54 protein-coding genes (1 of these 54 running past the window's edge) are annotated in these 57,671 nt (G+C 39.6%); 25 read left to right on the top strand and 29 right to left on the bottom strand.

Annotated elements, in window-relative coordinates; all coding sequences use genetic code 11:
- The 10 genes from VGT41_04020 to VGT41_03975 form a co-directional block, all read left to right on the top strand.
- Positions 1 to 268: the final stretch of a hypothetical protein gene (locus tag VGT41_04020; GenBank protein HEV2601441.1), read on the top strand. It extends 551 nt beyond the left edge of the window; the window shows 268 of its 819 coding nt (coding positions 552-819); its start codon lies beyond the left edge, outside the window; the stop codon is at positions 266 to 268.
- A 177-nt stretch (positions 269 to 445) separates the two neighbouring features.
- Positions 446 to 1,375, top strand: coding sequence for a hypothetical protein (locus VGT41_04015; protein ID HEV2601440.1), 930 nt, complete (start codon positions 446 to 448; stop codon positions 1,373 to 1,375).
- Positions 1,372 to 2,820: a glycosyltransferase family 2 protein gene (locus tag VGT41_04010; protein ID HEV2601439.1), complete on the top strand. Its 1,449-nt coding sequence runs from the start codon at positions 1,372 to 1,374 to the stop codon at positions 2,818 to 2,820. Before VGT41_04015 ends, VGT41_04010 begins: the two co-directional genes overlap by 4 nt.
- A gap of 140 nt (positions 2,821 to 2,960) precedes the next feature.
- Positions 2,961 to 3,707, top strand: a complete 747-nt coding sequence (gene pgeF, locus VGT41_04005; GenBank protein ID HEV2601438.1) for a peptidoglycan editing factor PgeF — start codon at positions 2,961 to 2,963, stop codon at positions 3,705 to 3,707.
- A gap of 136 nt (positions 3,708 to 3,843) precedes the next feature.
- Positions 3,844 to 6,378 carry a preprotein translocase subunit SecA gene (gene secA / locus VGT41_04000; GenBank protein ID HEV2601437.1) on the top strand — a complete coding sequence of 845 codons (2,535 nt, stop codon included), beginning with the start codon at positions 3,844 to 3,846 and terminating at the stop codon, positions 6,376 to 6,378.
- A gap of 160 nt (positions 6,379 to 6,538) precedes the next feature.
- Positions 6,539 to 7,270: a glycosyltransferase gene (locus tag VGT41_03995; protein ID HEV2601436.1), complete on the top strand. Its 732-nt coding sequence runs from the start codon at positions 6,539 to 6,541 to the stop codon at positions 7,268 to 7,270.
- Positions 7,271 to 7,287: 17 nt separating this feature from the next.
- Complete coding sequence (locus VGT41_03990) at positions 7,288 to 7,875, top strand: hypothetical protein (GenBank protein ID HEV2601435.1); 588 nt, start codon at positions 7,288 to 7,290, stop codon at positions 7,873 to 7,875.
- Positions 7,876 to 7,933: 58 nt separating this feature from the next.
- Complete coding sequence (locus VGT41_03985) at positions 7,934 to 8,503, top strand: hypothetical protein (GenBank protein ID HEV2601434.1); 570 nt, start codon at positions 7,934 to 7,936, stop codon at positions 8,501 to 8,503.
- 85 nt (positions 8,504 to 8,588) lie between these two features.
- Positions 8,589 to 9,749 carry a hypothetical protein gene (locus VGT41_03980; protein ID HEV2601433.1) on the top strand — a complete coding sequence of 387 codons (1,161 nt, stop codon included), beginning with the start codon at positions 8,589 to 8,591 and terminating at the stop codon, positions 9,747 to 9,749.
- A 56-nt stretch (positions 9,750 to 9,805) separates the two neighbouring features.
- The gene (locus VGT41_03975) at positions 9,806 to 10,303 is read left to right on the top strand and encodes a hypothetical protein (GenBank protein HEV2601432.1); all 498 of its coding nucleotides are present in this window, start codon (positions 9,806 to 9,808) and stop codon (positions 10,301 to 10,303) included.
- Between the two features lie 4 nt (positions 10,304 to 10,307).
- On the opposite strand, the gene VGT41_03970 is transcribed toward VGT41_03975, so the two are convergent.
- The 3 genes from VGT41_03970 to VGT41_03960 form a co-directional block, all read right to left on the bottom strand.
- The gene (locus VGT41_03970; protein HEV2601431.1) at positions 10,308 to 10,991 is read right to left on the bottom strand and encodes a class I SAM-dependent methyltransferase; all 684 of its coding nucleotides are present in this window, start codon (positions 10,989 to 10,991) and stop codon (positions 10,308 to 10,310) included.
- A 4-nt stretch (positions 10,992 to 10,995) separates the two neighbouring features.
- Complete coding sequence (gene glyA, locus VGT41_03965) at positions 10,996 to 12,294, bottom strand: serine hydroxymethyltransferase (protein ID HEV2601430.1); 1,299 nt, start codon at positions 12,292 to 12,294, stop codon at positions 10,996 to 10,998.
- Between the two features lie 79 nt (positions 12,295 to 12,373).
- The gene (locus VGT41_03960) at positions 12,374 to 12,802 is read right to left on the bottom strand and encodes a hypothetical protein (protein ID HEV2601429.1); all 429 of its coding nucleotides are present in this window, start codon (positions 12,800 to 12,802) and stop codon (positions 12,374 to 12,376) included.
- Between the two features lie 522 nt (positions 12,803 to 13,324).
- Here VGT41_03960 and VGT41_03955 point away from each other — a divergent pair.
- A complete protein-coding gene (locus VGT41_03955; protein ID HEV2601428.1) occupies positions 13,325 to 13,660 on the top strand; it encodes a hypothetical protein in 336 nt (111 codons plus the stop codon).
- Positions 13,661 to 13,667: 7 nt separating this feature from the next.
- Here VGT41_03955 and VGT41_03950 read toward each other — a convergent pair whose 3' ends face one another.
- Positions 13,668 to 14,327: a transaldolase family protein gene (locus tag VGT41_03950; protein ID HEV2601427.1), complete on the bottom strand. Its 660-nt coding sequence runs from the start codon at positions 14,325 to 14,327 to the stop codon at positions 13,668 to 13,670.
- A 166-nt stretch (positions 14,328 to 14,493) separates the two neighbouring features.
- On the opposite strand from VGT41_03950, the gene efp reads away from it, so the two are divergent.
- The 3 genes from efp (at position 14,494) to VGT41_03935 (ending at position 16,148) form a co-directional block, all read left to right on the top strand.
- Complete coding sequence (gene efp / locus VGT41_03945) at positions 14,494 to 15,060, top strand: elongation factor P (protein HEV2601426.1); 567 nt, start codon at positions 14,494 to 14,496, stop codon at positions 15,058 to 15,060.
- 30 nt (positions 15,061 to 15,090) lie between these two features.
- Positions 15,091 to 15,582 carry a transcription antitermination factor NusB gene (gene nusB / locus VGT41_03940; GenBank protein HEV2601425.1) on the top strand — a complete coding sequence of 164 codons (492 nt, stop codon included), beginning with the start codon at positions 15,091 to 15,093 and terminating at the stop codon, positions 15,580 to 15,582.
- 257 nt (positions 15,583 to 15,839) lie between these two features.
- Positions 15,840 to 16,148 (top strand): hypothetical protein, encoded by a 309-nt coding sequence (locus tag VGT41_03935; protein ID HEV2601424.1) that lies wholly within the window; start codon positions 15,840 to 15,842, stop codon positions 16,146 to 16,148.
- An 83-nt stretch (positions 16,149 to 16,231) separates the two neighbouring features.
- Here the strand turns inward: VGT41_03935 and VGT41_03930 are convergent, their stop codons facing one another.
- The 9 genes from VGT41_03930 to VGT41_03890 all read right to left on the bottom strand — a co-directional run bounded on the left by VGT41_03930 (position 16,232) and on the right by VGT41_03890 (position 26,633).
- Complete coding sequence (locus VGT41_03930) at positions 16,232 to 16,897, bottom strand: hypothetical protein (protein ID HEV2601423.1); 666 nt, start codon at positions 16,895 to 16,897, stop codon at positions 16,232 to 16,234.
- Between the two features lie 22 nt (positions 16,898 to 16,919).
- On the bottom strand, positions 16,920 to 18,236 hold the full coding sequence (locus VGT41_03925; protein HEV2601422.1) for a hemolysin family protein: 1,317 nt from the start codon (positions 18,234 to 18,236) through the stop codon (positions 16,920 to 16,922).
- A gap of 30 nt (positions 18,237 to 18,266) precedes the next feature.
- A complete protein-coding gene (gene rpoD, locus VGT41_03920; protein ID HEV2601421.1) occupies positions 18,267 to 20,147 on the bottom strand; it encodes an RNA polymerase sigma factor RpoD in 1,881 nt (626 codons plus the stop codon).
- Positions 20,148 to 20,164: 17 nt separating this feature from the next.
- A complete protein-coding gene (gene dnaG, locus VGT41_03915) occupies positions 20,165 to 21,922 on the bottom strand; it encodes a DNA primase (protein ID HEV2601420.1) in 1,758 nt (585 codons plus the stop codon).
- The gene (locus VGT41_03910) at positions 21,909 to 22,709 is read right to left on the bottom strand and encodes a prolipoprotein diacylglyceryl transferase (GenBank protein HEV2601419.1); all 801 of its coding nucleotides are present in this window, start codon (positions 22,707 to 22,709) and stop codon (positions 21,909 to 21,911) included. The genes dnaG and VGT41_03910 overlap by 14 nt, the downstream gene beginning before the upstream one ends.
- A 12-nt stretch (positions 22,710 to 22,721) precedes the next feature.
- The gene (locus tag VGT41_03905) at positions 22,722 to 23,387 is read right to left on the bottom strand and encodes a hypothetical protein (protein HEV2601418.1); all 666 of its coding nucleotides are present in this window, start codon (positions 23,385 to 23,387) and stop codon (positions 22,722 to 22,724) included.
- A gap of 29 nt (positions 23,388 to 23,416) precedes the next feature.
- Positions 23,417 to 25,237 (bottom strand): tRNA uridine-5-carboxymethylaminomethyl(34) synthesis enzyme MnmG, encoded by a 1,821-nt coding sequence (gene mnmG / locus VGT41_03900; GenBank protein ID HEV2601417.1) that lies wholly within the window; start codon positions 25,235 to 25,237, stop codon positions 23,417 to 23,419.
- 168 nt (positions 25,238 to 25,405) lie between these two features.
- Positions 25,406 to 25,948, bottom strand: a complete 543-nt coding sequence (locus VGT41_03895; GenBank protein HEV2601416.1) for a hypothetical protein — start codon at positions 25,946 to 25,948, stop codon at positions 25,406 to 25,408.
- Positions 25,949 to 26,108: 160 nt separating this feature from the next.
- Entirely contained in the window at positions 26,109 to 26,633 is a 525-nt protein-coding gene (locus VGT41_03890; protein ID HEV2601415.1) for a hypothetical protein, read from the bottom strand.
- Positions 26,634 to 26,837: 204 nt separating this feature from the next.
- Here VGT41_03890 and mraY point away from each other — a divergent pair, with 204 nt between their 5' ends.
- Both mraY and VGT41_03880 read left to right on the top strand, forming a co-directional pair.
- The gene (gene mraY / locus VGT41_03885; protein ID HEV2601414.1) at positions 26,838 to 27,902 is read left to right on the top strand and encodes a phospho-N-acetylmuramoyl-pentapeptide-transferase; all 1,065 of its coding nucleotides are present in this window, start codon (positions 26,838 to 26,840) and stop codon (positions 27,900 to 27,902) included.
- A 63-nt stretch (positions 27,903 to 27,965) separates the two neighbouring features.
- On the top strand, positions 27,966 to 28,820 hold the full coding sequence (locus VGT41_03880; GenBank protein HEV2601413.1) for an Rpn family recombination-promoting nuclease/putative transposase: 855 nt from the start codon (positions 27,966 to 27,968) through the stop codon (positions 28,818 to 28,820).
- On the opposite strand, the gene VGT41_03875 is transcribed toward VGT41_03880, so the two are convergent.
- From VGT41_03875 to VGT41_03865, 3 genes are all read right to left on the bottom strand, one after another.
- Complete coding sequence (locus VGT41_03875; protein ID HEV2601412.1) at positions 28,821 to 30,140, bottom strand: APC family permease; 1,320 nt, start codon at positions 30,138 to 30,140, stop codon at positions 28,821 to 28,823.
- 162 nt (positions 30,141 to 30,302) lie between these two features.
- Complete coding sequence (locus tag VGT41_03870; protein ID HEV2601411.1) at positions 30,303 to 31,052, bottom strand: RNA methyltransferase; 750 nt, start codon at positions 31,050 to 31,052, stop codon at positions 30,303 to 30,305.
- The gene (locus VGT41_03865; protein ID HEV2601410.1) at positions 31,049 to 32,407 is read right to left on the bottom strand and encodes an SPFH domain-containing protein; all 1,359 of its coding nucleotides are present in this window, start codon (positions 32,405 to 32,407) and stop codon (positions 31,049 to 31,051) included. Before VGT41_03865 ends, VGT41_03870 begins: the two co-directional genes overlap by 4 nt.
- A gap of 322 nt (positions 32,408 to 32,729) precedes the next feature.
- Between VGT41_03865 and VGT41_03860 the strand changes: the two genes are divergently transcribed.
- The gene (locus tag VGT41_03860) at positions 32,730 to 36,788 is read left to right on the top strand and encodes a DUF4804 domain-containing protein (protein ID HEV2601409.1); all 4,059 of its coding nucleotides are present in this window, start codon (positions 32,730 to 32,732) and stop codon (positions 36,786 to 36,788) included.
- A 79-nt stretch (positions 36,789 to 36,867) separates the two neighbouring features.
- Here VGT41_03860 and tgt read toward each other — a convergent pair whose 3' ends face one another.
- Genes tgt through VGT41_03840 form a run of 4 tightly spaced genes read right to left on the bottom strand, consistent with a single transcriptional unit; the run spans position 36,868 to position 40,534 of the window.
- Complete coding sequence (tgt, locus tag VGT41_03855) at positions 36,868 to 37,998, bottom strand: tRNA guanosine(34) transglycosylase Tgt (protein ID HEV2601408.1); 1,131 nt, start codon at positions 37,996 to 37,998, stop codon at positions 36,868 to 36,870.
- Between the two features lie 15 nt (positions 37,999 to 38,013).
- A complete protein-coding gene (locus VGT41_03850) occupies positions 38,014 to 38,688 on the bottom strand; it encodes a queuosine precursor transporter (GenBank protein HEV2601407.1) in 675 nt (224 codons plus the stop codon).
- 6 nt (positions 38,689 to 38,694) lie between these two features.
- Positions 38,695 to 39,630, bottom strand: coding sequence for a UDP-N-acetylmuramate dehydrogenase (gene murB / locus VGT41_03845; GenBank protein HEV2601406.1), 936 nt, complete (start codon positions 39,628 to 39,630; stop codon positions 38,695 to 38,697).
- Positions 39,602 to 40,534, bottom strand: coding sequence for a rhodanese-related sulfurtransferase (locus VGT41_03840; protein HEV2601405.1), 933 nt, complete (start codon positions 40,532 to 40,534; stop codon positions 39,602 to 39,604). Before VGT41_03840 ends, murB begins: the two co-directional genes overlap by 29 nt.
- Positions 40,535 to 40,841: 307 nt before the next feature.
- Between VGT41_03840 and VGT41_03835 the strand changes: the two genes are divergently transcribed.
- The gene (locus VGT41_03835; protein HEV2601404.1) at positions 40,842 to 41,288 is read left to right on the top strand and encodes a peroxiredoxin; all 447 of its coding nucleotides are present in this window, start codon (positions 40,842 to 40,844) and stop codon (positions 41,286 to 41,288) included.
- A gap of 77 nt (positions 41,289 to 41,365) precedes the next feature.
- Positions 41,366 to 42,010 carry an FKBP-type peptidyl-prolyl cis-trans isomerase gene (locus VGT41_03830; GenBank protein HEV2601403.1) on the top strand — a complete coding sequence of 215 codons (645 nt, stop codon included), beginning with the start codon at positions 41,366 to 41,368 and terminating at the stop codon, positions 42,008 to 42,010.
- A 63-nt stretch (positions 42,011 to 42,073) separates the two neighbouring features.
- On the opposite strand, the gene VGT41_03825 is transcribed toward VGT41_03830, so the two are convergent.
- The 6 genes from VGT41_03825 to VGT41_03800 form a co-directional block, all read right to left on the bottom strand.
- The gene (locus tag VGT41_03825; protein HEV2601402.1) at positions 42,074 to 42,208 is read right to left on the bottom strand and encodes a hypothetical protein; all 135 of its coding nucleotides are present in this window, start codon (positions 42,206 to 42,208) and stop codon (positions 42,074 to 42,076) included.
- A gap of 32 nt (positions 42,209 to 42,240) precedes the next feature.
- Entirely contained in the window at positions 42,241 to 43,836 is a 1,596-nt protein-coding gene (locus VGT41_03820) for an AAA family ATPase (GenBank protein ID HEV2601401.1), read from the bottom strand.
- A 103-nt stretch (positions 43,837 to 43,939) separates the two neighbouring features.
- Positions 43,940 to 44,728: an ABC transporter permease gene (locus tag VGT41_03815; protein HEV2601400.1), complete on the bottom strand. Its 789-nt coding sequence runs from the start codon at positions 44,726 to 44,728 to the stop codon at positions 43,940 to 43,942.
- 9 nt (positions 44,729 to 44,737) lie between these two features.
- A complete protein-coding gene (locus VGT41_03810; protein HEV2601399.1) occupies positions 44,738 to 45,529 on the bottom strand; it encodes an ABC transporter permease in 792 nt (263 codons plus the stop codon).
- The gene (locus VGT41_03805; protein ID HEV2601398.1) at positions 45,526 to 46,287 is read right to left on the bottom strand and encodes an ABC transporter ATP-binding protein; all 762 of its coding nucleotides are present in this window, start codon (positions 46,285 to 46,287) and stop codon (positions 45,526 to 45,528) included. Before VGT41_03805 ends, VGT41_03810 begins: the two co-directional genes overlap by 4 nt.
- A 188-nt stretch (positions 46,288 to 46,475) precedes the next feature.
- The gene (locus VGT41_03800) at positions 46,476 to 47,522 is read right to left on the bottom strand and encodes an endonuclease/exonuclease/phosphatase family protein (protein HEV2601397.1); all 1,047 of its coding nucleotides are present in this window, start codon (positions 47,520 to 47,522) and stop codon (positions 46,476 to 46,478) included.
- 231 nt (positions 47,523 to 47,753) lie between these two features.
- Here VGT41_03800 and VGT41_03795 point away from each other — a divergent pair, with 231 nt between their 5' ends.
- Positions 47,754 to 48,455, top strand: a complete 702-nt coding sequence (locus tag VGT41_03795; GenBank protein ID HEV2601396.1) for a hypothetical protein — start codon at positions 47,754 to 47,756, stop codon at positions 48,453 to 48,455.
- Between the two features lie 259 nt (positions 48,456 to 48,714).
- On the opposite strand, the gene VGT41_03790 is transcribed toward VGT41_03795, so the two are convergent.
- Positions 48,715 to 48,990 carry a hypothetical protein gene (locus VGT41_03790; protein ID HEV2601395.1) on the bottom strand — a complete coding sequence of 92 codons (276 nt, stop codon included), beginning with the start codon at positions 48,988 to 48,990 and terminating at the stop codon, positions 48,715 to 48,717.
- Between the two features lie 648 nt (positions 48,991 to 49,638).
- Here VGT41_03790 and pheT point away from each other — a divergent pair.
- Genes pheT through VGT41_03775 form a run of 3 tightly spaced genes read left to right on the top strand, consistent with a single transcriptional unit; the run spans position 49,639 to position 53,111 of the window.
- A complete protein-coding gene (gene pheT / locus VGT41_03785) occupies positions 49,639 to 51,954 on the top strand; it encodes a phenylalanine--tRNA ligase subunit beta (protein ID HEV2601394.1) in 2,316 nt (771 codons plus the stop codon).
- Positions 51,951 to 52,421, top strand: a complete 471-nt coding sequence (gene lspA / locus VGT41_03780; protein HEV2601393.1) for a signal peptidase II — start codon at positions 51,951 to 51,953, stop codon at positions 52,419 to 52,421. The genes pheT and lspA overlap by 4 nt, the downstream gene beginning before the upstream one ends.
- 12 nt (positions 52,422 to 52,433) lie before the next feature.
- Positions 52,434 to 53,111 carry a phosphoribosyltransferase family protein gene (locus VGT41_03775; protein HEV2601392.1) on the top strand — a complete coding sequence of 226 codons (678 nt, stop codon included), beginning with the start codon at positions 52,434 to 52,436 and terminating at the stop codon, positions 53,109 to 53,111.
- Here the strand turns inward: VGT41_03775 and VGT41_03770 are convergent, their stop codons facing one another.
- On the bottom strand, positions 53,112 to 53,879 hold the full coding sequence (locus VGT41_03770; protein HEV2601391.1) for a hypothetical protein: 768 nt from the start codon (positions 53,877 to 53,879) through the stop codon (positions 53,112 to 53,114). It abuts the gene before it with no gap.
- 283 nt (positions 53,880 to 54,162) lie between these two features.
- Here VGT41_03770 and VGT41_03765 point away from each other — a divergent pair, with 283 nt between their 5' ends.
- Together VGT41_03765 and VGT41_03760 are read left to right on the top strand one after the other, a co-directional pair.
- The gene (locus VGT41_03765; protein HEV2601390.1) at positions 54,163 to 55,236 is read left to right on the top strand and encodes a peptidyl-prolyl cis-trans isomerase; all 1,074 of its coding nucleotides are present in this window, start codon (positions 54,163 to 54,165) and stop codon (positions 55,234 to 55,236) included.
- 76 nt (positions 55,237 to 55,312) lie between these two features.
- The gene (locus VGT41_03760; protein ID HEV2601389.1) at positions 55,313 to 56,170 is read left to right on the top strand and encodes a hypothetical protein; all 858 of its coding nucleotides are present in this window, start codon (positions 55,313 to 55,315) and stop codon (positions 56,168 to 56,170) included.
- Between the two features lie 106 nt (positions 56,171 to 56,276).
- Here the strand turns inward: VGT41_03760 and VGT41_03755 are convergent.
- On the bottom strand, positions 56,277 to 57,671 hold a 1,395-nt coding region (locus VGT41_03755; protein HEV2601388.1), incomplete at its 5' end, for a WD40 repeat domain-containing protein.

Genomic DNA, 57,671 nt, shown 5'->3' with positions numbered 1-57,671 from the left:
GGTACAGGACTTGCTTGTCGAGTTAGCGGTTGTAGAGCAAGAGTTGTCTGAAGCTGAATTGAAGTTTGATGTAGAATATGGACCTTCGCAAGCATCTGGTGGTGAATGGATGTGTCAGTCTGCCTTCGAATTATTGAGGAAAATATCTGAATTGAGGTTCACCCAAGAAGCTTTATCGGCAGCGCTTCAGCATGCGGAATTAATGGCAGAATTAACCACTAAGATATTTGATCGAGAGGTTCTTAGAATTGAATCTGCAGCAAACTAACATCCTTTAAAAAGTTGTGAAATAGAGAAAGACGTGGCGTAAAACCCACGTCTTTTTTTGCGTTTAAATGATGATATAAAAATCTCATAGACGGATTATTGCGGAGCATATAGTATATGCCGGTGGTATGAGAGAGAGTGCATTATGGTATATGATATGCAGTAAAGGAAGTGAGGCATGAAGCAGGTAATAAAAATATTGTTAGCGATCTTATTATGGGGGTATGCACCTCATATTTTTTGCTCCTTTGCATACAATCATAAAGCAGATCTTATTGTTTTTTCATATGATCGACCTTTGCAGTTATATGCGCTTCTTGAATCGATTGAGCAGTATGTAACAGGAGTTGATCAGATAGTAGTGATTTTACGTAGCAGTGGTGCTCAGTATAAAAGTGCCTATTCGGTTCTTTATGAAGAATTTCCTGCGGTGAAATTTGTGGTGCAAGATCATAAAAATGCGGAAAAAGAGTTTAAGTCGTTACTTTTGACTGCATTTTGTAATACACAAAGTTCACATGTGATTTTTGCAGTTGATGATATTATTGTGACTGATCGTATCGATATTTCGGATTGCATTGAAGCGCTTGAGCAATCGCAAGCATATGCATTTTATTTACGCATGGGTAAAAACATTACTTACAATTACAATAAGAATCGTCTGCTGAAGGTGCCATTATTTTCTGAAGTTGGAGCAGGTATATATAGGTGGAAGCTTGTGGTAAGTCGTTGTGACGCATGGAATTATCCAAACACCGTTGACTTTGCCTTATATAGGAAAAGAACCATTTTGCGCGATTTGCAAAAAATGTCATATGAGAACCCCAATAAATTTGAGAGTTATTGGTATCAAAATGCATCTTCTTTAAAACAGGTGTATGGCTTGTGTTATGAACATTCAAAAATAGTGAATATACCTTTGAATCAAGTTCAAACAGTGTTTGCCAATAATAAGCATATGGAGAATTTTTCTACAGGGATGTTGCTTGATCTTTTTAACCAAGGATTAAAGATAGACATTGCAGCGTTATTTCAATATAAGAATACGTCAGTTCATATGGACTATGAACCAACATTTATTCAGCGAAAAAGGAAGGGGCTATCATGATGATATATAAAATAGCACAACATCTATTCTTATTACTTTCTGTTTTGGTGATAATGCCTTTATATGGTACTTCTGATATTCCAGAGAAAAAGATAGTAGTGATAATCACATCATATAATAATGCTTTGTATTACGAAAAAAATCTGAATTCTGTAGTGCATCAAAATTATAGTAATTATCAGATAATTTATATAGATGATTGTTCTCTTGATGGTACGGGAGATCTTGTGCGCGCATATGTTGAGCAGCATGGATTACAAGATAAGATTACAGTAATATCTAATCCATATAATCGTAAAGCGCTCTATAACATGTACCGAGCGGTACATATGTGTGATGATCAGGCAATAATAGTAAAATTTGATGGCGATGATTATATGGCAGATGCATTTGTTCTTTCTACCATTAATGAGCGGTACTACTATAATGATATTTGGTTTACCTATGGCCAGTATCAAGATGTTTCAAGTAATGAAAAAAAAATCGGTAAAGCAAAACCAACTCCGCAGGCGTGGGTTGATCGACGAGAGTATAGATCTCAGTGGATATGGAGCGGCATACGTTCTTTTTATGCATGGATTTATAAATGTATCAAACTAGAAGATTTATTACTGGAATCAGAACCCTATTTAGGGAAATTTTTGCCTACATCAGAAGACGCGGCTTGCGTGTATCCTATTCTTGAGATGGCGGGTAAAAGATTTAGCTTTATCGAAAAAGTTCTTTTAGATAGAAATATTGACACACCTTTGAATGATTTCAAAATTCACAAGCCTTTGCAGGTTTTATGTGGCAAATTCCTCAGGAATCTTGAAAAATATTCACTCTTACATGAACCAAATCTTGGTAAAATGGAGCCATATCAAAACGCACAAGCGGATGTGATAATTATCGCAGATCATGATAGTTCCGATGAGCAGGTGCAACAAACATTGGATAGTTTTGGCACTCATCTTGCGCACGTGGGTACTATATATATTTTAGATCACAACTCTGTTTGTGTAACTAATCGTGTTGATTCTCCTACTGAGTATATTCCCTGTAGCTCTAAAAATTTTGTAAAGCAATTGCGGCAGTGCACACCATATATGACAGAGCATGTTATTATAGCGCGAGCGGGCGCTTTATTGGAGCGGTCGTTTGACTGCGCACAGATAATTAAGGAATTAGAACAAACGTATGCGCATATGTTTTGTTTATCTGATCATATTAGGAATCATTTTGCATATCAGGATCCACGTTTGATTGCGGTACCGTGTGAACATCTGTGGGACAGTGTGTATGCATGTAAAGCAGGAATGATAAAAGGGTTTAAAGAGAAGCCAATTGTCGCGTTACTGCGGGCAAAAGACCTGCTTGATATGAGTGATGATTGTGTATTACATTGCGTATATGTGCCTGACCTGCCAGCGCGGCGTGTAATACTATTTGACGGAAGAGCGTAGCAGGTATTTTTTGTATACGATGTTATTGGCAGCTGTGGTACAACAAAGTTTAAAATTTTGATAATTGGTTTTATTTTTGTGATACTGGTTATCCTTATTTTTTTACAACTGTATCGCTTAAAGCAGGATTCTTAGAGCATATGTTATTCCACCGCAATCCACTTTTTTCTATTTATTTTGGTAATGCCGCAGATGAGTTATATCAGCAAGAGTATTTACAGATTGTCGGGTATGATGCGCATGAGCTCATTCAGCATCCATCGTTTGCTCATATGAGCAAGATGATGGGCTTGACCTCGTTGCTGTTTTTAAAACAAGTACATGGGACGCAAGGCCTAGTGATTACTGAAGAAAATTGTAACAGTTTTGTTCCCTTCTCTCTTGATGGAGATTATTTATTAACAGATCAATCGGATGTTGGCATAGGTGTGATGACTGCAGACTGTCTGCCGATTGTTTTTTATGATATGCGGCATCATGCGGTCGCTATTGTTCATGCAGGGTGGCGCGGGTCGGTTGCAGGTATTGCGACAAAAGCATTGTGTCAGATGCAAGAGCAGTATGATACTGATGTGCAACAAATACGTATTTTTTTTGGCCCAAGTGCAAAAGCATGCTGTTATGAAGTGACACAAGATTTTTTAGAACAGTTTAGTGAATTCTCATTTGCAGGCTCTTTATTTATGCATCGTGCAGGGAAAATTTTTTTTGATTTATCAGAATATAATAAGCAATTGCTACAAGAGTATGGAGTTGCACCACATATGATTCAATTGGGGTATAATATATGCACGATGTGTGCAACTGATTTTTTTTCCCATAGAATACAAGCGCAACAGGGTGCGCAGCGTGCTGGTCGTCAAATGACAGTAGTCAGTTTAAAATAGTATAATTGTAGCCAAATTGCTTTTATGATACAGTGTTCTTATTCATTTTTGATGAATATAATAATTACTTTATTTACTTTTTTTATCAGATAACCGTAGATTAGATCAAACAGAATCTAATTTTTTTGGAGATACAATGATTGCAGGTTTATTAGCTCGGATTTTAGGTACCAATAATGCACGGCAATTAAAGCGGTTGGATCCAATTGTTTCGTTGATTAATGCCTTTGAACCTTCTATTCAACAGCTTACTGATGAACAATTGGCGAATAAAACAAATGAGTTTCGTCAACAGCTCAGCAATGGTAAGAAGCTTGATGATATTTTGCCTGAGGCGTACGCAGTCGTCAGAGAAACAGCAAAACGAACATTAGGACAACGTCATTTTGATGTGCAGTTACTGGGAGGTATTGTTCTCCATCAAGGTAAGATATCAGAAATGAAAACAGGGGAAGGAAAGACCTTAACCTCAACATTATCCCTCTATTTGAATGCGCTTGAAGGTAAAGGGGTGCATTTAGTAACTACCAATGATTATTTAGCAAGTCGTGACTCACAATGGATGGGAGTTATTTTTAAGGCACTTGGATTGACTGTTGGTTGCTTGCAAAATTCGATGAGCGATAAAGAACGAAAAGAAGTGTATCAATCGGATATTTTATACGCAACGAACAATGAGCTAGGGTTTGATTATTTGCGTGACAATATGAAGTTCCGCCTGGAAGATTATGTACAACGCGAAGCAAACTATGCAATCGTCGATGAAATTGACTCTATCTTGATTGATGAGGCCCGAACACCACTTATTATCTCTGGTGCAACTGATAAAAGCAGTCGATTATATCTTGACGCAGACCGTGTAATGAGACGTTTAAAGCAGGATACAGATTTTGAAGTAGATGAAAAAGCGCGTTCTGTGCAGCTTACTGAGGCTGGTAACGATGCGGTAGAAGCGGCATTTCATATTGATAATTTGTATGCAATTGAGCACGTAACATTATTGCATCATTGCATGCAAGCGCTTAAGGCACACGCATTATTTAAACGTGATGTAGATTATGTGGTTAAAGATGATGAAGTTTTAATTGTAGATGAGTTTACGGGTCGTATTTTATCCGGCCGTCGGTATAGCGATGGGCTCCATCAAGCGTTGGAAGCAAAAGAAGGTGTTGATATTGAACGTGAAAGTCAGACTCTTGCAAGCATAACATTGCAGAACTATTTTAGATTATATAAAAAACTTGCTGGTATGACCGGTACAGCGATGACTGAAGCCGAGGAATTTTATAAGATTTATAAATTGAATGTAATTGCGGTTCCAACAAATAGACCGCTTATTCGGCAAGATAAACAGGATTTTATATTTTTAACCAGAAATGCAAAATATAAAGCAATTGCAGAAGATATTGTGGAACGGCATAAAAAAGGTCAGCCAGTTTTAATTGGTACCATTGCCATTGAAACGTCAGAACTTTTGAGCATGGTATTGCGTGCTCATAATGTTCCGCACGAAGTACTTAACGCAAAGCAGCATCAAAGAGAAGCGGAAATTGTTGAATTTGCAGGAAGACCAGGTCAAGTAACTATTGCTACCAATATGGCGGGGCGTGGTACTGACATTAAATTAACGCCAGAATCAGTACAAGCAGGTGGTCTTTACATTTTAGGTACTGAGCGGCATGAAAGTCGACGAATTGACAATCAGTTGCGTGGACGATCAGGACGTCAAGGCGATCCAGGAGAATCTCGTTTTTATATATCTTTAGAAGATGACCTTATCCGTATTTTTGGTGGTGAGAACCTCAAGAAGAAGATGGAATGGGCAGGGATGAAAGAAGATGAGGTTATTGAATCAAAAACAGTATCTCGTGTGATTGAAAATGCCCAAGAAAAAGTTGAAAAGCATAATTTTGAAATTCGCAGACATTTACTTGAGTATGATGATGTGCTTAATCAGCAACGTACCGTGATTTACGAATATCGACGTGAAGTGCTTGAAGGGCAAGAAGGTGTATATGAGTTGATCAGAGATTTATTGATCAAGGTAGTGCAAGATGTGATTTCATTCAATTGTCCTAATCGTACATTAACGCCTGAATCTATCGTTGCAATTTATGAAACGTTGCATAAAGTAACGGGACTATCACCGAATGACTTTTTGGGCAAAGGGTTTAGTAAAAACAGTAGCGATGAATTAGAAAAAGATTTGATTAATTACTTGCTTGAACAGTATAGCTTATTTAGAAATCAGCAGCAGTCAGAAGTGATTCAAAGTGCAGAGAAATGGTTGCTTTTAGAAACCATTGATCAGGCATGGAAGCAGCATATGCTTAATTTGGATCATTTAAAAGAAGGTATCAATCTGCGTAGTTGGGGACAAAAAAATCCGCTGATTGAGTATAAAAAAGAAGCGTTTGCGATGTTCCAAGATACCATGCGCCAAATTGGTGGTGATGTGGTGCACCATATTTTCCATCTTAATGTTGAGCGATTTGATCAACATAAGTTAGAACAGCGTCGTGAGCAGGAGCTAGAAGAGTTAAGGATTACTTCTGGCGAAGGTTTAGGTGAATCGCATGAATCTGTACAAGCGCATTCTGACAAAGTAGGCCGTAATGATCCATGTCCGTGTGGCTCGGGTCAAAAATATAAAAAATGTTGCGGTAAGTAATCTATAGAGAAAAAATGTATAACGACGGGAGTGTCCGAGAAATAATCTCAGGTACTCCCTTTTTGGTTGATGTTGTTTTGCGAATGTGAAATTTGTAATGCTACAGATTGTTAGTTGGATTAAAAAATAAAAATTATATATATGCACGGGGAAAAAGAGAATGAAAGTGGCGATTGTTGTTCCAGCCTATAATGAAGAAAAGCGAATTGGCAGAATGCTTGACCATTATGTGGAGTATTTTACTGGTCTGCATATTGCTAAGATTGTAGATTTTGAATTTATTGTAGTGCTTAATGGATGTGTTGATAATACGCATGGAGTGGTAGAAGCGGTACAAAAACGATGCGATAAAGTGCGAATGATTACATCAGAATCTGCAGGAAAGGGACATGCCATTGCTACTGGATTTGCGGATGCATTATTGAGAGATAATGATTTGATTGGTTTTGTGGATGCAGATATGGCTACCAGGCCCGAATACTTCTACGCGTTGATTCGAGAAATATATGATTGTGATGGTGTGATTGCAAGTAGGCATATGCCGGAATCAGTAGTAACGCCTGCTCGTCCGTGGATAAAAAGATGGGGTAAAAGAATATTCTATGATGGACTTGCGTATTTGTTGTTTGGACTAGCGTATTATGATATGCAATGTGGCGCAAAGTTATTTAAACGACATGTTATTACAACGGTGGTGCCACATTTGACGGTCAAGCAATGGGCTTTTGATGTGGAGTTGTTGTATCTGTGTAAAAAGAACGGATTTCTTATTAAGGAAATTCCAACGGTATGGCATGATCAAGCTGATAGTAAATTGACCAACATTTTTTGCGCAGGATTTCCGATGCTTGCATCCTTATTTCGTGTAAAATTTCGGCATTTATTTTCGTAATATTCTTTGGAGGGAGTATGAAACTGGTTGTACTGAGTATAGTATTGGTTTGTTTGTACTTGCCGGTTATGGCAAGTGATGATGAGGTCAAGCAAGCGGAGACTGATGGCATATTATACATTATGAAGAATCCACTTTGTTATCGTATTCAAGAGTGCGATAAACAATTTGATATCTGCGAAATATGCGCAACGGTTGGTTATAGAAAAGCGATTCCAATGGTACTAAATGGATCATCTGGCGAGGCTAAAGAATATTACGGAATGCCCCAAGAATTTGGGCTAGTTTCCTTTAAAGATGTTTTATCTTGGGAGGAAGATGAAGTTGTTCCGCTAAGAGTAGGAGACGAGGAACTAAAGCTCTTGTTTACCAATAAAGGATATACTAGAACATCTTCTACTGCGCTAATTAAACGATTGAGAGATGATTTTTTGAAGCAGCCATCTTGTTTGCAAGAAGATGAGCTACGTTTGCGTGCGTCAACTGTTATTGTAAAGGGTAAAAAACAGCAAATGACACATGGGGTATCGAGTCACAAATTGAGAGTTGCGCTTGAAAAAGGGCAGTCTATTGAACCCATAAGGTTGTTCAAAGAAAGTAAATGAAAAAAGGTTGTTTTTTCTATGTTTTCATAATTAGCATTGATTTTTAGGGGGAATCTTTATGTGCAGAATTGAAGTTTATATAGCGTTAGCAATATGTATATTTCCATCAATCATGGTAAGTGCAAGTGATGTTGCAGGCTACGAGCAAGATCAGCAGCAGATAGTTGATATCGCGCACGGTGCGCTATTTGTTATGGAGAGCCCATTGGTGTATCGCATTCGGGGTGATCAATTCGAGGTCGGTGCGCGTATTGGTGTCCAATATATGAATGAAGAAATTAATAGCAATTCTAAGCTACCATACAAATTAAATCCGTGTATTACCCAATCATATGGAACTATTCCTCTTGACGAGATTAAATATAGAAAAGAGGGAGAAATAGTTTTGTTGAAAGTAGACGAGAGGTTGATGCGGTTGAAATGTTCTAATAAGAGTTATTTACCAAACGAGGATTTTGCCCGCACCATTAGACGGTTAACAAAAGCATTTATCCAACGGCCTTTTTGTATTAAGAAAGACATGGAGCGCTTGCTTAATGCACAGGTTATAGTTAAAGACAAAAAAGGGAACATTGCGCATGGCCCAGCCAGCCAGAATTTGATCGCTTGGTTGAAAAGTAATAGATAGTAGTTTGATTGTTTTTTACGCGTCCATTACAATTAGAATGTTTTTTCAGCGTTGTGAATGTAAAAATAATTATGGGAATGGCAAAATGAGATTGTATGTATTTTTGGTAGGATTTTTTTTGAGTGGTGGATTACATGCCGCTCGTGCAAATGAAGATGATGATAGAAGACCAGCTCAAGTGTATGAGCGTTTGTATAAGCGAGCTTTTAATCTAGTGCACGAACTGTGCCTACCGGCACCGTATGCTTTCTTACCTTTTACGTTTCCGTTTTATAGTAAAGGGATAAAGCTGCAATATGGGGGGAAGGATCTGCTAAAGCGGGATTTAGTAGTAAAAAAAGATCCAGTGCAGTTTCTTAGAGATCTGATAGCATATCTCAAAACGCGCCGCGTAGGTTCAGAAGATATTGCTCAGAAGCAGTGGTCTCTAGGATTCCTGTATGCTGCCTCACAAGATTTTTATAAGCAAAATCTTGAGGTAAAACCAGGGGAATACAATACTTCTTATATAATTGAGATTCTTGAAAAGATGACTGATACCTCTAATAATCCTGGAGACTTTACCCTTCATGCAGTAATATCTGAGAAAGCTGATGATTGTGGAGAACAGAGCGCTGCAGCTCAATCGGCAGAAGCAAGACAGGAGCGGCAAGAAGATAGAAAAGAATCAGAAGCAGAGCTGAGTGACTCTGATTCTGATAATAATGGGGGCGCAAGAGATCTGGGTCCTATTGCACGTCTTGCAATAGAATTGAATGCTCGTCACCTAGCAGCATGCGCCGCAGTACTGGCGGCTGAATCGGCAGTCCAAGAGCCCAGGTCTTTTATGCAATTGAATCATGATGAAGCTCATCATGGGAAGGAAGCGGCGGTAGATAATAATGGGGACGAGTCAGATCCTACGTTGAGCCTTAAGGATCATTGTACAAGTTGGGGATATGCAGCGCGAGCAAACATCACACGTCTTGCAATTCCTTCAGCCATAGCATACCTGAGTAAGCAGGTTGATAATCGTGTGTTGCGTCGTACAGGATATTTTTTTGCGAGTATAAGTGGTTTGTTCGCTGCGCGAAGAATACATGAGAACTATAAAGAAAAAATAGAAAATTTGTTACGTTTGGCAAGAGAAGCGCGACCTTTGAATCATGCGCAACAGGAGTCTTTGTTGGCCTTGTCAGTGGGGGGTGATAGACGAGGGGCAGCGTATCAACGGGGATTGCAGAGATTATCACCGCGTAGAAATTAATTGAGAGACAATGTTTAATAATCTCAGCAAAATTTTTATAAAAAATTAGGATATACATGAAAATAGCACATCAAATTTTTCTTCTTATGGTAGTTGTAAGTGTTGTCACGCAGTTACCGGCAGCGAGTGCGCAATTGGTAGCGTTTGGAGCTCGAAATAACCCTTCAGTGCAATTTATCAATCAACAACCATCAGTTTCCCGTGTTGGCACCATTGAGTGCAAGACAACACGTTGCCAGGTGCTAAAGATAAAACCTGATGAGAGCACAAAGCGATTAAAAAATAATAGCGTGATGAACTTAACGTGGACTGATCGAGTGAAGATTTGCAAGCGCGCATTGTACTTGCCTTTGGACAAGCAGCCAATAATGGCAGCCTTAATAGCCTCTGCGTGTGCGCCAATTACTGTAGTTGCAGACCGATTTGAATCACCATATATAGGGTTGGCTGCAAAAATAGGGGCGATAGAAAGTAATTTTTTAATGATTTATTGGATCGCTTACAATTATGTTGATCAACGGTGTGCGTACTTAGCAGAAAAGGACTATTTTTGACGGATCAATTTTTATATCCCTTACATATATACAGCGATCCAAAAGGAAGTTTGCCCATATACGCTTCCAGAAATTCTAACCGTTTAAGTTTGTTTGGAAAAAATCCGTAAAATTGTAACGAAACTGCTGCATACTCGGTGTGCAGCAGTTTTTTTGTATACCAAGGCCAGAGCATGGAGGCATCTTTTTCCATAGGATTTTGCATAAAACGATAAGCGGTCATTAGATTTAAAGGATTCAGCTCTAGCATCACAAAAGTTCCGTTCGGTTTTAATATGCGATATATCTCTGCGCAGTATGATTCATGTTGATTTTTTGGAAGATGATGAAAAATATCTGCTGCATATATCAAGTCAAAGCTGCTATCAGCAAATGGAATTTTTGGTGCATCAGAATGTATGAACGTGATATTTTCATATGCCATTTGTGCAACCTCAATATGCTCTAGCGATGCATCAATGCCATAGATGGTTGCTTGTGGACAAAGTGCCTGCACAAACGAAGTCATGATGCCGTCGCCACAGCCAAAATCGAGTATTGTATGCGGTGTTGTCAGCAATTGCGGGAACCATTGCGTGAGTTTGATTGCTTTGTACTCAGCAAAGAAACTTTCTTGTGCGCCAGATAGTTCAATGTTTTTTCGCAAAAGTTTCTGGTAGCTTTGCCGTTGTTCTTTTACTGGCCGCATTTTTTTAGACTGTTTCCAGTGATGATGCTATAAATCGAGCAGCCGTGTATGGCGCTGTTTCTGTATAAATAGGATATGCAGCGCAAAGATGCGCAGCTTTTTGTCTTACTGCTTTCAGCACTGCATCAGTAGCATGATGTTTAATGCATTCATGGATAAGATGTGCAATCTCAATTGCTTGCGCTTCTTGCATGCCTCGTGTGGTGATCGCAGGGGTTCCTATTCGAATACCACTGGTAATCCATGGTTTTTGTGGATCAAAGGGGATCCCGCTCTTGCTTACCGTAATTCCTGCTTTTGCCAGCGCCTGTTCTGCCTGGAGACCGGTAAGCCCGGCTGAACGTAGATCAAGAACAAAAAGATGATTGTCAGTGCCACCGGTAACAATGGTATAACCAAGATTAATAAATTCTGTTGCCATTGCGTGTGCGTTTTTAAGGATCTGTTTTTGGTAATTTTTAAATTCTGGTTGCAGCGCTTCATAAAATGCAACTGCTTTTGCAGCGATAACGTGCATAAATGGGCCACCTTGCATGCCCGGCATAATTGATTTATCCACTTTTTCAGCGAGTTCTTTTTTGCAAAGGATTAGACCACCGCGTGGACCGCGTAAGGTTTTATGCGTTGTGCTGGTAACAATATCAGCATGGGGAAATGGATGGGGATGCAGTCCGGTTGCTACGAGTCCGGCAATGTGCGCTATATCAGCCATTAAATATGCGCCGACTGATTGTGCGATCTGGCCAAAGCGAGCAAAATCTATGGTGCGAGAGTACGCAGAAGCACCAGCAACGATTAGCTTTGGTTTGTGTTGTTCAGCAAGCAGTTGGATATCATCATAATTAAGAAGTCCAGTGATTGGATCTACCGTGTATTGAATTGCATTGAATATTTTTCCTGAAAAATTAACCTTGTGACCATGGGTAAGGTGTCCTCCTTCGGCCAAAGACATTCCCAAAATGGTGTCTCCTGGATTTAAAAGAGCAAAGTATGCAGCCATATTTGCCTGTGATCCTGCGTGTGGTTGAACGTTAGCATGTTCTGCGTTAAATAGTTTTTTGCATCGTTCTATCGCGAGAGTCTCTGCGGCGTCGACATATTGGCAGCCTGCGTAATACCGTTTCCCGGAATATCCTTCTGCATATTTATTAGTAAGTACTGATCCAGTCGCCTGCATTACAGCTTGAGATGTGTAGTTTTCAGAGGCAATTAGGTTAATTTCATGTTCAAGACGATCGGATTCATGAGCCATTATGGCAGCTATTTCTACATCAACAAACGTATCTTTACCAAATATTTGCATCGGATTCCCTTGTGAATAAGGAGGAGGAAACAGTACTCATGTAAGAATACGTTTTTTTTTATATTAGGCCAAGGGGGCATTACCATAGATTGAGTTGTGAGCGTATATGCGACACAAAAATAGGCTTGTTATGGAAAGCATGATGATATTTAAAATCTTCTAGCACCCATCCAATCATCTGCTTTCTGAGCCCCTGTTTGAGTAGTTCCTGTATCATGGCATCAGTTATAGGAGTGTCATCATTATAATTTTTCAGATATTCTGCAATTCTTCTTTTATCTCGAGCCGTTAAGGTAACGCAGCCTTTTTGATCATTGTTGCATGAAATAGTATAATCAACGGATTTCATTTTTTTAGGGCACGATGCTTGTTGTATGATTCTTTCTGCAGGAATTTGATACCCGAGCTTGTTGGCGTATGGATATTTTGAGTAGCAAATTTTATGATATCCGTGTATCAGGTTGGTATGCACAGCAATCGTTAATATTATTATTTGTAGGGCCTTCATATTTTCTCCTCATTGGGGGCGCGTGTTGATTTTTACTTAATAATAGTTTACTGATTGTAATAATTGTCGCGCAAGGATATTGCAAAAGAATCTTTTTTATCTGTATAATGATGGAGGAAATGTGTTAAAATTAGAGAGGTTTGATGAAAAGTGTAAAAATTGTATATGTCATTTTTGCAGCGCTTTTTTTTGGGGGTGTAAGAGCAGCATATGATTTTTTAGATGAATCCATCTATTACCGTGCCCATCATGGGATACAAAGTATGAAAAGCATGTATTAGTATCTGCATCCGAAATCTTATGGAAATTTACCCCGCATTGAGCAGTTTCAAAGAAGTGTTGAAGGTGCATGGCAGAGGTTTCAACTATTTAAAAAGCTGTCTGAATAGCAGACTTGTCTATCAGATATAAAAAGAATGGATGAGATGGTAGGAGAAGAATATAAGAGGCTGTATGGGGAATATATACACCAAAGGGCAAGGCGCTCGCGGTTATAGCGATTTTGCTTTATAGGGAAATAATATGAATATGAGAAAGTTTTTAGCCTTAGTTGGTGCATCGGTTGTTTTTTTCAATGTCCATGGGTCGCGCGTGAACCGTGTAGCTTCACAGGTATTTGAGCAATATGATCGTATGAGTCTTGATACGCAAGTGCTTCATGCTAAACTTCGTCCGGATGATCTTATAAGGCCAGAGCATATTATGCGTGCCTCAAGAGATCTTGAAGTGGCGTGGAGATTGGTGCGATCGGCGAAAACACATCAAGAACAGCTCAGACATTTATCGAATGTGCGAGGGTTTTATGAAATGGCGCTTACCGTGTATAACGCACAGAATGCGAGACGTGCGCGATTGTAAAAGCAGGTTATGGAAATTGCCGAATGCCTAGTTTTTGCCAATCCGCATTGAATTGTGTCATACCTTGAGTAGTTAATGGATGAGCCATCGCTGTTTTAATGATCCCACTTGGCACGGTTGCAATATCTGCTCCAGCTTGAACGCTATCATGAAGGTGCTGTATATGGCGGATGGAGGCGGCCAGTATTTTGGTTTCAAAGCCATAAAAATCGATCATATGTCGCAGTTGCTCAATAAGGGCGATACCATCGCTATCTATATCATCTAGGCGGCCAATGAACGGGGATATATAATAAACCCCAAGTTTGCACATCAGCAGCCCTTGTACGAGGGAGAAAACCAGAGTTATGTTAATTTTTATGTTTTCATTAACCAACTGTTTGATCACCGATAGATAATCAACGTGGCAGGGGATCTTAACTATCACGTTTTTTGCCAGTCCGGCTATTTTTTTTGCCTGTTCATATACAGCTTTTGGCTCCTGCTCAGTCACTTCTATGCTGACATCATGAGGGTGCATGATAGAGCATATTTCACGTAAATGTGCCGTTGGGTTAGTGGTCTCCTTGCTTAATAATGATGGATTGGTAGTGATGCCATCGATTAGTCCGGTGGGTTGCCATGTTTTTATATCTGATAGATTTGCGGTATCTAAAAAGAGGTTCATAGTGCTTCCTTATACAGTAAGTGGGTTGGTATTCTGATTTTTATCAGGTTTATGGGGCTAAAAGCAAGAGGGGATATATATTGGACTGTTTGCTTTTTTATATGCCATTTTTTATACTGTAAAAACGATATTCTGATTGATTTTCTTTGATAAAGAGGTAATTGTTGTGATTTCTACATCTGATTTCAAAAGAGGCTCTAAAATCCTTTTTCGTGACGAGCCATACATGGTACTTGATTTCCAGCATGTAAAGCCGGGAAAAGGTGGCGCGTTTGTACGTACGAAAATGAAAAATATGATCACCAGCCTAATCCGCGAAGAAACCTTCCGTTCTGGTGAAAAGTTTGATAATCCTAATCTTCAATATAGAACTATGCAGTATTTATATAACGAAGAAGGTCTGTATAACTTTATGGACCAAGAGGATTATGAACAGGTTGCATTCAATAAAGATCAGATTGAAGAAGTGCTCGATTATTTAAAAGAGCAATCTTTATACACAGTCTTATATTTTAAAGAAAGACCGATTGCCGTTACTCCGCCGATGTTTATGGAGTTGGAAGTAAAAGAGACGCCACCAGGAGTGCGTGGAGATACGGCTCAAGGAGCGGCTACTAAGCCTGCAACGATGGAAACTGGCTTGGTTGTACTCGTACCATTATTCGTTAATGAGGGCGATTTCCTCAAAATAGACACCCGAGAAGGTATCTATATAGAACGTATTAAAAAATAATAGCTGAATAAACGTTAGGTGGGTGTTTATATGAGTTGTTCTGTTGATACGACTGACGATATTGTCGGTACGCATGTATATGCAGAGTTATCACGTCGAGATATTCGATCGTTGATATTTCATTATTTGTATGCCATGGATTCATTGAGTTATGAAGATTCTTTGGAATCGATTGTTGATATGCTTAATCGTGGATTTGATTTAGATGTTCCATTAGATAGCGAAGTAGTTGTTATTACGCAAGCTATTATAGATCAACGAGATCAGCTTGATCAGCAGATGGTTCCGTTTTTGCATAATTGGCGTTTGGAACGTGTTGGTCTTGCTACAAAGCTGATTTTACGATTGGCGTTTTGGGAGTTAGATCAAAAAGACGTGGTGCATAATATTATTATTAACGAAGCGATTGAGCTTGCTAAATGTTTTGCAGAGAAAGACGCTTATAAGTTTATTAACGGTGTTCTCGATGAAGCGGTTAAGTCACGGGGTATTATTTTAACGGATGACACAGTTGCTGAATAAAAAATAGTACTTTAACGCGCGATTCATCTATTTATTTTTTCTTAAGAGGTTTCACTAAGAAAAGATAGACTGCTATCTTTTCTTAGTCACGGTTGAAAAGAAAAGATAGCTCCTCTACCTGTATTCCCCTTATTTGTAAGAATCATTTGCTTAGTCGCATGCTTTGTTGTAAAAAATAGATAGCAATGTGCCAAGATTTGATGTAAAAATAGATGATTCAAAAAAGTATAAATTTTAATTAGAAGAAGGGGTGCAGCATGATAAGAATGTTAATTTTTATTATGGGTTCTGTATTGATAAGCATTCCGTTGTTAGGAGCGGCACCAGATTCTTCTAGCATGCATATTATTATGATACCATCCACAGTAAATACAACGCGTATAACAGAAGCAGTAGCTCTGCGAGGGCTTGCTAATGGAAAACCATGGGCTGCATTTGTTTGGCCCAAAGCGGTAGGTATACCTCAGCCATCTCTTTCTGTTTTACAAAGACAAAGAACCTCTTCTTGTGGTGATTGTTTTAAAAGAGTATATCACCGCCTGAGATCAGGAGGCCAATCTCAGTAAAATAATCGGTGATAAAAAAATAAAAAAAGCGGAATGTAATTTCCGCTTTTTTGCTTCGTAGACTGTTTTTAATAAAAATATTATCAAGATCCTTGTGATGCTGTTTTCATTGCCTCAGCGCGCCTCAGTATAATTTCTTCTACCGCTTCCCGTAGCACAGGATCAGTAGCAAGGTGTTGCATGATAACATTCATGTTGACAGTTCCTGTAGTGGCTTCATTTTTTCGTGTTTTTTCTGCTACGATAGTTACTATTTCTGAACAGACATTACTGACACTTGCACCAATGATTTCCGGATGTTTTTCTCCATTAATGCAGGCATTGGTCACTGTACCGATTATGTTCGCGACTGAATGTAAAATAAGCTCGGTAGAGCGATCCATCCCTTTACGGGTTTTTGCGGTTAAATTTTGCTGTAGCTGTGTGAAGATTTCCTGGCTAGGGTTGGTGGATAGCTCTTCAAGGTTATCAATTTGGAGGCTAGTTTCTATGTATGCAGTAATTAATTTATTAAGTGCATTAGCTAATGTATGTTTCCGCAGATGAAAAGGGATGGATTCAACAATTGCTTCTATTATCTTGGCTAATTTTTGGATTATTTCATCAATGTTAGCATGTAGGGATTGCTGTTGTATAGCAGTGTCGATTTCTTCAGTTACGTCATATGGCATAGTCGTAGCGTTGATTCTTGTAGAGCTTATGATACAGAGTATGATGGCCACGCGTAGTGGGGTGATATTTTGCTTCATGAGTTCCTTTTTTTAAAAAATTTCACTCTTCTTTTTTTTGTTCTATTGGTTCTTCTGTACTGGATATTAAGACCCGTAGTACTTGTTTTTGAGTGGCTTGTTGTACATAGAAGTTGAACTGTTTATATTGAAACTGCTCACCTTTTTGAGGAAGTCGTTGTAACTGTTCAGTGATAAACCCACCGAGTGTGACTGCGTCTTCTGTGTCAAATATAATGCCAAGCATCTGTTCTAGATCTTCAAGTGGAGTGGTGCCGTCGACAATCCAACCACCTTTTTGCAAAGATGTTATTTTTTCCGTAGGCATTTCATTTTCATCAATGATTTCGCCAACAATTTCTTCAAGCACATCTTCAAGAGTTACTAGTCCGGTCATACTGCCATGTTCATTGATGACAATGGCGATATGCTTATGTTGTTGTTTAAATTCTTTTAGTAGCTGATTAATTTTTACGCTTTCAGGGATAAAGAGGATGGGGCGCATGATATCTTTAACAGGGGAGTTGATATTTTTAGCGGCAAGAGCAAATACATCTTTGAGATGGACCATGCCAATAATGTTATCGACTTTGTTTTCATAAACGGGAAAGCGAGTGAAACCATGTTTTAAAAATAGATCGACAACGTCTTTGCTCATTGATGATGCATTTACAGAAACAATTTTTACCGATGGAACAAATACTTCTCGTACTGGTGTGTGTCCAAGATCAAAAATATTTTGGAGCATCGTGGTTTTTTCTGTTTCCATGATTCCTTTATCTTTGATGTAGCCGATTAAAAATTGAATCTCTTTTTCAGAAGATACCCATTCACATCCTCCTTCAGTTTCATCCTTGCCGGTAATTTTTGTGATAAAAAAATCAGAGATTTTAAGAAGAATGGTAACGATAGGATATAAAAGGAGATAAATAAAGTTGATAATCCATATAGTTGATTTGAATAATCGTTCGCCGCTTCGCTTTGCAATGTTTTTAGGGATAATTTCACCAAATATAATAATGCAAATGGTTGCGACGCCAATGCCCAACGAAAATCCGACTCCATTGGAAAAATTTAAATGTGAAAATAGTACTTCGGTAATGTAGGTGGCAATGGCTGCTGTGGTAACGTCTGCTAAGGAGTTGGATATTACGATGGTGATGAGCACTCGATGGGGATTTTTTTCTAAGGTGTTAAATAATGCTTTATATTGTGGATACGCTTCGGCCATTTCTTTTAATTTGAATAGCCGAAGCGCAGTTATACTTGTTTCTAAGAACGAAAATAGTGCGCGCATGCACAGCGCGATAATCAGAAAAATAAACGGCGTTTGTAGCGTACTTAGCGGTATTGGTTCCATACTTTATATCCTACTCTCATTTTTTATAGATTACTCAATTGGATCATCTAAATCTTCCGATATTTCATCGATTTCTTTATCGAAGAATGTCTTAAGCTTCTTGCTACGGGATGGATGACGGAGTTTGCGCAGCGCCTTAACTTCAATTTGTCGAATACGTTCTCGTGTTACGGAGAAGTCTTTTCCAACTTCTTCAAGGGTATGCTCAGAGGCAACGTCGATTCCAAAACGCATTTTCAGAACTTTTTCTTCTCGTGGTGTTAACGTTTTAAGTACTTTACGCACTCGTTCTTTTAGGTCGTTGTTAGCAACCGTATCAGATGGAGAAAAATCATTTTCATTTTTGATAAAATCCTTTAGATACGCATCTTCACCATCGCCAACAGGCGTTTCAAGAGATATCGGCTCTTTAGAGATTTTAATGATGTTTTTGATTTTCTTTTCATCAAGATTTAGTTCTTTTGCTAACTCTGTATGGGATGGTTCCCTACCGTGCTCTTGTACAAAGGTGCGGCGTATTTTATTAATTTTATTAAGTGTTTCTACCATGTGCACCGGTACGCGAATAGTACGCGACTGGTCAGCGATAGCGCGAGTGATTGCCTGCTTAATCCACCAGGTTGCATATGTTGAGAATTTATAACCACGTTCAAACTCAAATTTTTCTACTGCTTTCATAAGCCCGATGTTACCTTCCTGGATCAGATCAAGAAAGTGTAGCCCGCGGTTAACGAATTTTTTTGCAATATTAACAACAAGGCGCAAGTTTGCTTTAGCAAGGTTGTCTTTTGCACGTTTATCATTTTGTTGAGCGGTTGCGAATTGATGATAAAGAACAGTGATCTCTGATTTTGGAAGTCCAACTTCAACTTCAAGTTTTTTGATTAACTTGTTGGCAGAGCGCATGTTTCTTTCATGCTCTTGTATTGCTTCTAACTCGGCTTCGTTTGGATTTTCGATTTTTTTAAGATCTTCTAAAACTTGAGTAGATTCTCGCGCAATCGTTTCTTTTTCTTGGATTTTATTCAGGTATTTTTCAATACGTTTTCCAAGCTTTCTGATTAATTTATTAGAAAGCTTTATGCTTTGAATCTTTTTACCAATTTCCTGTTTATTATCTTTGATTTCTCCAAGCATTGCATCGCGGTCCTGTTTGGTGACCAGTTGACCTCGATATTTTGCATAAATCTTTTCTTCATTTAAGATCAACGTTTTTATGGTGTTGATCATTTTTATGATGTTTTTCTTTTCTTCTTCGATTTTTGGAAGGTTTTCTTCGTCAAATTGAGAGAATTGAATGAGGTCTTTTAAAATCAAAGAATCTTTAGAAAGACGTTCTCCGATAGAGAGAAATTCTTTATGGATAAATGGAAATCGAGAAATGATTTCGATACAATCGCGCTTGCTTTTTGCGATCATATTAGAAATTACGGTTTCTGTTTCTTTATTAAGAAGTGGTATTTTGCCGATATCGCGTAGATAACACTTTACTGCATCACTAATGTGCGCCGCAGTGTCAGCCCGTGCAACTTTCTTTTTATCATCATCTTCGTCGCTCTCTTCTTCCTCATCTTCTTCTTCAAATTCATCTTCGAGATTCAGAGGGTTCTGTAATGCTTTCTCACCAAGGTCATCCTCATCATCTTCATGGATGTTTTTTTGCTCCATCTCTTCTTGAGTAATGAGTTCGATATGAGATCGTTCAATGCGAGAAAGGAGTTCACTCGTCTCTTTTTCAGACAGGTTTGTTCGATCACAGAATTCGATTACTTCTTCATATGCAAGAAAGCCATTCTGTTTTCCATGGTCAATGAGTTCGTTAATAAGCTCTTTTTTAAGATCTAAGTTGGTGGTAGTAGTTTTTTCGGTTACTACTGGTGCAGGCGTTTCGTTTTTATTTGTTTTTTTCATACAATGATCTTTAATTTTTAAATAAGATTCTTGTGAACTATTTTTCTCTTTAAGGCTAAAAAGTCTTGAATTATTTTTTCAATCTTTTCTTTATTTGCGTACTCTTCTTCCTGTGCAATTTTGATTTTCATATTTTGCACGATGAGCTTCCAATTCTTTTTTTGTAGTTTTGTAAGAAGCTGGTCGAATTCTTCAGGGGATGTCTCTTGTTCTTGATTCATGAGTAGCTTGCTAATGAATTGTTGCTCTTTGGGGTTTAACATATCAAAAAACTGAATAAAGTTGAGCGATGAGCATATTCTTTGTGCCTCTCTGAGCCGCGCTAATATTTTATTAAATGGGCTCGGCAAATATTCTAATAAATATACCGCATTATCATCATTCAAAAGCGTAATATCTCCCATTATAGCGAAAAACAGGGCTTTTTCTAGTCTTTGGTCCTGTGGTTGCTCTGATTCTTCAGGTTCAGCAGGAATATCGGGTAGCTTTCTGGGGGTACGTTGCGGGCTCGCCAGAGTAGAGTTTTTCAGGGATGAGACTGGAATTTTTAATATATCGGATGCCCGCTGGAAGAGTAGATCCTTGGTTAGGGGGTTGTCCAGCCGCTCAATGGTGGTGATAATCTTTTGGGCAAGTTGTAGTTTTTTGTGGAGCGTCTGATGCAAATAATCTTTACTTAAGATAGTAATGAAATATTCAAAAATATCTTTTGCGTGTTCAATCAAAGGGGTTAGCTGTTCTCCTTTTATTAGAAATGATGCTGGATCTTCTCCAGAAGGAAGACAAATTACTTTCAGTTCGATTTGTACTTGCCAGCACAGTTCGGTCAGGCGTAGCATTGCTTCTTGGCCTGCGCGATCTCCATCATACAGAATAAAAAGTTGTTGTGCGTGGCGTGCAAGGATAGTGAGATGTTCAAGAGTACAAGCGGTTCCCAGTGTGGCTACAGTGTTGTGATAGCCGTATTGTGCCATAACGATACAGTCGGTATACCCTTCGACTAAAAAGGCGGTTTCTGCTTTTTGAATTGCTTGTTTGGCGATATCAAGTCCAAAAAGGAGGGATCCTTTTGAGAAAAAATCAGTTTCGCGGGAATTATAATATTTGGCTCGTTGATCTTGTTCTTGATAAATGCGTCCACCAAAGCCACAATATCTACCTAAATGATCTTTTATAGGAAAGATAATCCGCTGTTCAAACGGGGAATATGCAACAGTTTTTCCTTGGCAGATAATATGTGCTTGCAGTAAATCATCATATAGTATCCCTTGTTTTTTCATAAACTCAGTAAACATTTTGATGGCTGCAAGTCCACCAGGAAAAAAGCCAATCGTAAAATGGGCAATGCTTTTTTGGTTAATATTACGATTGTGCAGGTAATTCAATATTGTGGGGTTTTTGGTGAGGTTTTCAGCACACCAGGAAGCAGTTAGTTCGCAAATCTTAAAGTATAAGTTCTTTTTCTCAAGTGAAACACCATCATCTTTTGCGATATTATCTGGAATGGTAAGTTGGTATCGGTCAATAAGATGTTGTGCTGCTTCCATGGGGGAGCAGTTTTCTATAGTAGCAGTAAAGGTAATCAGATCTCCGCCAGCATGACAGCCAAAGCAGTAAAAAATTTCTTTGTGTGGGCTTACGGTAAAGGACCCAGTTTTTTCTGAATGGAAGGGGCAGCTTCCTTTCCAGTATGAGCCTGCTTTTTTGAGTGTTGTGTATTCTTGTATGACGTTCAAGATCGATAGGTTACTTTTTATATAGCTAAACAGGTTCATGGTACTGGTACGGTTTGGTGGTAGCGTATGAAGCATATATAAAAAGTATAAATCCTAAGGCAAACAATCCAAGGGCGATCCATTGGTGTGTCGAAAGAACTAATAACGATGTATAGGGTAAAAACTCTTGGTCTCCGCGAAAGAAATCAACTAAGAACCGTTCCATCGTGGTACCCATTAGATATAATGCAGTAATTTGGCCAGGTTTTTTAAACTGATATTGTAATTTAAAATATATAATGAAAAACAATAGTAATGATATACAAGCACTGTAGAGTTGTGTCGGATGAATTCTTACAAATAATGGTGCAGATGATTCAAAGTCGCTATAGATAACCCCCCAAGGCATAGCGGTTTGGATACCGTGACAACATCCTGATAAAAAGCAGCCGATACGGACAAATGTATGAAGCAACGCAGCATGAATAGCAAGAAGATCAAAAAAAGGTATGCAGGGGATTGCATGCCACCGTAAATAGAGTGGCATGACCAGTAAAATGCCTACAAAAGCTCCCAGAGAAGAAACTCCTCCACTTGTTACATCAAAAATATCGGTGTAATGCTGCAAGGTACGCCAGTTTTGGAATATAAATAGTATGCGGCATCCAACAACGCCAACAATGATGCTGAGCAAAATTGCATCTAAAAAACTGTTTTTAGTGACAATTTTTGCACGCAATGGATGTTGTAATGTAAGGTATATCGTTGCAATAAGACCCAAAACAACAAATAAACCAAAACTGTGTATGGTAAAAGGACCATAGATATGAGCAATAGTGTGCAACAAGAATATTCCTTATTACGGTATAATTTCAACAAATGAAGTTAGTTGCGCTCTCTCATCATCCAGCATTACGCGGTTATCAACTTTCCAACCAAAAGTAGCGGTTACTTGTTCTTTTTTTGGATCAATTGCATATACATATTGTCGAGACGTTTCTCTACCGTTTTGAAATTGCGCGTAATAGGTGATGTCGACACAGTTGTTCTCACAATCTATAGTAACGGTTTCTTCAGGCCCAGATTTTTTACCGTTCACGGTTAGATAGAATTCTGTTGGATAATAGGTGCCAAAAAAATGTTTATATCCTAATGATGCTTTAGGCATATCAGCGACCACAGTAACGGATCGTTTTTTTGCATCTGCATTTGTAGTCGATTGCACTTGAGCTGTTGTAGAGACAGTGCTTTCAGTAACAGCAATAGCAGTTTGCGTAGCCGTTGTTTTTAGATCAGTAGCAACGGTTGCTGTAGCAACAGGAAGGAGGGTTGCTTCAAATTCTTTAGTTTTTGCCGGTTGTTTCTGCGCAAGTGGGCAAGAGTTACATGATTTTTTCTTGGTTTTTTTTGCACAAGATGATTTAGAGGTAACAGCCTTTGACTTTTTTGTTGCCGTTGGTTGCGGGGCAGCTGAAAAAACGATTGATGGTAATAACAGTAATGCAAACATTGTTTTGGTAGACACGATAAAAATCCTTTATTAATGTTTAAAAACTAACCTTTTTTTAATTTTATCTGTTCTCGTATATTAAAAATTAATAGCGCAATTGCAGCGGGGGTCATACCTGGAATTAATGCCGCATGTGCGATAGTTTTTGGTGTATATTTATGTAACTTCTCCTGTAATTCCTTTGATAATCCCGGTATATCTTTATATGAGAATGTATCAGGAATTGTCATTGATTGATACTGGATATTTTTTTCGATCTCTTGCTGTTCTCGTTCGATATAGGGTTGGTATCGAATTTCGGCGTGTATGATTTGTACAGCTCGGTCAGAAAGGGGTACCGGTGCATGGGCTCGTAGCTCTGCTATATTACATTCCAGCTCACCAAACTTTTTAAGTAGCTGTGTATTGCTATATTTGCTACGGAAAAAAGTTAATGTATCAAAAACGGCTTTTTGTTCTTCCTTAAAGTCGGTATACATCTGTTCATCGATCATACCAAGAGCATGTGCTTTGTCAGTGAGTCGTAAGAATACATTATCTTGACGGAGTAACAGTCGTCGTTCTGCACGCGATGTAAACATGCGATATGGTTCATCAACACCAAATGAGACTAAATCATCAATCATAACCCCAATGTATCCTTCATTACGATCCATGATAAATGGCGGTTGCTTTGTGTGATGTAAATGTGCATTAATCCCCGCCATAATTCCTTGACCTGCAGCTTCTTCGTATCCTGTGGTACCATTAATCTGCCCTGCTAAAAAAAGGCCAGGAATAGATTTGACTTCCAGCGTATGATGCAGCTGGTTTGGCAGTACGAAGTCATATTCAACTGCGTATCCTGGGCGAGTGATCACCGCGTTTTCAAATCCAACAATGGTTTGTAGATACTCTTTTTGTATTTCTTGAGGAAGCGATGTGGAGATTCCATTTGGATATACTTCATCAGAATCAGCACCCTCTGGTTCTACAAATACGTGGTGCGATTCTTTATTAGGGAATCGGCCAATTTTATCTTCAATGGATGGGCAGTATCGTGGTCCGATCCCAAAGATGTTACCATTATACATTGCCGAACGGTGGAGGTTGTTTCTGATCACATCGTGCGTCTTTTTATTAGTGTGCGTTATATAGCAGGGATGTGTATGTATCGATTTATGAGGATAGAACTCAAACAAATAATTAAGATCATCAGCCTCTTGATATTCTAACTTTGAAAAATCGATGGAGCCCTTAGCAATACGGGGAGGAGTTCCTGTTTTTAAGCGTCCGAGTTGTATACCCTGATTTTTAAAAAATTGTGAAATACCCGTTGCTGCCGGTTCATCTTGTCGTCCTGCAGCAAAATTTTTCTCACCAATATGGCATTTACCATTTAAAAAGGTACCGGTTGTAATAATCACTGTTGGAGCACTGATTGTTTCTCCGGTTGCAGTGATAATGCCGCGTACATGGCCAGTTTCATCAAGACATACAGACTCTATCATCGCCGAGCGTAAGGTAAGATTTTTTGTCTGTGCAAGTGTTTCTCGGCTTAATTTGTTGTATGCGTATTTATCAATTTGCAGACGCAGTCCTTGAACAGCGGGCCCTTTTTTTGTATTGAGCATACGGGCTTGTAAGTAGGTTTTGGTACAAAGTTTCGGCATTAGGCCACCCATAGCGCTAATTTCATATACCATATGTCCTTTGCCTACACCACCGATTGCAGGATTGCAGGGCATGAGGCCTATTTTTTGCGTGTCGATGGTAATCATTAAGGTTTTAGATCCCATCTTTGCTGCGGCATGTGCTGCTTCTATTCCGGCGTGGCCACCGCCAATAACGATAACATCAAAATCATAGGTAGGTGCTGTATTCATTTGTTCTTTGTAAAAGTAAGCGGTTTAACAAAAATGAGTTTTTAGGCTTTAATACCATAAAAACTCATTGTAAAGCATCTTGTGATAACCAGCAAGTCTTTTGGCAGTTGTATACATTGCGGTCTTGCTTGGCTTTATTTAATTTTTTTGTTGGTCGAGTTGCATCTATCAGAGCTTGCGTTTAGATGAGTGCGTAGGTCGCGGGTGATGATGTAGGGTGGTTCTGACTGCAGGTAGTTCCAGGGTCCTTAATACTTTATGCAGACCTTCGATATTGGTCAGCGCTATTGCTAGTGCGCTTTGCCATTGAGAGATTGCCGGTCCCCATGATGATCTTTGCAATTGAGATAGTCCTGATGCAGCCGCTTGATTATTACTAGACGCACTACTAATTGTTTCGATTAATGAAGGAAGGGTCTGTATTCTTTCTTGTAAGCGCATACATTCTTTGTGTTGGTGGTGCAAGAAGAAACTTAACTGATTTGTCGTATCTGTTGCTTGCGTTAATGCAGCAGTATATTCAGAAGGTGACGCTGCAGCGTTTGCCCATGCTACTATTCCACCGTCTTCATCGCCGCTATCACTTCCTGTCTCCCATGCTGATATGTCGTCACCACCACCATTTTTGCAATCATCAGCAGCATGTAATTGGATGCTATAATTAATGGAAAAGCAGAGAGCTAGAGTAATTAGTAGAGTATGTCTTGTCATATTAAATCCTGAGTTGCAGATGAGTAGATATATATATCGGCTAGATAGAATATGAAAAGAACGATAGTTTGTACAGAGAGGACACACGTATAAACAAAAAAGGCTTTCAGAGGATTACCCTAAAAGCCTTTTCATTTTTTATCGGTATGAGGTGTATTATTTATCTGCTGTGTTTAATACGATGTTTGAATATTGTTTTCCATTCAGTTTTTGAAAACTTTCGTATTTTTTCTGGGAATAGTGGGGTATATGGATGTAATGTTTGCCCCAGTTCCATCATATCGCCCAAGCTAGTTGAGCGATTATAATTTTTTAATGTGGTATAAATAGTTTTTATATCTGTGCAAAGCATAGAGAGCAATTTGTAGATGATGTCGCTACAATCTTTTGCTTTTGCTTTTATTTGCTCAAGGGCTGATATTCTCAATTCTAGTCTTTTGAGATGTACGTCTAACGATTCGGTATTATTCATATTGGCAAATGATGTAACCCAGCTTGTCCATCCATCTAAATGACTATCGACGGATTCTGTTAGAGACTGATCGCTATTGGCATTACAGATCTGCTTTCTTATTGCCTCAAGAGGGAATTTACAGGTGGGAGCTGCAGAGGTTGAGGCGCTTATGAGTAGCATTGGCAAGAGAATCGCCCCGATTGCTTTATTTTTTATAGTATTCAGTTTCATAATGTACCTTTTCGGTAAAAGTTAATGTGATTACCATATACTTTTCCTCCATTTTGATACCATTAAGTGTGCCAGATGGGGCTTTTAGGGTCAACCCCCCGGCCAAACCCCCCATTAAATCGATGTATTGGGCAATTTTGGTTTGTTTTGATATACTTCTTGTACATTAATATAACATATATTTATATAGTTAGAGTGAGGGTCATGATATATCATTTGTCTATTTGGCTAAAGTCATATATTTCTGGGTTTAATGTGGTCCATTATGTGAGCTTTCGAGCGATTGCTTCATTATTGAGTACATTGTTTTTTTCTTTTGTGTTTGGTGATGCTTGCATTGCAATATCAAAAAAGAATTTTCGATCAAAAACGCGTGAGATGTTGCCAGAATCGCACAAAAAAAAGGATGACACGCCGACAATGGGAGGTGTCTTTATTCTGGGTGTGGTAGTGCTTAATACTTTGCTATGGTGTAATGTGTTTGACCCGCGTGTTTGGTTTTTTTTATTTTGTTTTGTTGGTTTTGGTGCAATTGGATTTTGGGATGATTGGTGCAAAGTTATGCACAAAAAAGGAATCGCTGCGGGAATGAAGTTTAAATTGCAATGGCTCGTAGCAGCGATGGTTGCACTCGGCTTAATCTTTTTTGTTGATGGCGCAACAGTTCTATCGTTTCCATTTTGTAAAACGTTGCAGTTAGATATCAGCTGGTTATATGTTCCATGGGCTATGTTTGTGATTGTGTCTACGAGCAATGCAGTTAATTTAACCGATGGGCTTGATGGTTTAGCAATTGGATCATTGTTGCCAAACTTTGCACTGTTTTCATTATTAGCATATTTAGCAGGTCACCATGCACTCGCCAGTTATTTATATATTCCATTTACCGGATCTGCTGAAATAGCGGTTATTGGTTCTATTTTGGTTGGCGCTTCGCTCGGCTTTTTATGGTACAACGCCTATCCAGCAGAAATTTTTATGGGTGATGTTGGTTCGCTATCGTTAGGTGCCGGCCTTGCCCTGATGGCATTGATGGCAAAACAGGAGTTCTTACTTGTTATCGCCGGTGGCCTTTTTGTCCTAGAAACAGTGTCGGTAATTGCGCAAGTAATGTCATTGCGGTATTTGGGTAGACGATGTTTTAAGATGGCACCGATTCATCACCATTTTGAGCTGCTTGGTTGGCAAGAATCTAAAATTACCGTTCGCTTTGGCATTATCTCATTTATTTTATGCTTGCTTGCATTGATTACGCTAAAATTGCGTTAAATTATGTAAGATTATTGTAGTGATCTGTTTTTTCGATGAAAAAATATAAAAAAGGATAATGATATGATTTTCTTAGATCCAAAAAGTGATATTGCCTTTAAGAAATTGTTTGGTGATATTACGCATAAAAACATTTTAATGAGTTTTTTAAATAGCGTATTAGGTCGAGTAGAAGGGAATAAAATTATTGATGTGGTTATCAATGATCCGAATAATGTCGCTGAGACTCCTGCTTCTAAAACGAGCGCAGTAGGTGTTCGCTGTACCGATCAGGACGGCAATCAATATATTGTTGAAATGCAGGTTGTTGATCAAAAAGATTATGCTCCTCGAGCGCAATATTATAGCGCTGTAGCGCTTGACCGACAGCTTGCTGCGCGTGGAGAATATACCACATTGGTCCCCGTTATTTTTGTTGGCATACTTGATTTTAATTTGCTTGCTACAACAGAATACATTAGTCATCATTTTATTTTAGACGCCAAAACATTTGCTCATGAGTTGAAGCATTTAGAGTTCCATTTTATAGAGTTGAGTAAATTTGAGAAAGAGCTTGAGTCTCTTTTTACCGTTCTTGATAAATGGATTTATTTTTTGAAGCACGCAGTTACGTTACAAAAAATTCCCTCAGCTTTAAAAGATCCTGTGATGACCGACGCTTTTAATGTTCTTGAGCAAGGTAACTGGTCAAAAAAAGAATTGGAGGCATACGACCGATATCTGGACCAAATCCGTTCTTCTGCAAGTCAGTTAGAGACCGCATATGATAAAGGAATAGTAGAAGGCAAAATGAAAGGTGGATTAGCAAAAGCCTTAGAAATTGCACAAGACCTTTTGGATGTTTTAGATGTTGCAACAATTGCTAGAAAAACAGGGCTTACTGTAGCACAACTAGAAGAGCTTAAAAAACGAAAATAGCTAAAATCCCTGTGGTTCTTCACGCATTGTTTTTTGCGTATACAAAAACATTACTATGCCACAAACAAGTAATGAAACAAAGTACATTAAAGCAACAAATCCTGAAAGCAACAGTCCTCGAATGCAGGCAGCAATCAACAGTAGGCAATTGAAAAGTCCCAGCGCTGGAATCCATAATGGAATCGTAATGCTTGGACGTGCTCGCTTTGCATAGACAAGTGATAGGACGCTCATTGTATAGGTAAATACAACCCCGAGAGCTCCTATTTGCTGAAGGACGACTATTTGTCCGCCAGATATAAATAAGTACATAATGCACAGAGCTCCTTCAGCCAGAACACAGGCAGAAGGGATCGCATTTTTATTCAAAGCAGTAAATAGAGATGAAAAGAACACATGGTTGTGGGTTGCAAGTGTATGTAAATTCCAGACGTTACTAAACAGTATTCCATAACTGCCGCCAAGTATTGAAGCTGCAATAGCGAGATTCAGCAAGCCACCGATAGTTTGAGCTGTTGTGGCCGATGCAGGAGTGAGCAGTGATGCGAGTCCAGGGAATGCATCGCGGAATGTTGCATATGAAAGAAGTGATGTGCCGAGAGCACCATACATAAGAAATTGATACGCAATTATTATGCCAATTGCGAGCGCGTATGATATTAAAATCGCTAGGGGGCCATTCTTATGCGCATTCTTAATATGGTTGCTTAATGAACAGGCAGTTTCAAATCCCATCGTTGCGTAAATTACCAGAGGTATAGTGCCAGGAATGCCGACCCAGAGTAGATGAGTTTCTGTAAAGTTACTGCCGGTAAAAAGATATAAGCCAGCGCAGATAGCAAAAATAATAGGAATCATTTTTAGAACAGTGAATATAGTTTGGATTCTGCCTCCCGTCCTCATATTGAACATGTTAAGTCCAATAAAGCATGCAAGAATAGAGGAGTCTAGTATAAATGGATGTAGCTGTGCAAGCGCTGGAATCAGTTGCTGGAGCGTTATAACTGACGCATGAATCATTAACGTAGCAGATGCAAGCTTTGCCGTGAAATAACTCCATGCGCTAATAAATCCAGCGAATAGGCTTAATTCGCATTTTGCAAATGTATAAAATCCTCCGGCTGGATGGATATTCAGAAGGTGCGCCATAGAAATAACAAGTGGTAACAATAAAATACCAATAACTGCATAGCTCACAAATCCAACTGCACCCGCCCGTTCTGCAAGAATGGTAGTGTTTAAAAAAATACCTGAGCCAAGCATTGTATTGATATTAATTAATATGGCAATTGGCAGAGAGAGAGTTCGTTCTTGTTGCATGTAGGTTTCCCTAATCTAGATCTGTAGTATTAATTTTCTTTGATTTAGAACTTATCCGAAAATTAGTTGGTGGATCAATGTATTGTAAAATAGTGCAATAGATGGCGAAAATTTTCGGATAGCTCTTAGTCAAACAGAAAACTAAAAATCTGGCAACTGCAATTATTTGATTTTGCTCAAATATAATGCAATTGATCCTGCAACAGCCGCATTCAAGCTTTCTGTATTACCTGGCATAGGGAGTGTAATCTGTTGTTCGCATGAATCAATCCATTCTTGTGGAATACCATGAGCTTCGTTGCCAATAACGAGTAAGGATTCAACGTCATGCAATTTGTGTGGTGGGCGTCCGCCGCTGACTACCAATGCGCACAGTGGTATATCCCCTTTTTTCTCAATGAGTTCCATCCAATCCCATTGGAAAATCTTGACCGTGCCAATAGTTCCCGCGGATGCTTGGATTACTTTTGGACTCCATGGATCGGTGCCTTCGACAACTACAATTGAAGTTGTGCTGAGTGCTGATGCGGTTCTGATAAGGGTACCCATGTTGCCTGGATCGGTGATGTTTGCAAGTACCATTCCGCTGGAAAGTTCTTCAGCGGCTGGATGTTTTGGTATTTTAAAAACAGCGACAAGGCCGCTTGCAGTTTTTGTGCCGCTGATTTTTTCCATCACCACTTGATCAACGATAGTGATAAATTTTGCATGGGTTAATGAAAGTGCGGTATCAAGCATTGCTTGTGTTGTATACATTTGCACGAGCTTTGCAGAGCTTTTAATTAGCGTGGTGCAGGTGCGTACGCCTTCAGCAACAAACATTCCCAGCTTTGAGCGTTCTTTTTTGTCTTGTAATGCTGCAACTGATTTAATTTCGACATTTTGCGTAGAGGTGATTGTTTTTATATTCATTTATTTTCTTTATTGTAAGAAGTTTCTGAGGAATCAATGTGAATTTTTTTATCTTCGGTCAGTTTTCCAAGGTATTCAGGAAGCTCCATGCCTGCCATGTTGGCAACATCATGCAGTGATGGGAGAGATTTTACCATATTTTTCATGAAATTTGCAGTTGAGCTACCATCTTTTGCATTACCGCTATCCCATACCGTGATTTTATCGATCTTGATATTGCGGATTGCTTCCGTTTGAAGTTTAACCAATTCTTCAAGTTTTTCGACAAGAAGCATGGTGGCAGCATCTTTGCTGTTGTTTCCGCACGACTTGATGAGCTCTTGATACCCGTGCGCTTTTGCGGATAACACTCTTTGGGTGCCTTCTGCTTCAGCCGTTTTGATGAGTAATATAGATTCAGCGTGTCCCGCGGCCTCTGTTTTTTGTTTTTCTGCAGCAGCTTGTGCATCAATTTCAATTTTGCGCTTTTCGATTTCTCGAACAACAATTTGTTCAGTTTCAAGTCGTTTGAGTTCAGCGATTGCTTTTGCCTCTTGAATGGTTGCAGCTGCTTGTTGTTCGGCAACCTCACTGCGTTGGTCAGCAAGGGCCTGTTTTTCTGCAAGGTCAGCATTATATGTTGCCACGTGTGCTTTTGCTAGATTTTCACCTTCAATTGCTTGGGCATGATAGGCAGCAACGCTGATGCGACGTTCCTTTTCCGCAAGCGCTTTACCGATTTCGCCCCGTTTTTCAGCTTCAGCGACATCGATTTTTGCTTGGTTCAGTGCGGCAGAGGCAGCTTTTTTACCAATACTATCAATGTATCCCGATTCATCATGAATATCGGTGATGTTAACGTTGATAAGAATAAGACCGATTTTTTTAAGCTCTGTATCAATATGATCACGAATAGACTCTAAAAAGCTTTCACGATCGAGATTGATCTGTTCAATGGTGAGAGATGCAACGGTTAATCGGAGCTGGCCAAAAATAATTTCTGAAGCCATGAGTTCGATTTCTCGTTTATTAAGATCAAGAAGACGAATAGCAGCATTGCTCATTAATTCTTCTGTAGTACCAATAGCGATGGTAAACGTTGAAGGGAGGTTAACCCTGATGTTATGAAGCGATAATGCACTTTTTAAATTGATATGGATGGTAATAGGAGTTAAATCTAGATATGCATAATCTTGAATGAGTGGCCAGACGAATGTACCACCACCATGATAACATTTGACTGATTGGCCTTTTGCAACCTTACCATAGACGGCTAAAATCTGGTTGGATGGGCAGCGGCGATATCGAGCGGCAAGAAATATGAGGGTAAGTATGCAGCTAACGAGCGAGACGCCTGCAACTAGTATGAGGTCCATTGATGACTCCTTGAGAGTGAAGTAGAGAAACACTGTTTTTGAGTACCCATCGTAAAAATGATGGTGTATTTTTTGGGGCTGCTGTCTGGATCTTTGATCAGAGGAATAAATATCTCTGCAGCAGGTTAGAAATGAAGAATTATAAACCCTATAGATCAAGTATATTATGTTTTAATAACAGATCAAGCTGCTGTGTCTAATAGAATAGCATGCTTCCTTGTTTTTTTGAGTTAATTCTTTATATGATTAATCACGATTTTGTAATTTTGTGTAACAGCAAATAATGATAGGTTTATTTTTAATAATACTTAAGGGGTTTTTAATGAGAAAAAGTTTCTTATATATGGGTTTTCTGGGTATCGTTATGGCCATGACTGTGACCGTGCCCACATTTGCGGCACGAGCGCCTCGCGCAAAAGCGCCTCAAGTGCAGGCCCCTCTGACCGGTACGCTAGAGCAAATGATTGCTACGTTAAATAGAGTTGGTTTACGGGCTACAGATACGTGGATAGAGCAACAACTGCCTACCCTTGCTCAAAAAATTCGCTCAGAAGCAATAGCTAAAAAATTAAAACGAGATGCAGTAGAGACGTTAATAATCCGTGTGACCAGCACGCCTCCGGTAGGTCCATTCGCTGCTCAATTGCGGGCATTGGTGTTTGCACCAGTCAGAGCAGGTGCAGCACCTGCAAGAGTTGTTGTAAAGCCGGCTGCTCGCATGCCAGTAGTTGCGCCTAAGGCAACACCAGTTGCAAAAGCAGCTCCTATTATGCCAGCAAGGGGTCCGGCAGCATCAGCACGATTCGTTCCAAGGCCAAGCGCAAGACCAGTGGTTGCGCCTGTGGCGGCACCGGCACCAGTACGGCGACCCGCGCCAGCGATGCGTCCAGCAGCACCCGCAAGAGTTGTTGCAAAGCCGGCTGCTCGCATACCAGTAGTTGTGCCTAAGGCAGCACCAGCACCCGTTAGAGTGGTTGCCCGGCCAGCCCTGAAGACACCAGCTCCGCAGGTAAAAGTGGCTTCTCCCAGACGTTCGACCGCACAAGAAAAAGTAGCAGAGCAACAACGAATGCAAGCGGCGCAATCGCAAGTTCGTCGGCAAGAAGCAGAAAGAGTAGAGGAGCGACGACAAGAGCAAATACGATTAGAGGCAGAACAAAAAAAAGAAAAAGAGCGAAAGCAGACAGTAGAATTAAAAAAGACACAGCAAGAAAAATTGGCTGAGAAAGCAAGGCAAGAAGCAGAAAGGAAAAAAGAGGAAGACAAAGCTAAACAGGCTGCGTTAGAGGCAGGGCGAATAGGAAAAGAGAAACGGCAAAAAACAGTTAAATCTGCTCTAGCACCACGTAAGAATGCGGCGGATTTGCAACAGGCGATGAAAGAATCAGGATTGACGTTTGAAGATCTAGTGGAGCGATCCAATAACTTTTACCGACGGTTTGCAGCAGCACCTAATCTTGCCAATAGAATTGCTACAATAGCTGGAGATGATGATAATAAAAAGGAGCATATTCTTGAACAGGCTCATGATGTGCGTTTGTTAGTACATGACAGGGTAATGAAATTGATAAGCGATTTTTTAGTTTATAGCCTTAAATATGGTACTTCAGTGGAAAAAGCGGTTTATGCTGGAATTGATTTACCTAAATTTATTAATCGTCTGATCTCTAATCGTCCGGTAGTTTTTTTTGATCCGCTTGATACATACCTATTACGAGATGGAAAAACACACGGTGCAGGTAGAGGAAATTTTGAGCGGATTGGCGGGTTTAATGAAGCCTCACCTCTTTTATTAAAAGATTATCTTTCATATGATGAATTACAGATTGCAGCATTGTTGGGCATGTCAGCACCTACCTATTTTATCAATAACGGCACGCGCGAAAATCAAGGAATAAAAGGCGCTAGTAATTCTTATGTTCCAGAGGGAGTATACACAGGACTTGTCGGCACACAATTTGAAAAGCAAGGATTGATGGAATGGAAGCATATGATAGTGACTGAAGAACAAAATACGCCCGATCATGGGTATGGTAGTCCAGTCGACAGTCAGTTTATTCGTGACCCCAAGCTGGATATATGGGCGAAGTTTTATAACATTCCTTATTTTTATACATTTAAGCAGGCAGAAGCCGATACAACGGGTCGATTCTTATCTGTAGAAGTGCGTTCAGTTGATGAAGAAGATACACAGGTTTGGGTAAAGGGATATTTAGATAAAGAGGTCTATAAAGAACGAATAAAAATGGTTGTATTACCGTTTCTTGATGATGCAGATGGACGTGGTGAAGAGCTTGGTAAAAAAGTATATGCGCAGGTTATTGGCTTGGGAACTGGCACTTGGGCGGTCGATCGTGTTGAGCAAGAGAAAATGATACTGGAGGTGTATGCAGAATTGCTGGGGCAATATCGATTCCCCTGGATTGACACCATTAATTTTAGTTGGTTTGAGGAATCAGTTGGAAAATTTGCTATTGATTCAAAACTATTTAAAAAAGGATCTAATGCAATTGGGTCCAATACAATAAACATTGTATTTTCAGAACGTAATCCGGCAGATGCGTTGGTTGGCGCAGATGCAACTAAATTGCTTGTTGCAATGTATGCGCGTAATGGTGGAGGTGCATATCCCGGTAATGAGTATTGGCAAGGAGTAAAGAATTATTCATCAGATTCAGCAGCGATTTGTAGTTCAACCTTGTCAGAAGTATTAAACCCTGAAATTAATAAAGAAAATCTGAACTTCAAGAATGTACAGAGCACATCTGAAAAGAAACCGTTAGCGCAACAGCAGGCACAACGGCGAGCGGCGGAAGCAAAGAAGCTGCAGAAACAACTAGAAAAAAAACAACAAGCAAAACAAGCCTCACAAGCCGCTACTACACCAGCAAAGCAAGTGGAACAGGAAGAAGAAAAAGAGCAAGCGGCTGCTGCGCAAGAGAAACCGCAAGAATCAGTGAAGATCCAACCGAAACCAGAAATAAAGTCTGCTGCAAAATCAGGGGTAACATTTGAGACATTGGTGGAGCGGTCAGCGAAGTTTGGCATAAGGGGAAATGTTAGACTATTTAAGACAGAAGATAATAGAATTGTTGTTATAGCTGGCCAGGATAAAGCTAAGCAGGAGCGGATTGCGGAGCATGCTAACACTGTGCGTCTGGTTATGCATAAAAAGATATTAGCATTAATTGACGCGTTTCTTACTTTTAAAAGAGGCCCGAAAGGTAGTAAAAAAGAACATGCGGTATACGCTGGCATGACGACAAATCAATTTATTGATCGTTTGATTACCAACCGTCCACTAGCCTTTTTAACAGAGAACGATACATATTTGTTACGGGATGGCGTAACGAAAGGTCAAGGAGGTGAGATAAATGGTGAATTTGAACAAATTGGCACAGAAAATGAAAAAGCTCCTTTGGTTTTAAAAGAGTATCTATCATATGACGAAATGCAGATTGCAGCATTATTGGGCGTTTCAGTGCCAACCTACTTTATTAACGATGGAGGTCGATACAACAGAGGAATAAAAGAAAAGAACGAAGATCGTTATGAACAGGAAGGCATTTATACTGGCCTTGTCGGAGCTCGTTTTGAAAAACCAGGGCTTATGGAATGGCGGCATATGATGATTACAGCTGATCAAAATACAGCTGAAAATGGGTATGGTGCTCCGAAAGTGCGCAAAAAAGAAGACCCTCAGCTTACGATGTGGGCTCAATTTTATGAAGTGGACTATTTTTATACCCATGATGAAGCAAAAGTTGATACAACTGGTAGGTTTGTACTGATCGAAAAGGTCGATATTTTTGGAGGATTACATGCGCAAGCAACAGTTATTGGATATTTAGATACCTACGTATACAAGAAGCGAATGCAGGCAGTTTTGTTGCCATTTTTAATTGATGCAAATGAGCGCGGTAAAAAAGAAGGAAAATTGGTACAAGCGGAAGTCGTTGGTTTAGGACTTGGCGTTTGGGCGGCGTCAAAGAATGATAAAACTGAGCAGACGTATGCAATGTTGCGTGCATATGCAGAAATCTTACAAAAGTACGATTTGCCCAATATTGATGGTATTAATTTTGACCATTTTGTTCCACAAGCTCTTTGGTATGCAAATAAGCAGAATTTATTTACCAACCAACGCATAACGGTAACCTTTGAGAATAGAAATCCGGCAGGAAAGTTAGATGGCAAGAAACTGCTTGTTGCAATGTATGCATGGGATGGCGGTTCGTATCCAGGGAATGAATACTGGCTTGGGCAGTTGGCTGCTTCTGGTGATCCTGCGGCGATATGTTGTTCAACATTGGGAGAGTTGCAAAATCCAGAGATTAATACGGAAAATGTTTCATCGAAGAATATGTTGATTGCGGAATAAATAGGCGTTTTTGTTTATAAAAGAAGCTGCTCATGAATTAAAAATAGTTCATGAGCAGCTTCTTATTTTCAGGAGAACTTTACAACTCTCCATTGATTATTCTTTCTCGATACTGAGCCATCAATGCCACCATGAAATGTAAATTATGTACCGTTGCAAGTTGATACCCCGTCATTTCTTTTGCTTTGAAAAGGTGATGTAGGTATGCAATGGTGTAATGTTTACAGGTTGAGCATGTACAATTTTTATCTATTGGTTCAAATCGGTGCCTATTGGCGCTGTTCATTATTTTTACGTTACCATTGAATGTAAACAGTAATCCGTGTCGTGCACAGCGCGTTGGATGTGAGCTGTCAAACGTATCGATGCCGAGTTTTATGCACGGCTCTAGCGATGTCAGGTCACCGATGCCAAGGAGGTGATTGGGTGCGGTTGTTGGTACATATGGCATGGTGTGTGCAAGCATCTCAAACATTTCTGCGTGCGTTTTACCTAACGATCCGCCAATAGCAAATCCATCAAAATCTAAGCTGGTTAAATAATCACAACTTTTTTTGCGCAGTTCTTTGTTTACGCCACCATGGATAACCGCGTACATTGCTTGATTGTTTCGGTTGGCAAGGTGCGTATCAAGAGAGCGCTTTTCCCATCGGTGTGTGCGTTCAAGCGAATCAACAAGTTTTTTAGGATCTATGTGATACGGCGGCAATTCATCAAGGGGAATAATAATATCAGCACCAAGATCTTTTTGCGCTTGTACGGATGATTCAGGAGTAAGCAGAAGTTTATTGCCATCACGGTATGAGCGGAACAGCACCCCTTCTTCGGTAATTTTCAGTACTGATCCATTATCCTTCTTCTTACCCTTACTTTTCAGCTCATCATTCACCGTGCCATAGGCAAGGCTGAATACTTGAAATCCACCAGAATCAGTAATAATCGGCTTATTACGATTGATAAATTTATGAAGTCCCCCCGCTTGTTGTACTATTCCACTGCCCGGTTGCAACATTAAGTGATAGGTATTGCAAAACATGAGTTGCAGATCAATATCTTTGATCATTTCGCTATCAACGCTTTTGAGCGTTGCATTGGTTCCTACGGCAACAAAACCTGGAGTGTCAATAATGCCATGAGGAGTGTGAATGCGGCCAACACGGGCACGAGATAAACGGGATTGATGGATGAGTTCAAATTTAAATTGGTTCATACAAAGATTATTTTTTTAAGGAGTTGATGAGTGTATATGTTTAGAAAGAAGAATGTACGGTGTTGTCAGGAGAATGATAATTACCTTAACGGCATAACTGATTGCTATAACATCCCAAACAGAATGTACGATGCCATACAGGCCTAAGAAACTAAATAAAACGGTATCGATGAGTTGGCAGATTCCGATTGAGATATAGTTGCGTGCGGTTAAGTACCTGCCTGCAAATTTGCTTTTGAGTACTCCATACAGATAGCTATCGAGTTGTTGGACAATCAAATACACCGTAAATGATGCCATAGTAATGCGGGGCATGAATGTAAGAATTGCATGATAATGTATTTGTGCAATGTCATAGCTGTTTGGAATATAACTGATGTGGATTTGGCAGACGATTGCAAAAAAAACCATTAAAAAAAAGCTAATCCAAATAGCCGTTTTGGTAATGGGACGTCCAAAGTATTCTTGTAGAAGATTAAGACCAAATACAGCGCCGACGGTGAACGCATCAGAGCAGGTTGCATCAAGTCCAAAAAGCGTGATCTGTTTGACGACAAATAGATTTGCCGCAATACAGCAGGTGGATATAAACGCAATGAGTGCATGTTTACCAAGTTTTAGTGAAGCTAATGCAAAAAAGCCGATAACGGCCACATGGATAATGAAAATAAATTCGTTACTGTAAAACATGATTTCTTACTTATGTAATGGATATTCTTTAAAGCCAATAAGTTGACATTCAGGTTGCGGCATCACGCCAAAGGCATCATATACTTTTTCTTGCATTGCACGAGCGAGTTGAATAATGTCTTTCGAAGTTGCAGTGCCATTATGCACGATCATATTTGCATGCTGGTATGAAACGACAGCATTACCAACATTCAAAGTTCCTTTAGCGCCGATTTTATCAAGGTAATACGCCACATAAATCATTTTTTTGCCATTGCTTTCTAAGGTAACTTCTTCAGGATGAAAATTCCTAAAGAAACTGCCGCAAGTATTACGTGTTGGGTACCGTGACGTACGATGGCGAATGATTTCCGTATGTCTGCCACGCGCGTAGGCAATTTCCAAATCTGTTGCGCGCGTTAATTTAAAGGTAGCGGTGACAAGATAATATTCGTTGTTATGCAATGTCGATGTGTCGTAACCGAAATTAAACCACGCATTATCGACGGTCAGGAGTGTCCCCGTTGTTTTATGAAGCACTTGTGCGCTCACCAGAAAATTACCCAATAAAAATGAAAAATAATGAAGGTTGATATACACAGATCCGCCAACAGTACCGGGAATTCCGCTAAATTCTTCAAGGCCAAGAATGTTATTATCAAAGCAAAATACAATAAGATCGTGTATGGTGACGCCAGCACCAGCGGTGACTAGCACAGAGTTGTCACGCAGGCTTTCAGTAGTGATGTTTTGTAGCGCAGGACGAATAACAACGCCATCAAAGCCTTCGTCACTAACCAAAATATTAGCGCCTTGGCCAAGGATAAAAAGCTCAAGGTTATTTTTTTGAGCAAAGTTGATTGCGTCTTGAAATTCATGTGCTGTGGTTGGCTCGCAAAAATAATTGGCAGATCCTCCCGTTGCAAACCAATTTTTATCCGCAAGGGTTATGTTTCTTTTCAAGGGAAACCTTTACAAATTCGGGTCTAGTTGCAACTTGGTTGTTTTCAAGAAGTTCTAAGCAGGCAGCGCTACAACTGTTTTTGAATGTTATTGTGCAGTCCGCACATGAGATCATATGCTTGTTGCATAAAACATTTCGGCAGTTAATAAAATCATCACATGATGTATCGCACAGTGCGCATGATCCTAAAATGTCATCATTAATTTTAACGGTAACGCGCCCATCAAACACATAATTTTTACCCCGGAAGTAGCCATCAGGATATGCGTCAGTGTAACGCTGTATGCCGCCCTCTATCTGATACACCTGCGCAGCAACACCTTTGGTGTTTAAGTATGCGCTTGCGCGCTCGCAACGAACTCCGCCAGTGCAGTACATTAAAACTTGCTTATCTTTAAATTGTTCTAAATTACTATCGATATATGCTGGAAGGTCTCTAAAATTATCAATGTCAGGTTTTACTGCGTTGGTAAATGCACCAACTTGCCATTCCACTTTATTACGCGCATCGAGAATTACTAAATTATCAGGGTTGCTTTGGATTAAAGCATGCGCTTCATCTGGGTTTAAGTGGGCACCGCCTTGCTTGGGAGTGAGTTGGTCAGCGGGGATACCAATGCTGACGATTTCATCTCGGACAGCGATACGCATTTTCGGGAAACATTCAGCGCCGCCTTCACTTTCTTTAAAATCGATGTCAGCAAACAAAGGGTCCTTGCGCATTGCATTTTTATAGTGAGCGATATGTTCATCACTACCACCGACGGTACCGTTGATTCCTTCGTGACCAAGCAAAATGCGTCCGGTAAGTTTTAAATCAGCGCACAGCTTTTGTTGCCATTTCAGGGTACGTTTTGGGTATTCAATGGTGACATACTTGTAAAATAATAAGATTTTGCCCATAATTAGTAATCCTATATGAAAAGTCGATCATGCTTTTTACAGTATAACAAGATGTTTGATTTTCGTCGATACAGACAAGGGGGAGAGTGTTGCAGCGCTGTGTAGTATCAGGGGTGGTAATTGATCAGCAAAGGTGTGGATTATTGAACTCTCCTATTTTTAGTGTACGGTTATGGTAATTTATTAATCTTTAAAAACAGGGTGAGGTATGAAGGTACAATGTTTCTGTATAGTGTTTATGGTTGTTGTGTTGGGAATGGCCTCCGCGTGTTGTTGTAAAAGTAAACAGTCAAAAAAAGGAGTTGTTATGGAGCATAAAGTTGCAGTAGGTTTTGCGGCACCAGATTTTACGTTATTAGATGATGCTGGCAAAGAACGGATATTATCCCACGAGCTCGGTAAAAATATTGCGTTGATGTGGGTGCCTAAACCGGGAACGCCGCATTGTAATACTGAAGTATGCAGTATTAGAGATGGCTTTGCTGATCTGCAAGCGGCGGGTGTAGAGGTGTGGTGTATGAGTTATGATAGTCCAGAAGATCTTAAAAAATTTAAAGAGAAAAAATCATTAAATTTTCCGTTGCTGAGCGATAGCGATAAAACAGTCTCTAAACTGTATGGTGTTTCAGGATGGTTTTTCCCTGATCGCGTTACCTTTTTGATAAATAAACAGGGTGTTATTATTAAGATCCTTAAGGATGTTGATGTTAATGCTCATGCGCAAGAGATTATTAAGGCGTTTCAAGTAATCTGAAATTTGTGAAATTAACAATCTATGCTACCCTGTAGCACATATTTTAATAGTTGTTTTTTTTAAGAAAGGGATATTTTATGAAAAAAAATATAATAGGCGCGCTTACATTGGCATGCGTAGCGTTGTTTATTAGTGGCTTTAGCGGATGTGATAGCTGTCAAAAAAACTGTTGTCCTGCGTCATCATGTGGGCAAAAAGAAGTTAAAGAAGTTTCTGCGCCTACGCATGATCATGCGGATGAACATGTAGCCGTTTCGGCGGAATTAGCTCCGGTAGTGCAAGAGCCTCTAGATGTTAGACCAGCAGTAATACAAGAAAATCAAACAATGCTACAGGGAAAAGAAATGGCAGAAAATAATTCTGGAGTGGTAACAACTCCATCGGGATTGCAATATATCATCTTAAAGCCAGCACCAGCTGATGCAAAGTCACCAAAAAGCAGAAAAGTTGTAACGGTACATTATACCGGATGGCTTGATAAAAATGGTGAAAAAGGCGCGAAATTTGATAGCTCTGTTGATCGTGGAATGCCATTTCAATTTGTGATTGGTGCACACCAAGTGATTGCAGGATGGGATGAAGGGGTTATGGGCATGAAAGTTGGCGAAGAGCGTCGATTGATTATTCCAGCAAACTTGGGATATGGTAATCGCAACATGGGTTCAATCCCTGCAGGCTCAACGTTAATCTTTGATGTTACGTTGTTGGATGTTGCTGAGTAATTGATACTTGGTAGTTGTAGAAAATTAAAAGAGGATGCATTGCATCCTCTTTTTTGTTGGTGACTATTTCCATGCATCTTCATGCCCTATTGTAGTATCATCATTTTTATCACGATATTCTGCTAAGGAAGAGAGTTCAATGTCTTCTCTTTTTTCTAAAGCTTCTAAAAATAAGTTCTTTGGGCCAGTCTTGATCATGATTTGATTTCATGTTCTGCAATTTTATTTAATTAGTTTTTAATCTTTTGTACGTTTTGTTGCACCCATTCAAATTCTACGTTTTTATCTTTAAAGTTCATGTTAATACCAACCAAGGTAATTGCTTTGTTGCTGTGCATGTATTTTTCGTAATATTTTTTTTGAATAATTTGATCAAGCGCTTGCTGTGCTGAGCCATCATATTTAAATTCAAAAATGAAAATGGTATTGGCTGTTTCTAGTACAAGATCTGATCGACCGCTGCTGGAAGCGACTTCCGATTGTGGTTTCATGCCAAGTAAGTCAAACATGAGGTGAATGAGCGAATGATAATAACTTTCTCGTGGAATGTGTAGATTATAAGGGATTCCAGCAAAAAGAATTTTGATTGCGCGGCAAAATGTTTCAAAGTTTTGTTCGAGCAAAGCTCTACGCATCCGTACAAGTTCCATTTGCAGCACGTCGGGTGTGGTATATGCAAATGCTTGTACCAGATAATCTTTAAAAGATTTTCGTACTTCTTGGTTAGGATAATTTAATGTAAAGGCCTCTACTGAGGGATCGTAATCAACTATGGTTAGGTAACCTGTTTGTAACAGCAGGGTATATAATGGAATATTATTGATGTCAATTGATTCTAAGCCGCTCATAGGCATTTCGATGGGTTCGTTTAGCTCAAGGCTAATACCTTTTTTTCGTAATAATGCTATCAGAAAGCCGGGCGACCCAGTATTAAACCAATAATTAGCAAATTTTTTATTGGCGAGGCAGGTGGTAACAGAAAGGGGGTTGTACATTTGTGGTTTTGTAAAATCATCACAAAATCGGTATCCATCGTACCAATTTTTCAGATCAGTAAGAACCACCTCTCGCGTCTTGCCAATATGGTGTGCAAGGGCGTCTATTTGTGGTGAATAATAGGTAATTAGTTCTTGCTCTGTGTACCCAAATAGTTCTGCTGCTATAGGATCTAAAGAAAGCTCGGTGAGGTTATTAAGGCCAGAAAATAGCGAAGTTTTAGAAAATTTGCTGACTCCGGTTATAAAAATAGCACGCCAATCGGCCTCTAAAGATTTTACTGTGGTATAAAAACTGCCAAGTATCTTTCTGTTTTCTTCGGCGATTTGAAGATTGTCAATATGATCAACTATAGGCTTATCATATTCATCGATGAGTAATACTATTTTTCCATGTATTGCGATTTTCTGAACAAGATCTTGGAGCAACCTGCCTGGATTAGTACCTTCTAGCTCGTCAGCACCATACTGTTTTGCAATACTTCGCAGTGCCAAACAAAAATTTTGCTCAAATTGTTCAGGTAATTTATGAACAATCCCACCAAAATCTAGGTGTATAATTGGATGGGTCTGCCACTCATAATTACCGTTTTTGCCAATCCAATATTCATTAAATAGTTCTTTTTTACCCAAAAAAATTGCCTTGAGCGTAGAAATAAAAAGGGATTTTCCAAAGCGGCGGGGGCGAGATACAAAGTAAAAATGATTATATTCAGGCGCTGTTATGAGATTATAAATATGTTTGGTTTTATCAACGTATATGCGATTTTCTTTAACAAAATTCTCAAATATACTGTAATGAATACCCATTCTTTTTGGTTGATTTGTCATAACAAATGACCCTTGCTTATATGCTCGATTTTACTATTTCTCAAATCAGTCTATCAAATGGTCATGCTTTTACTATGTATGTCAAAAGTGCTCCAGGTGCCAGTTAAATATGATCCAGATGCTTTTTCAGAAGTCGTGTGCAGCCATAGGTAAAAGCGCACGAAAAGAATAAAAGTGCAATGACGCAGGTAGAGAAATGAAAGAATTCGCTCTTTTGCAGTACCGCGTATCGCAGTCCTTCGGTGATGTAAAGAAATGGGTTTGCGTAGGTAATGTATCCGAGCATAGGTGAAAAACTATTCATCACATACCACGGAGCCCATAATCCTCCAAACATGAATAAAGGATCGTTATATCGAGCCCATATTCGTCCAATTAAGCGTGAATTATTTACCAAGCAGACAACGAAAAAATGATACGCGCTCGTCAGTAGAGATGCAAGCAGCAAGAGTATAAACAGTTGAACATAGGAAGCGTTTTGGGTCTGAAATAGATGGCCGAGCGTGAGTTTTGCTATGGGAACAAACGGAGTGATGAGAATGAAATTCCGTAGCGTGGAAAATAGTATGTATTCTATGATAACCAATGGCGGTTTCAGCACAGACATCTGGTATGCAATGAATCTATTGCCTTCCATGTCAAACAGTACGGGAATTGCTTGTCTTGAGCTGAGGATAACCAAGATCAGAAGTACGCTACCTAAAATAAGTATGGTTGATTTTTCTCCGCTGTCAGCGCTAAATACGAGTGATCCCTGCAGATAACCAAATATCAAAATATATAACAAGGGAAAGATAATCGTACAATTTATAAATTCATTGATGAGTTGTGGGCGGCAGGTATAAAAGTCTCGTCTTAAAAACTGCCAGAAAACTGCAAGCGATTGATTCATAGATATACCTTATACAGGATTTAATTTTTTTTTAGTGCCAATAACCAGGAACATCCCGGTAAGTACAACCGATACTATGAGCATTGGAATGCATATGGTATATGAAATGCCATGCTCTGGACCAAATAATGTTGATCGTAATCCTTCCGCAACATAGGTCATTGGATTGCATAAGCATAGCACGCCAAACGAAGGCCAAAAAGCATAGATAGATTTCCACGGGAATAACATACTGCTAAAATACATTAACGGAGATAATCTGCGCGGCCACAAATTGGTCATAAGCCATTCGTAGCGGAGTGTATACGCAAAGGTTGTCAGCAATGTTCCCAAAAATAAGAATGAAAGTATGTAGACTAAGATGAACGGAATGACCTGCATCTTAACGATACCAAATTTTAGGTGCAGAAAGAGCGTTGCTCCTGCAAGCGATGGAGTGATAATGCATGCAGCATTAATAGATGTGGTGAGTGCGTGGAGCATCCATAAAAAATGAGTTTTTATTGGTAACGTAAGTTGATAATCAATGATGCGATTAAATTTAAAGTCAAAAACAATGCGGAGCGACTGTCCATACGTGGTGGAAACAACGGTTCCCAAAAGACTGCCAATGTATAATGCACCTATAAGATCAGGAGAGGCGCCCATGAGCGGGAAGAAATAACAAAAAATGAGTGCTTTTGTTACTGTTCCTATGCATCCATCAATAACAAAATTGTATAGGTGCTTTGACAGCACATACAGGTCGCGGGATAGCAACGCATAGAAAACGCGTATGCTATCGGATACGGTTATATTCATACTGCTTCTTTTTCATATTCTTTAGTGAGCTTAATAAATATTTCTTCTAAATTATTGAGTTGGTGTTGCTCTTTTAAAGTGGCTACTGACTCAATGAGTCGAATCTTTCCTTTGTGGAGTATGCAAATACGATCGGAAAGTACTTCTGCCTCATCAAGATAGTGAGTAGTCAAAATAGTAGTGATACCAGCATCTTTAAGTGATCGTATGAGTTTCCACAAAGTTCTGCGGATGTCAGGATCAAGACCAACAGTTGGTTCATCAAGGATGATTATTGATGGGGAATGCATTAATGCTCGGCCAATGAGTATCCGTTGTTTATTGCCGCCAGAAAGAGCGTTAACATTAAACTTGGCATAGCGAGTGAGTTCCAGTTGCTCCATAAGATTGTTAACACGATGCTGTATTGTTTCTTCAGGCATGAGCAGATAACGGCCAGCAAAGATTAAGTTTTCTTCCACGGAAAGCTCGGGGTCAAGATTCTGTTTTTGTGGGCAAAATCCGAGCGATCGTCGGTATGCAATCAAATTTGTATAAATCGATTCGCCTTTAAAAAGAATGGTACCCGATGTGGCAGGGTGTAGTGTTGCTAAAATAGAAGACAGCGTAGTTTTACCTGCGCCGTTAACACCGAGTAATCCAAAAATTTCACCTTCATTAATAGTCAGTGAAATATCGTTGAGTGCGTGTACAGAGGTTCCCTTATCGCTGCGGTACTCTTTGCAAAGATTGGTAATAGTAAGAATAGGCTTAGACACATGTGCTCCTGTAATAGGACGTGATTATGAACACATATAGTGTAATGAAATTCTTATTTTTCTGCAAAGAGGTTGTGCTTGTTGATCGTTACTTGAGGGCCTATTCAGACCAATCACTGGGTATTGCAACGATCGGACATTTCTTGTTCTTGATGAGTTTGGTATGGCAAGTGTTAAGGTCGTGGTGTTTATAATTTTGCTTTCGGTTGTAATAGCACATCCATAATAATCGGCATATGATCACTTTCTTCTTCTGGATTTGTGCCATAATAGACGTAGCAGCCGCGGATCGGCAGTTTCCATGTCTGTGCTAAATAGATGAGATCTACTCGTGTGCCGCTCCAGACGGTATAACGAGGACTAGGTATGCCTTTTTTTGCAAAGCTGTCAGTAAATCCAGCGCTTTCGATATAATCAAGGGTTTGTGTAGGGACTTGGGTAAGGCCCGTTCTTTCTTGAAAATTTTTCGTTAACAACTTCCATACCTGTTTTTGTGCAACATTGTATTGATAATCTTGTTTGCGTACTGCATTCCAGTCCGCAAGTAATACTTTATTTGGATATGTATCAGCACACGCATGTGCAATAAGTTCTTTGACTTCTGCTAAGCGTTTTTGTTCTGTTTCATCCCAGACGTCCAAATGTGTTCCGCATAGTGAGATTTTGTTGGTGTCTGGTAATGTGATAATTGTGTGAATGAAGTTGCGTTTTTCTCGTTTACTATATTGATCAGCATCATATGTTTTTTTGTATGGCTTTGTATCAAAGGGATATTTTGAAACAATCATATTGCCAAAAAGATGTCCTTTCCAGCGGTTCATCGGCATAAATGTTCTATATCGATACCCTAAATGAGCAAAATCATTATTTATTTTTTCTGGATCAAATAATAAAACTTCTTGAAGGGCTATAACATCTGCTTGTATATTTTTAATAGTATTCATAATACCTGCATAGGCAGGTTTTCTTTCAGGGCTTGTCCAAAAATGTACGTTGTAAACTGCTATACGAGCGATAGTTTTGTCATGTGCTGGTATTTTATCATTTTCACCAGCGTCTCGCGCTTTTTGGCAATCTTTTAAGAAAGAAGGGATAATTTCTTTTTTAGGTAAGCTGCCTGTTTGTGCGTAGGTTGTCCAGATGCTGGCAGGTTTGTATTCTTGTTCATCGATGGCGTTTGCGAGCGATGTGGTGATTAAGAAAATAGTGAAAAAGCTTTGTTTTAAAAGTTTCATAATAAGATTCGTATGATTGTGAGGCTTATCTTTGTACCATATAAGTGTATCAATTTTTGTTTCAGTTTGTCAACAGTTGCAATTGCTCTTCATCACTGCCTGCGAGCTGCGAGAAGCAGGCAGTGATGAAGAGTTTAAGTTGTTTATGCCATTGGTTGATTATTGTCTGTGTAATTGGATATTGTGTGGTGAAAGTACAATAATTTAGAGTTTATAAAAAAGGAGTTGATAATGATGCGGTATGTGATGCTCGGTATTCTTCTTATGGTACATGGATTAGCTGCAAATGGACTAGTCTATGAACAACCGCCGAAAGAGCTTGCGCAATTTAAAAAGGGTTTGCAAAGGAAACAGCAAGAATTGCATGAAGAAATTAAAACGTTGCGAAAAAAAGAACGGGAGTTGGAAGAATTAAAACAGAGGCAAGAAGAGGCATTACGCCGTTTTCAGCAACAGGAAGAATGGCAACATGAGGTATTGCAAGCGAAAAAGTTAGAAGAAGATGATGAAAGAGAAGAGCTAAAAGAAGAGCTGCAAGGTCGACGCACAAAAAAAAGACAGCACGTCCAGGTGCAAAAAGAGAAGGAAAAAAAAGAAGCAGCGCAACGTAAGATAGCGAAAGAAAAGGACGAAAAAGAATCAAAACGGGTGCAAGCAGCAAAAAAATTAATATATGAATTGCGAGAATTTTTTGATGGATATATACGGCGTGAGCTTGTGGCATATCGGGTGGCACCGCAACGCATTAAAGAGCTCGTAGATGACACTCTGCAGGACGTTTTGGATGTTGCATCAACATCGGTACGTTCTATTAATTTTGTGATTGATACGGTAAACGAAAGGGTGGCAGAGATCAGTACGTTGTTGCCGAGTAAAAATCTAGTTAATCATGTGTACGCAATGGAGCGATATCGAGCTGTAGAGAAACAGTAATACACGTTTATGTTGAATGATGAGGCCGGGAATTACCGGCCTTTTTCAATAGCTTTGCAATTATGATGTGGCAATTGCTCGTTTACAGAGGCGTCTTAATACTGTGGTCGATACCACTACGGCAGCACCAGTCAGGCCAGCACCAAGGACAAAACCAGCCATAGTACTATTTACCATGAAATCTGCTGCTTGTGATTCGCCACCAGGATAAAATCCCAGCAGACCATTCAGTGTTCCAAGACCTGCCCCGATTCGAAGTTTAATGGGGCGCGACTGCTCGTTTGCAAAGGCGTCTTAAGATTAAGGTTGGTACCACTACGGCACCAGTCAGGCCAGCACTGAGTACACATGCGTGCGCCACTTGGTGAGGGTTAAGTCCTGCTATAAGGCCATTTACCATTACGAGGGCAAGTCCGACAACGCCACCGGCTGCCGTTGCAGCGACTTGATCGCATCGTCTAGGTAGATTTGCGCACGATGTTTGCGTATTTATCGTGATTGTTCCTATAAAAAGGAACAACATCAGATTTTTCATTTTATCCTTTTGGTTGTGGTGAAATTATGTGATTTATGCGATTCAAGGGTACTTTTTTTAATAAAAATATCAAAAGATGATCAAAAATCCTTTAAGCCAAGAAATGTTTTGTTGAGCCCTTACGGGCGCGCAATTTTCTGGATTGCCACGCAAGCTCGCAACGACTGCGGGACATATCTTATGCTCTGTCGTATGTAACAAAGCCATGCATTATATTCTGGATCAGATGACAGTAAAGATTGGTGACACCATTATGGGGTCTAGCAGGGGGTATTGAGGGATAGATAAATATTATTAACGCTATTGGCATTCGCTAATCGTCATGGTGAGCGAAGCGTAGCCATCCAGTAATAAATGCGTCCCAAATGGACGCGACTTTGTTGTTATTAAGATAGCGGCTCTGATAACTATTATGTCGCGCTCAATCTGAGCGCACAGATTCTGGATTATTACGCTTTGATCATAATAACGGTGGGGACATACCATTCGCTTTCATTGCAAGATCGCTCTATGAATGAGTCTATCAACAGCAATATCGATTCATGAATGTACATTACACAAACCATCAGTACACATTGCAGATTATTAGGTTTTCTTTTACAGTTATAAGATATGTCGTTTTATCGATTCTTTATAACAAGGTAGGCTATGAAACTCTCCATTGCGTGGATTTTTGATCATATTGATGCTGACGTTACAACAATTGATATTGATCAGTTAGTAAAAAAATTTAACGAAACAACGGCTGAAATAGAGGGATTTCGTGCGGTATCATTTGATTTAGAAACGGTCTCTCTGGCACAGGTTATAGCAGTGGACGCTGATGTGGTAACAGTGCATAGTCCAGAATGGAATCAGACCTATACCTTACCAGAGCGGAAAAAAGTAGCAGTGGGCCACTGGTATTTCATTAAAAACATTGTACATGCGGATTGGGCAGGCATGGATCATTTTGGGGGAACGCGTATCGATTTGCTTCCTGCAATACATTGTGATGCATCGCTGCATGCAGGTGGATGGAAAAAATTAGTACAGACTTCTGATTATATTTTAGATATTGATAATAAGTCGATCACCAATCGCCCTGATATGTGGGGGCATCGTGGTGTTGCGCGTGAGATTGCAGCTATGTTTTGCTTGCCACTCAAACCAATTTCTGACTTTTTAGCTCCTATCGAAATTGCGCATCATGCTAACCATGCACCAGTATCATCAGATAGCCCTTTTTCTATAACCTTAGAGGCGCAAGGATGTTCACGTTTTGCAGGGTTATATGTTTCAAACATTACGTATCAACATTCTTTGTTGGCGATGGCGGTACGGTTTGCTCTCCTTGATATAAAGGCAATTGATGCCATTGTGGACTTTACTAATTATGTGATGTTGGATCTCGGTCAGCCTATGCATGCATTTGATGCAGATAAGATTGTGGCCAAAACTATTACCCCACGCATGGCCCACAAGCAAGAAAAATTACAGCTACTCGACGGGCAAGATATTATTTTGACTGGTGAAGACATCGTGATTTCTGACGGCAAAGATCCACTCGCTCTTGCAGGTATAAAGGGTGGCGCGGCAACAGCTATTTCCGACCAGACAACGGCATTATTTTTAGAATCGGCCTGTTTTAATGCGAGCACGATCAGACGTTCTGCTGCTCGACATAAAATACGCACTGATGCGTCAATGCGATTTGAAAAAACATTAGATCCAAATCAAACATCACAAGCGATTATGCGATTTGTTGCATTGTTAAAAAATGCGCAGATTCCTTATGCCGCCTCCTCTCGGATTGTTTCATGTGGAATAGTGATGCCAGAAAAAGTTATTGAGATAGAGCATGCATTTTTGCAAAGTCGGCTTGGTATCGAAATATCTCAGGAAAAAGTTATCGAAATACTTTCTCGTTTAGAATTTCAAGTGGCATGCACTGATAAAAAATATCATATTGCAGTACCATCATTCCGCAGCACAAAAGATGTGACTATTAAAGAAGATATTGTAGAGGAAGTAGGACGGTTTTATGGATATACCAATATTATTGCTGAGTTGCCATTACGGCGATCTGCGCCATGTGATGTGCATGCAGTATACCAGCGCCGTGCGATAAAAGCAGAGATGATTAATGGGTTACAGATGCATGAGCTTGAAAGCTATTCATTTTATGATGAAGATTTTTTACGAAGACTTGCATGGCAGCCAGATCATAGTCTGACCGTTTTAAATCCGGTTTCTGAAAATTGGCGGCAATTAGTGACATCATTGATACCGAATGTATGCAAAGCGGTTGATGATAATGCGGCAGAGTATGATCAGTTACGTTTTTTTGAATGGGCACGTACGTGGCAAAAAAGTGGAACAGATGCAATGGAGCGTAAATCATTGGCAGGGATTTTTTTTGATAAAAAAAATACGGTTGATTTTTATGAAACAAAAAAGTTATTAGAACAGTTTTTTTCCACCATATCATTGCCGATAACATGGCATAAAGCAGAGCAGGAACTTGATCCGTGGTTTGCTCCGTATCAAACAGCAGTGCTTAAATATGATGATGTGGTCATTGGTATTGCGGGAAAAGCGAATCAGCTCTTTTTAAATAAAGTGGTCGATGGTGATGCATTCATTTTTGAATTAGATGGTGACTTTTTACAAGATTATAAAAAGCCAATTGTGCGATATGTTGCGCCATCAAAATATCCCGCATCAGTGCGTGATGTCAGTATGTTTGTGCCGCTTTCATATACTGTGGATGCGTTAATAGATCGAATTACAACAGTGCATGGAGCGGTTGATGATGTGCAGCTGGTTGATCGATTTGAAAAAGATGAGTGGCTCGATAAACGTGCACTAACATTCCGATTTGTAGTACGAGATGTTGAAAAAACGATGACAAAAGATGAAGTTGATGGGGTGGTTTCACTCGTGCTTGAATCGCTCATGCAACTCGGTGCAGTAATTCGATGAAAAAAAAATGGTTGCTCTTTGCCTATGTACTTGTTGGATTATTGTTACTAGTTCTTGATCGCGTTAGCAAACATTGGGCTATCGTTCAGTGTGCAGATGGCTGGGAGATTAACAGCTTTTTGTCGTGTGATTTGACCTACAATCGTGGTATTTCTTGGAGTTTATTTGCATCACATGATGCAACAGCTTTTACCATATTATGTTTGTTTATTTCATTGATTATTATGCTTGTTGCTATGCATGCATATTTCCGTTGCAATAATAATCGAACCATTTGGGGAGAGGTGTGTGTTATCGCTGGGGCAGCTTCTAATTTGCTTGATCGCATTGTGTACACTGGAGTCGTAGATTTTGTTCATGTGAGGGCTGGCGGATATTCATGGCCGATTTTTAATGGTGCAGATGTTTTTATTGTTGTGGGGGTTGCTATCATTTTTCTTACTAATTATTGGGATGATACCGAGTAGGATAATGGAATAATGATCAAGCAGTGGATATTTCAGACAACAGATTTTTTATTGCGCACGATGGGCTATATCTTAGCGCCACCATTTTGTGCGAGCTGTAGAATATTTTTATCGGAGCGAGTGCCATTATGTGTGGCGTGCTCTGATAAAATTCTGCCGGTAGCATCATCGGTTATACCCATTACTCGGAAATATTCAGTTAAAATTCTCGCAGTTTCGCGGTATCAATTTCCTTTAAAGCCAATGATTATTTCAAAATCGCACGGTAATATTGTTGCGGCAATACAGTTGGGTGAAATTATTTGGCAAAAGACATATCTGCAGCATATGCAGTTTGATTGTATTATTCCCATTCCCCTTCATTGGACCCGCTTTGCGCGCCGTGGATATAATCAAGCTGATGAAATAGCAAAAGTGATTAGTCAAAAAACAGGTAAGCCGGTGGTGCATTGCGTGAGCCGTCAACGACGTACGGTGTTTCAATCATCGCTGCCAGCAGAACACCGATTAAAAAACGTGCAGGATGCATTTGAGGTGCATCCTGCATATCAATCTTCAATTGAAGGCAAGCATATTTTAATTGTTGATGATTTACTGACCACGGGCTCAACGCTTAAAGAAGTTGCACGTCAGCTCATTCGCTATAAACCAGCTTCGTTGACGGCAGTAGTTGCATGTCGCGTGTGTTAATTATTGGTTTTCTTTTTCTTCTGAGCTCTCGTTGCAATCCTCTTTTTGATCATCTGAAGAGCTTTCAGGTAAGCGTATTGCCAGCAGCTCTGCAACATCGGGAAGTAATATATTCCCTTGCCAGGCAGGTTCATTAGCGGGAATAAGATGTACGGCATTTGCAGGAGAGATGTCAGGATTATTAAGCCTTTGCACAGCGAGAGTAAGCTCATTTAGTTGTTGTAATAAATCGGCGATGTTGATGGAGCAAAGCTCTGCTGGGGCTTGAGTTGGATGTGTTGCAGCTATGTGTGCAAGTGATGCTAGTGATGTAGCTTGAGCATTGATTGCTTTTACTAATGATGTTGTGCTGTCTGAATCAAATGTAATCTGAGGATACTGCTCATGGAATTCTTTTAAATGATCTTTTCTTCTTGAGGCTTTTTTCGAGTGTTCATGGTGTCGGTTCAGTACTTGCTGTACACCTTGGTTATATATACGTTTTTGACCAAGCTGTGCAAGTTTAGCAAATTGACCGCTTTTTATTTGATTTGTCAGTGCGCGATCTGCATTTACAACGCTCGGTGATTGTATTGCTTCTCCGTAAACAGTTTGTCCAAGTCGTAAAGAGCTAGTGGTAAGGTGCGCAAATCCGTGAGCAACGCTTTTTACGCCATTGGTTGCTGAGGTTAGAACGTGCATGACTCCCCCAGATTGTTCTGCTGCGCCAAATATGGCTGACGATACAATGCTGGTCGATAAGCATCCAATTATAAATAGCTTATTCATAAGGCATTCCTTTGTATTAATTTTATAAATGAAATAATTCAGCACGAGTGTACTTAATCCATAATAGAAAATCAATCTTATATGTAATTTTTTTTGCGCAATGTAGTGGTGAATTGATGCATAATATGAAATTTTTCTAGTCTTAACCGCTGTTGCCGCTTTCAGATCTTGCATCAATATTGTAAATCAAATAATTTGTGATACTATACGTTTGATTATAAAATGAGTAGGTGATTGTGAAATTGGTATATTATAAACTGTTTTTATTTAAAGAGGATTATGTATGAACGATGCAAAAATATCGACAAGTAAATATCTACTGCTTGGCGCATTATCTTTAGTACTTGTTGCAGCACCTGGTTGTGCTCCGTTCGATTGGGTTAAAGATAAATTAGGCATGGGTAAAGGGGCGAGCTCGCATGCAGGGCATACACAGGCAATGGTAGATATGCAAGATCATTTAATGAAAGAAGGGCAGGAGCTTGCATCGTTAGATGGTGTTTCTATCATTTCGGATAAAAGTCTTGAGCGTGATTTCGCGCAGCTTATTGAAGAAAATCCACAATTAGGTCAAATTTTACCGCTTATGCCAGATGCACGTTATAACTTCTTGCAAGGTATGGTAAGCCAAGCGGTTGTTGATGCATATGTTGTTAAAAATGGTATTGATATGTCTGAAGATTATCAAAAAGATTTGGCAAATATGATGCGTTCAGTAAAGCGTATGCTGAATACAAAATATTTTGGTGCTGCAAATCCAGTAGTAGTAAGTGATGCTGATGTTCGAGAATATTATGATGATAACAAAATGAGAATTCCTGAGTTGTGTATTTCTCGTGGTGGTGTAAAAGCCGAAGGAATCATGTTCTCGGTAGAAGCAGAAGCAAAAGTGTTTGCAGCGGCAGCAAAAGGAAAAGATTTTGCGCAAGTGGCAAAGGTTCAAAAGCTTTCTGATAAAGTTGAAGATTTTAATTTTGTGAATGAGCAAAGTTTGGGTATTCATGTAACATTGCGTGATAAAATTGGTTCGTTGACAAAATTCCCTGCAACTGAAGTAGTTAAAGTGGATGACAAAACGGTTTGGGTTGTACGTGCAACTGAAAAGCAAGAAACAAAGTATGCAGAATTTGAGCAAGTACAAGCAGGCTTAAAGCAGTATATCGAAAAAGAACGTCGCATGGCGGTGTTTGATAAAGAGATTACACGCTTGAAAGAAGAGTATAAAGTTGTGGTAAATGATTCTTATTTTAAGAATAAAAACGAGCAATCATTGGCTCAAACAACAGAATTATCAGATGAAATGATGGATATGCATGCAGATGAAGCAGTTGACGTAGCTGCACCTAAAGCTGCATAATATGGTACGTTATATAAGATAGTGTAAAGGGGAACTGTTAGGTTCCCCTTTTGTGTATACCACAACAGGGGATTATATGAAAAAATTGTATTTTTTAACGATGAGTTTGATTATCTTTTTTGGTTCTGCTTCGTGCTTGCAGGATGTACAGTATGGGCAGTTAATCGATACGATATCAGTAACGCTGTATGCGGAAAATGATACTGATATTATTATGCAATCAGAGATTGATCGTCCAGGAATCGATGGATCCATGCGCTCGCAAAAGAATCTTGTGCTTGAAAAAAGAATGGGACAAGAAGCAAAAAAATATAAGATGATTCCAGATGAAGAAATGGTAGATAAGAGATTAAAAGAGGTACAGCGCATAAATAATTTGACCCATGAAGGGCTTAAACAGGCACTAGCAGCAACTGGATATACCTATGAAGAAGCGCGTGAGCAGTTTGCGCAAATGACCGCCATTAGTAACTTATTGGACGTCAAAGTTCGTACACTGGTGGTTGTTACTGAGCAAGAAATTCAGAATTATTTTGATAAGAATCCGATTCAAGAGCCTACTGAATATTATGTTCAGCGTGCGGTGGTCAAGGTGAGTGCAGAGCTTTCCAAAGAAGAACTGTATGACCAGTTAATGACAGAAAAAGGGGTATCCGATTTAGTGTGGTTGGAGCCATTTTGGATTAAAAAGGAGGAGCTTGCAGAAGATAAATTTTTTATTACTGAGTTACAAGTAGGTGAAATTTCTGCTCCGCAAGAATTATCCGATGGATTTGAGCTGTTCAGATTACAAGAAAAACATGATGAGCGTGTTGTACCGTTGCAAGAGCGTGAGCGAGAGATTGCAAATGATTTACGCAGAGCTCGATACGATCAGCTGATGGAAGCGTATTATACAGAACTGCTCAATACTGCCTCTATTGTGTATTTGTGAAATCGGTAGTGATAATAATCGTGAGTAGCATCTTCTAATGTTTGCTGAGACACAAGGCGCTTATATAGTTTGTATATAGGCGCCTTTTAGTATTCTAAAATGAAAATTACATGCCAAAAAATCCAATATCGGCAGCTGATGCAATCATTGCTTCTCCTGCAGCCTCTGTCCTTCCTTGCTTAAAGGCATCCTCAATACGTTGGTAAATAGCTTTGGTCCTTCCGAGATTAGTGTCGGCACCCGCTGCTTTCAGCAGATAAATCCCCTTGTTTATTTTTTGCATTTGTATTGGCGGAAAGTACGGAATTTTTTTTGCACGATCACGAAGTATTGCAGCATTTTTGATGAGCTCGGCAGTAGTTAATAAGTCTTCTTTTATGCGCCAAATGCGTGCGGTGCGATCATAAGATCCGGTGACGATGAATCGGTTGTCAGGGCTGATAGCTACTGAAGTTATGGCTGTATGGCCTTCAAGAATATGCAGGAGTACTCCTGTGGTGGCATCCCAAATACGTGCGGTGTTGTCGAAAGATGCCGTGACGATGAATTGGTTATCAGAGCTGATAGCTACTGACCATATTTTGTTTGTATGACCTTCAAGGATATGCAGCAGTGCTCCCGTAGTTGCATTCCAAATGCGTGCGGTGTGATCCCAAGATCCGGTGACGATGAATTGGTTATCAGGGCTGATAGCTACTGAATTTATTGTGTCTTCGTGACCGGAGAGTATGTGCCGTACTTTTCCATCAGCAGCATCCCAAATGCGTGCAGTGTTGTCGGGAGATCCAGTGACAATGAATCGGTTGTTAGGGCTGATAGCTACTGAAGTTATTATCCATGTATGGCCTGTCAGGGTATGCAGCAGTGCTCCCGTAGTTGCATTCCACATGCGTGCGGTGTAATCCCAAGATCCGGTGACGATGAATAGGTTATCAGGGCTAATAGCTACAGAATTTATTTTGGATCTATGGCCTTCAAGAATATGCAGGAGTACTCCTGTGGTGGCATCCCAAATACGTGCGGTGTTGTCGAAAGATGCCGTGACGATGAATTGGTTATCAGAGCTGATAGCTACTAACCATATTTGGTCTGCATGGCCTTCAAGGATATGCAGGAGTGCTCCTGTGGTGGTACTCCAAATGCGTGCGGTGTTGTCCCAAGATCCGGTGACGACGAATTGATTATCAGAGCTGATAGCTACTGAATATGGCCTGTTTGTATGGCCTTCAAGGGTATACAGTAGTGTTCCTGTAGTAGCGTCCCAAATTCGTGCAGTCTTATCGTCAGATCCCGTGACGATGAATTGGTTGTTAGGACTGATAGCTATTGAGGTTATGGGCGCTGTATGACCTCTTAACGTTTGCGAGATGATAGTTGCATGTGGATCAGTAAATGTTTTTTGTGCCATGCGGTCTATTATATGCGTTAATTCGAGTGGGAAATCCGGTTCTAATAGTTTTTGCAGTTCTGCATCACTATATTCTATGAGGCGGCCGCCTCG

The sequence above is a fragment of the Candidatus Babeliales bacterium genome (genome assembly GCA_035944115.1).
Taxonomy (GTDB): Bacteria; Babelota; Babeliae; order Babelales; family Vermiphilaceae; genus DASZBJ01.
Note: the sequence above shows the minus strand (reverse complement) of the source record. Positions and strands in the feature narration are given on the sequence as shown.

Coding starts and splice junctions, on each gene's coding strand:
- VGT41_03860 (HEV2601409.1), top strand. CDS start 32,730: ATGAGAAAAAGTTTCTTATATATGGGTTTTCTGGGTATCGTTATGGCC.
- dnaG (HEV2601420.1), bottom strand. CDS start 21,922: ATGAACCTGTTTAGCTATATAAAAAGTAACCTATCGATCTTGAACGTC.
- VGT41_03930 (HEV2601423.1), bottom strand. CDS start 16,897: ATGAAGCAAAATATCACCCCACTACGCGTGGCCATCATACTCTGTATC.
- VGT41_03875 (HEV2601412.1), bottom strand. CDS start 30,140: ATGCAACAAGAACGAACTCTCTCTCTGCCAATTGCCATATTAATTAAT.
- VGT41_03760 (HEV2601389.1), top strand. CDS start 55,313: ATGAAAAAATTGTATTTTTTAACGATGAGTTTGATTATCTTTTTTGGT.
- VGT41_03850 (HEV2601407.1), bottom strand. CDS start 38,688: ATGTTTTACAGTAACGAATTTATTTTCATTATCCATGTGGCCGTTATC.
- glyA (HEV2601430.1), bottom strand. CDS start 12,294: ATGCAAATATTTGGTAAAGATACGTTTGTTGATGTAGAAATAGCTGCC.
- pgeF (HEV2601438.1), top strand. CDS start 2,961: ATGTTATTCCACCGCAATCCACTTTTTTCTATTTATTTTGGTAATGCC.
- VGT41_04010 (HEV2601439.1), top strand. CDS start 1,372: ATGATGATATATAAAATAGCACAACATCTATTCTTATTACTTTCTGTT.
- mraY (HEV2601414.1), top strand. CDS start 26,838: ATGATATATCATTTGTCTATTTGGCTAAAGTCATATATTTCTGGGTTT.
- VGT41_03960 (HEV2601429.1), bottom strand. CDS start 12,802: ATGAAGGCCCTACAAATAATAATATTAACGATTGCTGTGCATACCAAC.
- VGT41_03955 (HEV2601428.1), top strand. CDS start 13,325: ATGAATATGAGAAAGTTTTTAGCCTTAGTTGGTGCATCGGTTGTTTTT.
- VGT41_03925 (HEV2601422.1), bottom strand. CDS start 18,236: ATGGAACCAATACCGCTAAGTACGCTACAAACGCCGTTTATTTTTCTG.
- VGT41_03820 (HEV2601401.1), bottom strand. CDS start 43,836: ATGACAAATCAACCAAAAAGAATGGGTATTCATTACAGTATATTTGAG.
- lspA (HEV2601393.1), top strand. CDS start 51,951: ATGAAAAAAAAATGGTTGCTCTTTGCCTATGTACTTGTTGGATTATTG.
- rpoD (HEV2601421.1), bottom strand. CDS start 20,147: ATGAAAAAAACAAATAAAAACGAAACGCCTGCACCAGTAGTAACCGAA.
- VGT41_03775 (HEV2601392.1), top strand. CDS start 52,434: ATGATCAAGCAGTGGATATTTCAGACAACAGATTTTTTATTGCGCACG.
- VGT41_03795 (HEV2601396.1), top strand. CDS start 47,754: ATGATGCGGTATGTGATGCTCGGTATTCTTCTTATGGTACATGGATTA.
- VGT41_03985 (HEV2601434.1), top strand. CDS start 7,934: ATGTGCAGAATTGAAGTTTATATAGCGTTAGCAATATGTATATTTCCA.
- secA (HEV2601437.1), top strand. CDS start 3,844: ATGATTGCAGGTTTATTAGCTCGGATTTTAGGTACCAATAATGCACGG.
- VGT41_03980 (HEV2601433.1), top strand. CDS start 8,589: ATGAGATTGTATGTATTTTTGGTAGGATTTTTTTTGAGTGGTGGATTA.
- pheT (HEV2601394.1), top strand. CDS start 49,639: ATGAAACTCTCCATTGCGTGGATTTTTGATCATATTGATGCTGACGTT.
- VGT41_03970 (HEV2601431.1), bottom strand. CDS start 10,991: ATGCGGCCAGTAAAAGAACAACGGCAAAGCTACCAGAAACTTTTGCGA.
- VGT41_03770 (HEV2601391.1), bottom strand. CDS start 53,879: ATGAATAAGCTATTTATAATTGGATGCTTATCGACCAGCATTGTATCG.
- VGT41_03800 (HEV2601397.1), bottom strand. CDS start 47,522: ATGAAACTTTTAAAACAAAGCTTTTTCACTATTTTCTTAATCACCACA.
- VGT41_03865 (HEV2601410.1), bottom strand. CDS start 32,407: ATGGACCTCATACTAGTTGCAGGCGTCTCGCTCGTTAGCTGCATACTT.
- VGT41_03870 (HEV2601411.1), bottom strand. CDS start 31,052: ATGAATATAAAAACAATCACCTCTACGCAAAATGTCGAAATTAAATCA.
- VGT41_03765 (HEV2601390.1), top strand. CDS start 54,163: ATGAACGATGCAAAAATATCGACAAGTAAATATCTACTGCTTGGCGCA.
- VGT41_04015 (HEV2601440.1), top strand. CDS start 446: ATGAAGCAGGTAATAAAAATATTGTTAGCGATCTTATTATGGGGGTAT.
- nusB (HEV2601425.1), top strand. CDS start 15,091: ATGAGTTGTTCTGTTGATACGACTGACGATATTGTCGGTACGCATGTA.
- VGT41_03990 (HEV2601435.1), top strand. CDS start 7,288: ATGAAACTGGTTGTACTGAGTATAGTATTGGTTTGTTTGTACTTGCCG.
- VGT41_03830 (HEV2601403.1), top strand. CDS start 41,366: ATGAAAAAAAATATAATAGGCGCGCTTACATTGGCATGCGTAGCGTTG.
- VGT41_03815 (HEV2601400.1), bottom strand. CDS start 44,728: ATGAATCAATCGCTTGCAGTTTTCTGGCAGTTTTTAAGACGAGACTTT.
- VGT41_03790 (HEV2601395.1), bottom strand. CDS start 48,990: ATGAAAAATCTGATGTTGTTCCTTTTTATAGGAACAATCACGATAAAT.
- VGT41_03835 (HEV2601404.1), top strand. CDS start 40,842: ATGGAGCATAAAGTTGCAGTAGGTTTTGCGGCACCAGATTTTACGTTA.
- mnmG (HEV2601417.1), bottom strand. CDS start 25,237: ATGAATACAGCACCTACCTATGATTTTGATGTTATCGTTATTGGCGGT.
- VGT41_03950 (HEV2601427.1), bottom strand. CDS start 14,327: ATGAACCTCTTTTTAGATACCGCAAATCTATCAGATATAAAAACATGG.
- VGT41_03880 (HEV2601413.1), top strand. CDS start 27,966: ATGATTTTCTTAGATCCAAAAAGTGATATTGCCTTTAAGAAATTGTTT.
- VGT41_03890 (HEV2601415.1), bottom strand. CDS start 26,633: ATGAAACTGAATACTATAAAAAATAAAGCAATCGGGGCGATTCTCTTG.
- VGT41_03935 (HEV2601424.1), top strand. CDS start 15,840: ATGATAAGAATGTTAATTTTTATTATGGGTTCTGTATTGATAAGCATT.
- VGT41_03825 (HEV2601402.1), bottom strand. CDS start 42,208: ATGATCAAGACTGGCCCAAAGAACTTATTTTTAGAAGCTTTAGAAAAA.
- VGT41_03810 (HEV2601399.1), bottom strand. CDS start 45,529: ATGAATATAACCGTATCCGATAGCATACGCGTTTTCTATGCGTTGCTA.
- VGT41_03975 (HEV2601432.1), top strand. CDS start 9,806: ATGAAAATAGCACATCAAATTTTTCTTCTTATGGTAGTTGTAAGTGTT.
- VGT41_03840 (HEV2601405.1), bottom strand. CDS start 40,534: ATGGGCAAAATCTTATTATTTTACAAGTATGTCACCATTGAATACCCA.
- tgt (HEV2601408.1), bottom strand. CDS start 37,998: ATGAACCAATTTAAATTTGAACTCATCCATCAATCCCGTTTATCTCGT.
- VGT41_03895 (HEV2601416.1), bottom strand. CDS start 25,948: ATGACAAGACATACTCTACTAATTACTCTAGCTCTCTGCTTTTCCATT.
- VGT41_03995 (HEV2601436.1), top strand. CDS start 6,539: ATGAAAGTGGCGATTGTTGTTCCAGCCTATAATGAAGAAAAGCGAATT.